The sequence below is a fragment of the Paenibacillus sp. FSL F4-0125 genome (assembly GCF_038008565.1).
In the GTDB taxonomy this organism is placed as follows: Bacteria; Bacillota; Bacilli; order Paenibacillales; family Paenibacillaceae; genus Paenibacillus_AQ.
Window position 1 is genome coordinate 1787818 of sequence record NZ_JBBOZJ010000001.1, and the last position, 57671, is coordinate 1845488.

At 44.0% G+C, this 57671-nt stretch carries 46 protein-coding genes (2 of these 46 only partly in view); 37 read left to right on the forward strand and 9 right to left on the reverse strand.

Annotated elements, in window-relative coordinates; all coding sequences use genetic code 11:
• The 11 genes from NST74_RS07870 to NST74_RS07920 form a co-directional block, all read left to right on the forward strand.
• A protein-coding gene (locus NST74_RS07870) for a response regulator transcription factor (protein ID WP_341111327.1) crosses the window boundary here: on the forward strand, window positions 1-243 show its final stretch. It extends 1341 nt beyond the left edge of the window; only the last 243 of its 1584 coding nucleotides appear in the window; the start codon falls outside the window, past its left edge; the stop codon is at window positions 241-243.
• A 269-nt stretch (window positions 244-512) separates the two neighbouring features.
• Window positions 513-1442 carry a carbohydrate ABC transporter permease gene (locus tag NST74_RS07875; RefSeq protein WP_042125419.1) on the forward strand — a complete coding sequence of 310 codons (930 nt, stop codon included), beginning with the start codon at window positions 513-515 and terminating at the stop codon, window positions 1440-1442.
• 15 nt (window positions 1443-1457) lie between these two features.
• Window positions 1458-2294 carry a carbohydrate ABC transporter permease gene (locus NST74_RS07880; protein WP_341111329.1) on the forward strand — a complete coding sequence of 279 codons (837 nt, stop codon included), beginning with the start codon at window positions 1458-1460 and terminating at the stop codon, window positions 2292-2294.
• Window positions 2295-2435: 141 nt separating this feature from the next.
• Window positions 2436-3833 (forward strand): ABC transporter substrate-binding protein, encoded by a 1398-nt coding sequence (locus NST74_RS07885; protein ID WP_341111332.1) that lies wholly within the window; start codon window positions 2436-2438, stop codon window positions 3831-3833.
• 118 nt (window positions 3834-3951) lie between these two features.
• Window positions 3952-5226, forward strand: coding sequence for an alpha-L-fucosidase (locus NST74_RS07890; RefSeq protein ID WP_341111333.1), 1275 nt, complete (start codon window positions 3952-3954; stop codon window positions 5224-5226).
• Window positions 5227-5255: 29 nt separating this feature from the next.
• On the forward strand, window positions 5256-7088 hold the full coding sequence (locus NST74_RS07895) for a glycoside hydrolase family 35 protein (RefSeq protein WP_341111336.1): 1833 nt from the start codon (window positions 5256-5258) through the stop codon (window positions 7086-7088).
• Window positions 7089-7317: 229 nt separating this feature from the next.
• Window positions 7318-8997 carry an Ig-like domain-containing protein gene (locus tag NST74_RS07900; RefSeq protein ID WP_341111338.1) on the forward strand — a complete coding sequence of 560 codons (1680 nt, stop codon included), beginning with the start codon at window positions 7318-7320 and terminating at the stop codon, window positions 8995-8997.
• Complete coding sequence (locus tag NST74_RS07905) at window positions 8912-10153, forward strand: S-layer homology domain-containing protein (protein ID WP_341111341.1); 1242 nt, start codon at window positions 8912-8914, stop codon at window positions 10151-10153. Before NST74_RS07900 ends, NST74_RS07905 begins: the two co-directional genes overlap by 86 nt.
• Window positions 10154-10228: 75 nt before the next feature.
• On the forward strand, window positions 10229-10936 hold the full coding sequence (locus tag NST74_RS07910) for a DUF421 domain-containing protein (protein ID WP_341111342.1): 708 nt from the start codon (window positions 10229-10231) through the stop codon (window positions 10934-10936).
• Window positions 10937-11037: 101 nt separating this feature from the next.
• Entirely contained in the window at window positions 11038-12534 is a 1497-nt protein-coding gene (locus NST74_RS07915; protein ID WP_341111345.1) for an alpha-N-arabinofuranosidase, read from the forward strand.
• Between the two features lie 12 nt (window positions 12535-12546).
• Window positions 12547-12819, forward strand: a complete 273-nt coding sequence (locus NST74_RS07920) for a DUF6171 family protein (protein WP_341111347.1) — start codon at window positions 12547-12549, stop codon at window positions 12817-12819.
• Window positions 12820-12972: 153 nt separating this feature from the next.
• Here the strand turns inward: NST74_RS07920 and NST74_RS07925 are convergent, their stop codons facing one another.
• The 3 genes from NST74_RS07925 to NST74_RS07935 all read right to left on the reverse strand — a co-directional run bounded on the left by NST74_RS07925 (window position 12973) and on the right by NST74_RS07935 (window position 20205).
• Complete coding sequence (locus tag NST74_RS07925) at window positions 12973-13881, reverse strand: ArsR/SmtB family transcription factor (RefSeq protein ID WP_341111351.1); 909 nt, start codon at window positions 13879-13881, stop codon at window positions 12973-12975.
• Between the two features lie 244 nt (window positions 13882-14125).
• Complete coding sequence (locus NST74_RS07930) at window positions 14126-18844, reverse strand: LamG-like jellyroll fold domain-containing protein (RefSeq protein WP_341111354.1); 4719 nt, start codon at window positions 18842-18844, stop codon at window positions 14126-14128.
• Window positions 18845-19299: 455 nt separating this feature from the next.
• The gene (locus NST74_RS07935) at window positions 19300-20205 is read right to left on the reverse strand and encodes an ArsR/SmtB family transcription factor (RefSeq protein ID WP_042125437.1); all 906 of its coding nucleotides are present in this window, start codon (window positions 20203-20205) and stop codon (window positions 19300-19302) included.
• 276 nt (window positions 20206-20481) lie between these two features.
• Between NST74_RS07935 and NST74_RS07940 the strand changes: the two genes are divergently transcribed.
• The 4 genes from NST74_RS07940 (at window position 20482) to NST74_RS07955 (ending at window position 24723) form a co-directional block, all read left to right on the forward strand.
• Window positions 20482-21726, forward strand: a complete 1245-nt coding sequence (locus tag NST74_RS07940) for an extracellular solute-binding protein (RefSeq protein ID WP_231574072.1) — start codon at window positions 20482-20484, stop codon at window positions 21724-21726.
• A gap of 80 nt (window positions 21727-21806) precedes the next feature.
• Window positions 21807-22685 (forward strand): carbohydrate ABC transporter permease, encoded by an 879-nt coding sequence (locus NST74_RS07945; protein ID WP_042125440.1) that lies wholly within the window; start codon window positions 21807-21809, stop codon window positions 22683-22685.
• 54 nt (window positions 22686-22739) lie between these two features.
• Window positions 22740-23651, forward strand: coding sequence for a carbohydrate ABC transporter permease (locus tag NST74_RS07950; protein WP_341111358.1), 912 nt, complete (start codon window positions 22740-22742; stop codon window positions 23649-23651).
• A gap of 103 nt (window positions 23652-23754) precedes the next feature.
• Window positions 23755-24723: a glycoside hydrolase family 43 protein gene (locus NST74_RS07955; RefSeq protein ID WP_341111360.1), complete on the forward strand. Its 969-nt coding sequence runs from the start codon at window positions 23755-23757 to the stop codon at window positions 24721-24723.
• 121 nt (window positions 24724-24844) lie between these two features.
• On the opposite strand, the gene NST74_RS07960 is transcribed toward NST74_RS07955, so the two are convergent.
• Both NST74_RS07960 and NST74_RS07965 read right to left on the reverse strand, forming a co-directional pair.
• Window positions 24845-25657, reverse strand: a complete 813-nt coding sequence (locus NST74_RS07960; RefSeq protein ID WP_076121010.1) for an ABC transporter permease subunit — start codon at window positions 25655-25657, stop codon at window positions 24845-24847.
• Window positions 25654-26541: an ABC transporter ATP-binding protein gene (locus tag NST74_RS07965; RefSeq protein WP_341111363.1), complete on the reverse strand. Its 888-nt coding sequence runs from the start codon at window positions 26539-26541 to the stop codon at window positions 25654-25656. Before NST74_RS07965 ends, NST74_RS07960 begins: the two co-directional genes overlap by 4 nt.
• Before the next feature lie 211 nt (window positions 26542-26752).
• Here NST74_RS07965 and NST74_RS07970 point away from each other — a divergent pair, with 211 nt between their 5' ends.
• Window positions 26753-27307 (forward strand): TetR/AcrR family transcriptional regulator, encoded by a 555-nt coding sequence (locus NST74_RS07970; RefSeq protein ID WP_339289847.1) that lies wholly within the window; start codon window positions 26753-26755, stop codon window positions 27305-27307.
• A gap of 32 nt (window positions 27308-27339) precedes the next feature.
• Here the strand turns inward: NST74_RS07970 and NST74_RS07975 are convergent, their stop codons facing one another.
• On the reverse strand, window positions 27340-28836 hold the full coding sequence (locus tag NST74_RS07975) for an amidase (protein ID WP_341111366.1): 1497 nt from the start codon (window positions 28834-28836) through the stop codon (window positions 27340-27342).
• Window positions 28837-28995: 159 nt separating this feature from the next.
• On the opposite strand from NST74_RS07975, the gene NST74_RS07980 reads away from it, so the two are divergent.
• Window positions 28996-29463 carry a MarR family winged helix-turn-helix transcriptional regulator gene (locus NST74_RS07980; protein WP_341111368.1) on the forward strand — a complete coding sequence of 156 codons (468 nt, stop codon included), beginning with the start codon at window positions 28996-28998 and terminating at the stop codon, window positions 29461-29463.
• 73 nt (window positions 29464-29536) lie between these two features.
• Here NST74_RS07980 and NST74_RS07985 read toward each other — a convergent pair whose 3' ends face one another.
• Window positions 29537-31168 (reverse strand): MDR family MFS transporter, encoded by a 1632-nt coding sequence (locus NST74_RS07985; protein WP_341115850.1) that lies wholly within the window; start codon window positions 31166-31168, stop codon window positions 29537-29539.
• Between the two features lie 220 nt (window positions 31169-31388).
• Between NST74_RS07985 and NST74_RS07990 the strand changes: the two genes are divergently transcribed.
• The 6 genes from NST74_RS07990 (at window position 31389) to NST74_RS08015 (ending at window position 39321) form a co-directional block, all read left to right on the forward strand.
• The gene (locus NST74_RS07990) at window positions 31389-31907 is read left to right on the forward strand and encodes a MarR family winged helix-turn-helix transcriptional regulator (RefSeq protein WP_341111370.1); all 519 of its coding nucleotides are present in this window, start codon (window positions 31389-31391) and stop codon (window positions 31905-31907) included.
• A gap of 147 nt (window positions 31908-32054) precedes the next feature.
• Window positions 32055-32822 carry a metallophosphoesterase family protein gene (locus tag NST74_RS07995; RefSeq protein WP_341111372.1) on the forward strand — a complete coding sequence of 256 codons (768 nt, stop codon included), beginning with the start codon at window positions 32055-32057 and terminating at the stop codon, window positions 32820-32822.
• Window positions 32823-32949: 127 nt separating this feature from the next.
• Complete coding sequence (locus NST74_RS08000) at window positions 32950-33987, forward strand: helix-turn-helix domain-containing protein (RefSeq protein WP_341111375.1); 1038 nt, start codon at window positions 32950-32952, stop codon at window positions 33985-33987.
• 3 nt (window positions 33988-33990) lie between these two features.
• Window positions 33991-35253 carry an FAD-dependent oxidoreductase gene (locus tag NST74_RS08005; protein ID WP_341111377.1) on the forward strand — a complete coding sequence of 421 codons (1263 nt, stop codon included), beginning with the start codon at window positions 33991-33993 and terminating at the stop codon, window positions 35251-35253.
• Window positions 35254-35629: 376 nt separating this feature from the next.
• Entirely contained in the window at window positions 35630-36547 is a 918-nt protein-coding gene (locus NST74_RS08010) for a DUF5692 family protein (RefSeq protein ID WP_042125466.1), read from the forward strand.
• 1388 nt (window positions 36548-37935) lie between these two features.
• Window positions 37936-39321 (forward strand): MATE family efflux transporter, encoded by a 1386-nt coding sequence (locus NST74_RS08015; protein ID WP_341111380.1) that lies wholly within the window; start codon window positions 37936-37938, stop codon window positions 39319-39321.
• A gap of 150 nt (window positions 39322-39471) precedes the next feature.
• Here NST74_RS08015 and NST74_RS08020 read toward each other — a convergent pair whose 3' ends face one another.
• A complete protein-coding gene (locus NST74_RS08020; RefSeq protein ID WP_341111382.1) occupies window positions 39472-40137 on the reverse strand; it encodes a CPBP family intramembrane glutamic endopeptidase in 666 nt (221 codons plus the stop codon).
• Window positions 40138-40911: 774 nt separating this feature from the next.
• Between NST74_RS08020 and alaS the strand changes: the two genes are divergently transcribed.
• The 14 genes from alaS (at window position 40912) to NST74_RS08090 (ending at window position 56980) form a co-directional block, all read left to right on the forward strand.
• On the forward strand, window positions 40912-43545 hold the full coding sequence (alaS, locus tag NST74_RS08025; RefSeq protein ID WP_076120860.1) for an alanine--tRNA ligase: 2634 nt from the start codon (window positions 40912-40914) through the stop codon (window positions 43543-43545).
• Between the two features lie 316 nt (window positions 43546-43861).
• A complete protein-coding gene (locus tag NST74_RS08030; RefSeq protein ID WP_042125473.1) occupies window positions 43862-44137 on the forward strand; it encodes an IreB family regulatory phosphoprotein in 276 nt (91 codons plus the stop codon).
• Window positions 44134-44553 (forward strand): Holliday junction resolvase RuvX, encoded by a 420-nt coding sequence (ruvX, locus tag NST74_RS08035; protein ID WP_042125475.1) that lies wholly within the window; start codon window positions 44134-44136, stop codon window positions 44551-44553. Before NST74_RS08030 ends, ruvX begins: the two co-directional genes overlap by 4 nt.
• A gap of 13 nt (window positions 44554-44566) precedes the next feature.
• Window positions 44567-44875, forward strand: a complete 309-nt coding sequence (locus NST74_RS08040; protein WP_038569507.1) for a DUF1292 domain-containing protein — start codon at window positions 44567-44569, stop codon at window positions 44873-44875.
• Window positions 44868-45176, forward strand: a complete 309-nt coding sequence (locus tag NST74_RS08045; protein ID WP_341111385.1) for a DUF1292 domain-containing protein — start codon at window positions 44868-44870, stop codon at window positions 45174-45176. Before NST74_RS08040 ends, NST74_RS08045 begins: the two co-directional genes overlap by 8 nt.
• A gap of 383 nt (window positions 45177-45559) precedes the next feature.
• Complete coding sequence (gene mltG / locus NST74_RS08050) at window positions 45560-46609, forward strand: endolytic transglycosylase MltG (protein ID WP_341111388.1); 1050 nt, start codon at window positions 45560-45562, stop codon at window positions 46607-46609.
• 56 nt (window positions 46610-46665) lie between these two features.
• A complete protein-coding gene (locus NST74_RS08055; RefSeq protein WP_076120859.1) occupies window positions 46666-47598 on the forward strand; it encodes a peptidase U32 family protein in 933 nt (310 codons plus the stop codon).
• Between the two features lie 82 nt (window positions 47599-47680).
• Window positions 47681-49012 carry a peptidase U32 family protein gene (locus NST74_RS08060; RefSeq protein WP_076120858.1) on the forward strand — a complete coding sequence of 444 codons (1332 nt, stop codon included), beginning with the start codon at window positions 47681-47683 and terminating at the stop codon, window positions 49010-49012.
• A 316-nt stretch (window positions 49013-49328) separates the two neighbouring features.
• Window positions 49329-51506 (forward strand): methyl-accepting chemotaxis protein, encoded by a 2178-nt coding sequence (locus NST74_RS08065; RefSeq protein WP_076120857.1) that lies wholly within the window; start codon window positions 49329-49331, stop codon window positions 51504-51506.
• Window positions 51507-51668: 162 nt separating this feature from the next.
• Complete coding sequence (locus NST74_RS08070; protein ID WP_341111392.1) at window positions 51669-53549, forward strand: cache domain-containing sensor histidine kinase; 1881 nt, start codon at window positions 51669-51671, stop codon at window positions 53547-53549.
• 22 nt (window positions 53550-53571) lie between these two features.
• Window positions 53572-54876, forward strand: a complete 1305-nt coding sequence (locus tag NST74_RS08075) for an ABC transporter substrate-binding protein (protein WP_341111393.1) — start codon at window positions 53572-53574, stop codon at window positions 54874-54876.
• A 43-nt stretch (window positions 54877-54919) separates the two neighbouring features.
• Window positions 54920-55984: a LacI family DNA-binding transcriptional regulator gene (locus tag NST74_RS08080; protein ID WP_341111394.1), complete on the forward strand. Its 1065-nt coding sequence runs from the start codon at window positions 54920-54922 to the stop codon at window positions 55982-55984.
• Between the two features lie 51 nt (window positions 55985-56035).
• A complete protein-coding gene (locus tag NST74_RS08085) occupies window positions 56036-56602 on the forward strand; it encodes a GNAT family N-acetyltransferase (RefSeq protein WP_341111395.1) in 567 nt (188 codons plus the stop codon).
• A gap of 18 nt (window positions 56603-56620) precedes the next feature.
• Entirely contained in the window at window positions 56621-56980 is a 360-nt protein-coding gene (locus tag NST74_RS08090; RefSeq protein ID WP_341111397.1) for a nuclear transport factor 2 family protein, read from the forward strand.
• Between the two features lie 77 nt (window positions 56981-57057).
• On the opposite strand, the gene NST74_RS08095 is transcribed toward NST74_RS08090, so the two are convergent.
• A protein-coding gene (locus NST74_RS08095; RefSeq protein ID WP_445668133.1) for a glycoside hydrolase family 130 protein crosses the window boundary here: on the reverse strand, window positions 57058-57671 show its 3' portion. It continues 556 nt past the right edge of the window; 614 of the gene's 1170 nt are visible here — the last part of the coding sequence; its start codon lies off the right edge, out of view; its stop codon occupies window positions 57058-57060.

Below are 57671 nucleotides of genomic sequence, written 5' to 3' on the forward strand. Positions count from 1 at the left end.
CTCTTTCTGGACCCGAGCTATTTCTCGCGTTATTTCAAGCGCATGACAGGTCTGACCTTTACGGACTATGTACATCAGCACAAGATGAAGGTTGCGACCAAAATGCTGAAAATATCCAGCCAGAACCTGGAATCGCTAGCCGTCGGTCTGGGATATTCGGACAGAACCTATTTTTCAAAAGTGTTTAAAAAATATGTGGGAACAACGCCTAGCGAGTATAAATCCAAACACTCGGTACGCTGAGAGCGTAATTTTTAACCTACCGATTAGATCCCGCCCATCTAGGGCGGTTTTTTTGTTGAATTATAAGGATAATGTATAAGTTTCACGCTATACATTATCCTTATAATTCTTGCATAAATGCTTAGCGTCCTTAAAAGGACGCCGAAGGCACTTTAGCTTGCCTACGGACAAAGGTCAAAATCTTGCACATCTCGGGTCATAATCACTCCTTCATGCGGAAGGCGGATATATTACTATAATGACAAATCAAATTGTCGAGGTGATACAACGTGGAGGCTGCAAAACAACCTGTGCCAAAAATTCTGCAGGAGAAGCGGAAGTTCTGGACTCCGCAGCGGAAAGAGGCTTTGACCGGGTGGCTGTTTCTAGCTCCGGAAATTGTCGGAATGCTTTTTCTTAATGTATTTGCACTTGGATTCTCACTTTATTTAAGCTTCTCGAAATGGGATCTATTGTCGGGGGTTCAAGGGATCGAGTTTATCGGATTGGATAACTATATCAAAATGTTCCATGATCCGAGCATCATTCAAGCTTTGAAGAACAATGCCATTTATATGATTATGACCGTGCCGATACCGATTGCGATTGCTTTGGTGCTGGCGGCATTGATTCAAAACAGTGTATTTCTCAAAAATTATTTCAAAGTGGCCTTCTTTATCCCTTATATTTCTTCAATCATTGCGATTGCTGCTGTATGGAGCGCATTGTTCCATCCGTCCCTTGGACCGATCAATCAGTTCTTGATGGAGCTTGGAATTTCCAGTCCTCCGAAATGGCTGGTGGATCCAAAGACCTCGCTGTTATCGATTGCTATTATCAGTTCCTGGGCGAGTCTGGGTTATACCATTATTATCTATATGGCCGGTTTGACGAATATTTCCGATGAAATCTACGAAGCCGCCGAAATAGACGGAGCCAGTGCACTGAAAAAATTCTTTGCCATCACGGTTCCAATGCTGCGTCCAACCACGTTCTTCTTGCTTATCACCATGCTGATTGGCTCGTTTAAGGTGTTCGACATCATCGCCTTTTTGACCGAAGGTGGCCCGAATAATTCTTCTACCGTGCTTGTGTTCAGGATCTATGAGGAAGGGTTCAAATATTACAACATGGGTTACGCTTCTGCAATTTCCTGGCTGCTATTCGCCGTCATAGGCTTGATCACCGCAGCTACTTGGAAAATGAGAAATGAAGAATAAAGGGGGGAGATTAACATGCAACTGATTAGAAAAAATATGTCCAGAGTGATCACTACCAGTATCATGGGGGCTTTGTCCATTGTATTTCTTATTCCGCTGATCTGGATGATTTCCGCAGCCTTTAAATATGAGAAAGATGTAATGCGCTTCCCGATCCAATGGATTCCCGAGAAAATCAATGTAGCGTATAATTTCAAGATGGTTTGGATGGGACGAGTACCTTTTTCTCATTTTTATTTAAATTCCTTTAAAGTTGCGATTATAACAACCTTAATTACACTTATCATTTCATCTATGTCGGCGTACGCCTTGACCAAAATCAAGTTCAAAGGACGGAATATGGTGTTTCTGGCGCTGCTGTCGTTCATGATTATTCCTGATCAGGCCACACTGATTCCGCGTTTTCTGCTGATTCGCTGGTTCGGCCTCTACGATACCCATGCGGCAATCATATTAATGAGTATGTTCTCCATCTACTTCACGTTCCTGCTGCGGCAATTTATGATAGGTGTCAGCGACGAATATATTGAAGCGGCACGAATTGACGGTGCAGGCCATTTGCGGATATTCTGGTCTATCATTATTCCGCTTTGTAAACCGGTGCTCGCTACGGTGGCAATCATCAAATTTATCTGGACCTGGAATGATTACCAGAATCCGTTGATCTTCTTACTAAATAAGAATTTGTACACTATCCCACTCGGTATGACACTGTTCCGGGATGATTATTCGAACAACTATGCGATTATGATGACGGCGGCTGTTTCGGCGATCATACCGCTCGTCATTGTGTTCATTGCCTTGCAGAAGCAAGTCATTAACGGAATCTCGCTGGGCGGCGTTAAGGGCTGACCTGCGAGTGTGTGATAGATAGTAAAAGTCAAAAAAGTGATCCTACAACAGCAAAATTGTGCACTTGGCCAGTAAAGCGGATGCCTATAATAAGAAATGAACAAGGCACTATACTTAAAATTCAGTGCGGGGGGAAGTAAAATGAAAACAAAGAGCAAAAAGAGATTATCCGTTGTATTAGGCTCCATGCTGGCGGTTTCCTTAACGCTAAGCGCTTGTGGTAATTCCGGCAATACGGCGGAGAATGGCAGTGCTGACGCAAGTGCAAATGCAGGAAATGTTAAGGCGGACAAGCAGGTCGCCATCAAGTATTACAACTGGGACAATGAAGCTCAATCGGTAGGCACCGATGCCATGCTGCAGGAATTTATGGATCAAAACCCGGACATCAAGGTAGAGCATGTGACACTCGTTCCAGGGGATTCCGTAGAAATGTTGAAAAAACTCGACTTCCTGATTTCTTCCGGTGAAGCGATTGACGTTGTTCAGGTGCCGAGTCTTGGCGGCGTGCTTGAACGGGCAACCCGTGGAGCACTTGCCCCGCTGAATGAATTCTATGACAAGGATAACCTCGTTCCCGAGGATGAATATTATGTGAACGCTAAGGTCGATAGCAAATATTATGGGATGCAATACACGAAGAGCAGCAACTATGTGATGCTAAACAAGGACGCGCTGGATGAAGCTGGGTTGCCTGTTCCTACTTTTGGCTGGACATGGGATGACTACCGCGACTATGCTAAAAAACTGACCAAAGGCGAAGGCGTGGATAAACGTTACGGCACATACTTCCACACTTGGGAGCTGTACATGAACGCTCCGGCCCAAACGATGATGAAAGATCCGTTCGTGTATGATGACGGAACAACCATTTTCGCGGATCCAACCTACAAATATTTCTTCCAGCTGCGCAAAGATATGGAGTCTGCTGATAAATCCGCGAAATCCTATGCGGACGCTTTAGCTGCTAAGCTCAATTACCGCACGGAATTCTTCAATGAAGAAGCCGCTATGATCCTGGCTGGTAACTGGACGATTGCTGATCCGGGTAACACCGAGCAGTATCCGCATGAATTCAAGACAGCCTTTGCCCCAGTGCCGGTGCCTCCGGCAGGATCGGAACCGAAAGAATACGAAGGCAAATACTTCACCAGCGGCAACATGCTGGCGATGGGTGCAACTTCGAAGAACAAAGAAGCTTCCTTTAAACTGATGAGATTTATGTCAACGGCTGTTAGTGATAACAGACTGGAATTCTCCGGCTATAAAAAAGCTGACAATGAGGCTCTACTGACTAAATTGGTTGCTGGAAAAGAAGATATGTATGATATGGATTCACTCAAATATACACTCTTCGATAGCGAAATTCAGTTCCTCGACGGTGCACAGGTGATGACTACAGCAACTTCCGAGTTGACCAAAATTATCGATGACGGTTTCAGCAGATTTATGCTCGGCAATGAATCGATTGATAAAGTTCAGCAATGGATGGTCGATGAAGCAACGAAAATTATCAACGAAAAAGGCGTCATCAAATAAATAGGCAGTAAGCGAGGTATCCCAAGTTGTGGACGGGGCTTTGGAAGGTCATCAACCGGCTTTCCAAAGCCTTTTTTTTTACAAGGGAGCCTACACAAACACACGGGAGAGTTCAAAAATGATGGAAAGCATATCTTCACAGAACAAGCCGGAAGAGCTGGCAGCGCTGCCTTCCAGAGAGCAGATGGCCTGGCAAGACCTGGAGCTGGGGATGTTCTGCCATTTTGGCATCAATACGTTTTGCGATCAGGAATGGGGAGAAGGCGGTGATTCACCTGCGGTTTTCAATCCGCTTCAACTAGATGCCCGCCAATGGGTTAGTACAGCTAAAGAAGCCGGTTTCCGTTATTTTATACTGACAGCTAAGCATCATGACGGATTCTGCCTGTGGCCGACTGCGACAAGCACCTATTCTGTGGCTTCCAGTCCGTGGAAAGAAGGCCGCGGCGATGTCGTCAAGGAGTGCGCAGAAGCTTGCCGGGACCTTGGAGTCGGCTTTGGCATTTATTTGTCTCCATGGGACAGACATGAGCCGTGTTATGCGGATCCGCAAGCGTACGATGATTTCTATGCCCTGCAATTGCAGGAATTGCTTACGGGATATGGTCCGCTTACGGAGATTTGGTTTGACGGTGCAGGATCTGAGGGCCGCAATTATGATTGGCGGCGGATTATGGATCTGATTAAGCTCCATCAGCCAGGGGCTATGGTGTTTAATATGGGAGCGCCAACCATTCGCTGGGTTGGCAATGAGGATGGCCTTGCTCCTTATCCATGCTGGAACACTGCAAATTCCGCACGGGGGAGCATGTTCAGTGAAGCTTCGCTAAATTGGCTTCCCGGAACGCCAAGCTGGGTGCCTGCGGAATGTGATGTGCCCATCCGTAAAGACCGCTGGTTCTGGCATCCTGAGGAAGAGCATTTGCTGCTGTCCCTAGAACAGCTAATGGACATTTATTATCGTTCGGTCGGACATGGGGCGACTTTGCTGCTCAATGTAGCCCCTGATAACCGCGGGCTGTTTCCGGAGGCCGATGTGCAGCGTCTGCTGGAATTCGGTAAGGAGATCCAGCGTAGATTCGGCGAGGCTCTGGCGGTAACAGCTGGCACTGGAGATCTTATTGAGCTGGAGCTGCCAACGGCTGCTGTGATTGACCACGCCGAGATTATGGAGGACATCGCTTACGGCGAGCGGGTGGGAGGATATGTGCTGGAAGCTTACAGTAACGGGGAGTGGTTGGAGTTGAAGCACGGCAGTGCGATTGGCCATAAGAAAATCGACGCTTTCCCTCCAGTATGTGCAGAGAAATTACGACTTCGGGTGACGGAAGCTTCCGCAAATCCCGAGATCAGACGGATTGCCGTTTACCACTGTGGAGAAACGTTAGAATAAATGAATGTTAAAAAAGGAGGTTGTCGATTATGAGCCTGCTCACCTGGAACAACGGACAATATTTGCTGGACGGACAGCCTTACCGGATTGTATCGGGAGCGATTCATTACTTTCGGGTTGTGCCTGAATACTGGAAAGACCGGCTGCTGAAATTGAAAGCCTGCGGATTTAATACCGTAGAGACCTACATCGCCTGGAATATGCATGAACCTAAGGAAGGGGAGTTCGTATTTGATGGCATGGCCGATGTTGTCTCTTTTATCGAACTGGCTGGAGAGGTTGGGCTTCATGTGATTGTCAGACCGAGTCCATTCATTTGTGCGGAATGGGAGTTCGGAGGTCTGCCGGGCTGGCTGCTGGCTTACGGGGAAATTCAGCTTCGCTGCTGTGACCCTCTTTATTTAAGTAAAGTGGATCGGTATTACGATGAGCTAATTCCTCGGCTGGTTCCGCTGCTCTCCACACATGGTGGGCCGATTCTGGCCGTCCAGGTAGAGAATGAATATGGAAGTTATGGAAATGACAGTAACTACTTGAGATATATGCGTAATGGATTGGTCAGCAGAGGGGTAGATGTGCTGCTCTTTACTTCCGACGGGCCAACGGATGAGATGTTGCTCGGTGGAACGTTGGAGGGTGTGCATGCAACAGTCAATTTTGGTTCTAGTACAGAGGAGTCTTTCCGCAAATATAGGGAGTACCGCTCTGATGAACCTCTGATGGTGATGGAATATTGGAACGGCTGGTTCGATCACTGGATGGAGGATCATCATGTACGTGATGCCGAAGATGTAGCTGGCGTTCTGGATGATATCCTAACGCATGGCTCCTCACTAAATATGTACATGTTCCATGGCGGAACCAATTTTGGCTTCTATAATGGGGCGAATCATATCGTCGGCTACGAGCCGACGACTACAAGCTATGACTATGATGCTCCACTCACGGAATGGGGAGATACGACGGCAAAATTTGAAGCTGTCCGGTCGGTACTTGGCAAGCATGGATTTGCCCCGACTTGTTCACTCCCTGAGCCGATTCCGAAGATCTCCTATGGAAAAGTTGCCTTGACGGAAAGAGCGGAACTGTTCACAGCTTCCAATCTGGATAAGTTATCCGAACCGGTGAACAGTGTATATGTTCAGCCGATGGAGAAGCTCGGACAATCTTATGGCTTTATAGTGTACAGTACTTTTGTAAAGGGACCTCGGTCCAGGCAGAAGCTTCACATCGAAGGCGTGCGGGATCGGGCGCAGGTCTTCCTAGATGGGCAGCTGCTTGGGGTAATTGAACGCTGGAATCCGCAGCCACTGGAAATTTCTATTCCTGCTGGGGGAGCGAAGCTGGATATTCTCGTAGAGAATATGGGTCGGATCAACTATGGACCGCTCATTCGCGATCTGAAAGGGATTCTGGACGGAGTTCGGATCGATAACCAGCTGCAATTTAACTGGACGATCCGTCCTCTACCGCTCGGGCCTGAAGCGCTGGCTTCGCTAACGTACAAAGAGCAGCCAGTGGAGAAGCGGGAAGCTACGATATCGTCGGGACTACCCGGATTTTACCGGGGCTGCTTTGAGGCGGAGGAAATTGGCGATACTTTTCTACGGTTCGATGGATGGAATAAAGGGGTTGCCTGGATCAACGGCTTTAATCTGGGCCGCTACTGGAACGCAGGACCGCAAAGGGCCCTATATATTCCCGGTCCATTGCTGCGCAAAGGGCGTAATGAACTTGTTCTTTTGGAGCTGCACGGCTGTGCGGAGACTTGCGAAATCGAACTTGTGAATCTCCCGGATCTGGGAAAAACTTCAGCTATCGACGATGCCGTGCTGAATTTTGTACAGGAAGATAAATTGTAGACATTTTTAGCTTTAACCTATTCTAAGATTGGGGTGAACAAATGCGAAAACCAAGTCTGTTTTTAGTATTAGTTCTCATTGTTGATCTTTTTTCTTCCTGTGCGGGAGTTCTTTATCACTCGGACAGCAGGGCATCTGCGGCTGCATCAAATCTTATGCTTAACGGAAGTTTTGAGAATTCAACGACAACCCTGGACTCCACCTGGACAGGGGTTCAGACTCTGCTCCGGTGGGCTGGAGCTTATGGGTACCCACTGGTAGCGGAAAAGGGACGAATAAAACTGCAAATATCAAGATAGACACTGGCACTGCGCATGAAGGAACCCGGTCCATGCTATTCGATGCCTTTGCGACAAGCAGGATTTCCATCAATCAGGGGGTAACTTCGGTTATCCCCGGTAAATCCTACAGATTTAAAGTCTGGCTGAAGACAGACAATGTCACTGGGCAGGGAGCCTACTTTAGAACACAATATTACAATACTGCTAAAGTGGGAGATGGACCTTCCTCTCCTAAAATAACAGGCACACAGGACTGGAGTTTGCAGCAAGTACTTCTAACTATGCCGGCTAACGCGACGAAGCTTGTCATTGAGCCTTTTTTGGAGACTGGAAAAGGTAAGCTATGGATAGATGATATCGTATTGGAGGAATATGCGGGTCTTACAGGAATTGCGCTAGACCGTACAGCCTTCTCTATGGTCAAAGGGGACACGGTTGCACTTCTACCGACTTTATCCCCTATAACGGCGGTGGATAAAACGGTAGTATGGACTTCGAGCAATCCAGAAGCTGCGACTGTGGACGCACTTGGTAACGTAACGGGAACGGGGATCGGATCTTCGACCATCAAGATTGCTACGCCGGATGGTAGCCTTGCAGCCGAATGTCTGGTTACTGTTGAAGCTCCCGACACGATACAGGCTTACAATAAATTGAGGCTGAGATGGTACGACCGATTAAGTGGTGGCCAATACGATGGGAGTGATACTGATATAGCTGCCAGTATAAGCGCTCAGGCTGCTTCGGCTGCTGTACTTTGGGAGGGGATGAACAAATCCTCCAGCCGCACCTCCTTGTGGAGTGATACCGCGAGCACTACAGATTCGCAGTTTATTACAAGCGCTTACAATCGCTTGAAGACTATGGCGTTGGCCTATTCTGTGGAGGGATCGGAGCATTACGGCAAAAGCGCTTTGGCGGATGATATTGTAAGCGCAATCAATTGGATGTACACCAACCGTTACAACCCGAGCAAAAGTGCTTATGGGAACTGGTGGGACTGGGAGATCGGCACGCCGCAGGTTGTGAATGATCTTATGGTGCTCATGTATGACCATCTGACGCCGCAGCAAATCAATCAGTATCTTGCGGCTATAGATGCCTTCTGTCCAGATCCCAAAGTAGGGTCGGTGCTTGGCGTTAAGGGCACGAAGATGACGGGAGCGAACCTGCTGGATAAAGCGCTTGTGGTCACGGTAAGAGGCGTGATTGGCAACAACAGTGCGAAGATCATTCAGGGCCGTGATTCCATAGGCTCTGAGTATGTCTACACAACCCATGGAGACGGTGTGTATAAGGATGGCTCCCTCGTTCAGCATAATAATATAGCCTATACGGGAGGATATGGTTCGGTCTGGCTCAAAGGTACGGCGGATATGTCTTATCTGCTGACCGATTCTCCATGGCCAATAACGGACCCGAATGTTCTGAACATTTACGAATGGGTAGCTCAGACTTATGAGCCGGTGATCTACAACGGTCAATTTATGGATTCTACAAGCGGAAGATACTTCTTCAACTGTCCCGAGTTCGCAACCACAAGTGCCTTCCGTTCTGGAGGAAACGGCGGGGCGGCTGCAACTAAACGCCGCTTCGTTGAACGATCTCTCGGCAGCAATTGTCTATGAGGGTAAATTGAGAGTGCTAGTATTGCCGGGAATGGCAGCAGATATACTTAAGCAGAAGCCGCTTCGGGTAGAGGCTTCTAACTTCAATGTGACCCTTCCGGCGGCGGTGCTTCAACAATTGCGGGACTTGATTCCTGCGGAGCAATTAGCCGGCAGCCAGATCTTTCTGGAGGCTTCCGAGGTGGAAGGGGAAGCAGCACAACGGATGCTGGCAAGCGCAGCGCAGCAATCCGGCGTAGAGCTGAACCTGGCAGGTGAATTCCTTGACTTTAAGCTCTATATTGCCACAGCAGACGGGAAAAAGAGTGTAATTCACCAATTTGTAGATCAACTTACCTTAGAGCTTAACACTCACCCTGAGACGAACAGGAATTTACTCGGCAGCTATTATTTTCTGGATTCCGGAAATATGGAGTATGCGGGCGGTTCCTGGCTGAAGGGCAAGGTGGCTCTGAGTACTGAACACTTAGGCACATATGCCGTGCTGGAATACAACAAATCCTATGATGATGTTCCATCCGGACATTGGGTGCATGAGGCTGTTCAAGAACTGTCCGCTAAACATCTGATTCAAGGCGTTGGGCTTCGGAAATTCGATCCGAATCGGTCAGTGACCCGTTCGGAATTTACAGCCATGCTGACCCGTTTGCTGGGTCTTGAAGTAAAATCATCTACAGTATTTACGGATGTATCTGCGGATCAGTGGTATGCGGAGGTAGTGGCGCAGGCTGTAGAGGCGGGGATCGTCCATGGGATGAGCGAGACCCGCTTCGCTCCAGAAGCTCTTATTTCCCGTCAAGAGATGGCAGTCATGGTGATGCGGGCCTACGAATATGTCAGCGGGAAAAAGGTGGAATCAAAGTCTGTAATCCAATTCGGTGATTTGAGTACGGCTGCCTCATGGGCCCGTGAATCAATCATTGCCGCCCAAGTCCTTGGACTCATCCAGGGCCGGAGTGACCGGAACTTCGATCCGGGAGGCTCAGCAACCCGAGCTGAAGGGCAATGGTTCTGCATCATCTGCTTGAAATCAAGAATAAAAAGTAAGAGTTCGAAGCCAGGGCTTTGGGACGGTTCAGTAGAACCATTCCAGAGCCCTTTTGGCGGTTATAGAAATCTCCGAAAGCCTATCCGCATGAATCTATCTGTACAATGATTACTTCAATTGTAGTGATGTTTCATTTCTACTGCGTCTGTAAATAATGGGAAAGGAGAGATAGGGGGTTGAGTGATGCAAGCGCATCTGGATATTGTGCTTCGTACAGTAGTAGCGATGATCATGCTGTTATTGGTAGCTAAAATATTGGGTAAACAAACGATTTCTAATTTGACGTTTCATGATTTCGTAACAGGTATTATATTGGGATCGCTTGCGGCGAACTTGGCTTTTAATAAAGATCTACAATCATCATATATGATCGTGGCGCTTATTGTTATCACAGCTACATCTTTTCTGCTATCAGTCATCGCAATAAAGAGTCGTAGAATGCGAAGCTGGATATCGGGTTCACCCACGGTACTTATCGAAAATGGGAAAATTCTTGAAGAAAATATGAAAAAGGTAAGGTATACACTGGATTCCTTGGCACAGGCGCTGAGGGAAAAAGAAATTTTTAATTTAGAGGTAGTAGAGTACGCCATATTAGAAGATAACGGAATGGTATCCGTCTTAAAGAAACAAGAGTATCAATATGTTACCCGAAAAGATTTGAAGCTTTCTTCGGTCTCTCAGAGCTTTCCCGTAGAGTTAATTATGGATGGCGTTCTCATTGAAGAAAATCTTGAAAATAATGGTCTGACCAAAGAATGGCTGGAGAATGAGTTAAGACGGAAGGGGAAACGGATCTCCGACGTATTTTACGGGGTAAGAGGCACGCAGCAGCAGCTTGTATTTGATTATTATGAAGACAAGATAAACAAGCCTATTGATAAAGAATAGTGATATTGGAGATTGACGGATCGCGGAAGACCGCTCTATAATGTTTGTATAATTATTAATTAGTTAATAAAAATATAAATGTTGAAGGGCGGTACTTATTTATGGCAGAGCGCGCAATACTTAACACAGACATTCGCAAAGGCAAAATAAACAAAAATATTTATGGACATTTCTCTGAGCATCTAGGACGTTGTATTTATGAAGGTATTTGGGTAGGAGAAGATTCACTGATTCCTAACACTAATGGTATTCGTAATGATGTTGTGAAAGCGCTTAAAGAAATTCAGATTCCAGTACTTCGCTGGCCGGGTGGATGTTTCGCGGATGAATATCATTGGAAAGATGGTATTGGTGATCGCGAAACCCGTAAGCGGATGATCAATACGCATTGGGGCGGCACGGTTGAGAACAACCATTTTGGTACGCATGAATTCATGGAATTATGTGAGATGCTGGAATGTGAACCTTATATTAATGGTAATGTGGGAAGTGGTACGGTTCAAGAGATGTCCGAATGGGTGGAGTACTTAACCTTTGGCGGTGTTTCACCAATGTCTGAGCTTCGCCAGCAGAATGGCCATCAAGAGCCTTGGAGTGTGACTTATTTTGGCGTTGGTAATGAGAACTGGGGCTGCGGCGGGAATATGCGTCCAGAATATTATGCAGATCTTTATCGCCAATATCAGACGTATGTTCGTAATTATGGGGACAACCGTATTCACCGGATCGCTTGTGGTCCTAACGTGGATGATTATCACTGGATGGAAGTTCTGATGCGTGAAGCCACACGCTTTATGGACTCGATTACGCTTCATTATTATACGATTCCAGGTCCAGCTTGGGAGAATAAAGGGGCAGCAACAGGTTTTGAAACGGATGAATGGTTTAGCACCTTAGAAAAGGCACTTCGCATGGATGAGCTAATTACTAAGCATGGCGTTATTATGGATAAATATGACCCGGATAAACGAGTAGGCCTTATCGTTGACGAATGGGGAACTTGGTATGATGTTGAGCCGGGTACGAATCCAGGATTCCTATATCAGCAGAATTCGATTCGGGATGCCCTAGTAGCTGGTGTGACACTGAATATTTTCCATAAACACAGTGATCGGGTACGGATGGCAAATATTGCTCAGACCATTAACGTGCTTCAAGCGGTGATTTTAACCGAAGGAGAAAAAATGCTGCTAACGCCTACCTATCATGTATTCAATATGTTTAAAATCCATCAGGATGCTGAGCTGTTGGATTTAGCAATCGATAGTGGGACTTACAGCTTTGAGGGCCGCGAGATTCCTGAAGTGTCTGCCTCAGCTTCTGTAACAGACGCTGGAATCATTCATGTCAGTCTTTGCAACTTGAATCACGCTGCCTCAGCTACTGTACCCCTAGAGTTACGCGGTCTTTCAGGGCAGAAGGTTGAAGTGACCGGTACTACGCTCGTTGGTGACAAGATAGATGCTCATAATACATTTAGTCAGCCAGATGCAGTCGTACCGGAAGCTTTTACAGCCTTTACACTTGAAGGTGATCTTCTTAATGTAGAGCTGGCTCCAATGTCAGTAACTGTGCTGAAGATTACGCCAAAGGCATAAGGTGGTGTTATCATGTCAACAACATCTGCATGCAAGGGGTGTCGAGACGATTATAAGGTTACCGAAGCACAGATCGAGCGTATTTTGTCAACAAGCATGTTTAAGACAGAGCTTTGTGTTCCGGATGAAGTTTATGCTGAGCGAGTTGCTCTTTGCAGGACTTGTCCTAAGCTGCATGAGGGCGTGACTTGTGTTGCTTGTGGCTGCATTATTCCCGTTGTAGCTAAGCTTAAGGAACGCAGCTGTCCACTGCCCGGTGGCGGATTATGGGGATCCTTCATTTAACATGATATAAGGTAAAACAATAGCCGCATTCGACTCTCCAAGGAGAGATGAATGCGGCTTTATTCGTGAAATATTAGAAATTCACGCTACCGTTAATGTCTTATATTATTCAAGAAACGGTTATCCTCTTTAAGAGACGATAACCGTTTCTTCTTAGGCATCTGTATAGAACAGCTCAACGATTAAATCGTCATTATAGTTGCCAAAGCCTTTGCCAAAAAGGGTAATGCCGCCAATATGCTCGGCATCCTCATCGACAGAAAGCTTGAAGGTCCACTGCTTGTTAAGGATGTTCACTTGATCCAGTGTAACGTCAGAGAGTTTCAGACCATCCATAAATGTGCCTTTAGGTGTTACACGCAGTTGTTTAAGTAGGCCGTATTGGTTCGTGAGTGCTGGCCACCAAGCCGGTGTATATTTGCCGCGTCTGTCTCCGTAATCACCGGGGCTTGTCCAGAATCCGAGCTTCACTCCGTTCAGTGTGAAAGTGATATCGGAGGGCCAATTATTATTAATGGAGGGCGCTTCGGAAGCAATCTCCATCGTAATAATTAGTTCCTCTGGCTGTTGACTGGAGAGGAGAAAGTTAGGAATTTTATATTCGATATATCCTTTGCCGAACCAAAGAATACCAGCATTCATACGCTCAAGATCCCAGAAATAACGGGGGTCATCAAAGCTGCCAATCACTTGCTCCATAGTTGCTAGACCGCAGGTAGGCTCAATCAGGAAGTCGGAATAATGTCCAACAGGAATTTCCTTGCGGTAGCTTTTGCGCTCATTGATTTGTCTGCCCGGAAAGGTGATTTCGGTACTTTCAGCAGCTAGTGTACAGATCTTTTGCAGACCACTTCGTCCAGGTGCCATATGTGTCTGGATGAGTCCTGCAGCTTCCAGCTTGCGTACATGCATAGTCATAATGGCGCTGCTCAAATTTACCGCTGCGGCCAATTCCTTGACATTCATAGGATTCTCGGCAAGTAAACGCAACAGATGTAGACGCACTGAGCTGGCTAAAGCTTCGTAGACGGGAAGAGATTCTTCCGACAGGTCAAGTTTCATAGATGGCCTCCTATTTTAAATTTATGGTTACGCGCTGATGATTAAGAAATTAAGTAGTTTATTAATGACAAAGGTCAAATTATCGTTTTTTCAAGACGTATAGTTAATGATTATATTATTTAAATGCTTGTTTTACAATACGAAAGGGAGAAAATTTCTGAACGCTCTTTCATAATTGATAGCGTGATTCGAGAAAAAAAGAACGGAGCCTGAGGCTCCGCTCTCTTTTCAGATGATGATTCTCTTAATTTACATTCGAGTTATACTCTGTCAGTATTTCGTCTGATTTGAGTGCTCTGCTGAAAATCTTCAGTTCATCAATCATTCCCTTATAGGGTACATCCCAATAATTTACCCCAAGAGCGAATACACCATTCTTATTTCTAAATACATTAGGAAAATCCTCGCCGGAGAATTTCTCAACTCCGTTGATATAAACCTTAACTGTACCGTTTTTGACTGTAAACGCTACATGTGTCCATTGTTTTTCTGGGATAGTCATACCTGTAAGGGCATCGTACCAAGCCTGACCTGACCACAACAGTGTTATACCATCACTGTTCTGTGGTACAAAACTGATCCAGCTATTTATCGAAGCAGCACCGAAGAAGCTTGTTGTTGCTTTTGTGAGCTGCTCAGGGTTGAGCCACATAGATACTGTGTAAGTATTACTGTCAATTAATCCATCAGGCAACCGGATACCCGAAACACCGTCAAATACCGCTGCTTGATTAGAGATACCGTTACCGTAAGTGATGTTACCTACAGTGGGAGCTTCGATTTTAATTCCCGTAACCTGCCCAGTACCAACCAATTGGAGGGAGTCATCAAGGTTTCCATCAAAAGCATAATAGGCTACTCTACCATCCGTAACTTTTACCTTATATTCAGCCGTAACACCACTTCCATCAGTCGCGGTGGCCGTAATCACTGCTTCGCCACCGACCGTAAGCGCTGTTACCGTTCCGCTTAAAGCATCAACTGAAACTACGTTGGAGTCACTAGAACTCCAGGTTAATTTCTTATTTCCGGCATCGGTAGGCAGTACTTTTACTTGAGGTGTAAAGCTATTTCCTAATTCCAGTGCTTTTTCAGGCTCTATTATGGTTATCGTACTTACTTTAACATTACTGTCGGGCTGACCGTGTACTAGCAAGTCTACAGCTTCTGCGGAAAGTGCACTTTCGTAGATCCGCAGGCTATCGATCAAACCTTTGTATGGGATATCCCAATAGTTTACACCTAGGGAGAATACTGCATCCTCGCTATCAAAAACATCCGTAAATCCTTTTCCTGTGTACTTCAATTCTCCGTTAACATACAGTTTCACAGCTCCAGCATCGTAAGTGAAGGCTATGTGGGACCATTGGTTAACTGGAATTTGCATGCCTGCTTCTGCATCATGGAAGGTTTGGCTACCAAACCACATCCGAGTTGTAGCTCCGCCGTTTCCATAAGGCAAGAGGCTGATCCAATTGGTATCTGTTGTAGCACCAAAGAAAGCAGTGGTGAATTGTGTCAATTCTTGTGGATTAAGCCACATGCCTATTGTATAGGTGTTGCCTTTAATCAAACCGTTCGGTAGACGAACACCGGAGTTACCGTCGAATTTGGCTGCAAGGCCTTCTTCACCCGTCTCGTAGGTGATGTTACCACCCGTATTGTTAATCCGATTGCCGGTAATTGTACCCTTATCAGTACGATCTCCTTTCTCTGAAAGATCTCCTTCAAAATCATACGCTGCCACCAAACCGTCTTCCAGCATATTTCCGGTCAGTTCCATTACAACGATAGTAAAGGACTTCGTTGCAGTAGATGCACCCAGTGTAATCGTAGCAGTAAGCTCAACCGTTGCATTTCCGAGTCCTTTTTCTGGACGAGTAACTGAACCATCGTTTTCTACTACGTCTGTATTGGAAGATGACCATGTAATAACCGTTCCTCTTACGGCCTCAGTTGGGAGTGTAAGATCTTTGTATACTTTACTTGTATTGCCCAAGCTTAAACTATCTTTAATATTGGATACAATTTGTTCAGTGCTGAGCAGTTCAATTTGGCTGCCCCAGACAGTAACGCCCTTGTTGGACATTGCTGTGAAAGTCATAACATCGCTTTGGCGGGAGGAATCCCATTGCTTCACAAATACACCTTTGTAGAGATTTTGTACGGCAGCTCCGCTTTCGGTTTCATTGAGGAGTAGATCGGCGTAATACTCTCCTTTTAGCTCCCAAGTACCTGTTACAGATCCTGTAATGGTGCCATCACTGCGCAGTTCGATATCTGTTGTAGATTTGATTTTAGCGGAAGTGTCTTTCCCGTGATTCACGAACTGATAGGCTCCAACAACATCTTCCTGCTTAACAGCTGTGATAGTTTCACCTGTGTAACGGTGAGCGGAAGTGACTGGCCAGCCGTCTTCATTCGTGAACATTTGATGCACACGAAGCTCATGTGTTTCACCGCGCTGCGGGAAACGAGTATGGAAGAAGTTGAAGATTTTACCGGTCTCTTCGTCGTAATTCACTGAATTATGACCTGATGCTACATAACCGTAGGTTTGGAAGTCAGGGTCGCTATTCAAATTTGTGAACATGAAGTTTCCGAGGACTTTGTTGCCGACCGCTGAATGGTCATTGCTCGTTGCGAGCACTGCACTTTGTCCGGCAGCATCCACATAAGGGCCGTCCGGATTCGTTGATCGGAACTGACGCATGTTGTAACCACCGTCGGACGCCAGTCCTCCATAAGTCACATACAAATAGTAATAACCGGTATTCTTATCATAAGCGATATAAGGTCCTTCACCTGATTTGGTCATCCCGCCGGAAATATGGGTTCCGAAATAGCGGTCAATTAAACGTCCATCAGCAGTTTTGCTATCTTTTCCTGGATATTTAGGCTCGCCGGTAGCTGGATCGATTTCCAGAATAAATATGCCGCCTGACCATGATCCATAAGTCATCCATAGCTTGCCATCTTTATCGTAGAACAAGGTAGGGTCAATTGCGTTTGTATATGTTTTATTCTTATAAGAGCCGCCTGCATCAAACCAATCGGGGTTGAAACCTTCTAATGTTCCGTTATCGATAAGCTTCTGAATATTAGTGTTTGTCCATTTTTTATTGATCTTGCTGTTAGTATCGTAATCCTCGTCCTTGGTGAAACCGGAATAGATTACGGTATTCCCATAGGTGTAAGGACCCTCGATATTTTGCGAAGTGGCAAAGCCAATCGCTGAGCGGATGTAAGTGGAAGAAGCACTGTAATACATCATATAAGCGCCAGTTGTTCCGTCTGCATTCTTATAATCCTCATTATAGAAAACGTCTGGAGCCCATATGGAGAACCCGCCTTTACTGTCAGAATCGTTTTCTCCAGCCCATTTAAAGGATTCTGCCAAATTCGCCGAAAGATCACCAAAGAGTACGTTGCCCGGTGTTGTATAGCCGTTTGTGAAATGAGTCCAGTTCATCAAATCGCTTGATTTGGCTGCATCGATGTGAGACCCGAACACATAATACGTACCTTTGTCTACGACTACCGACGGATCATGTACTGAAACATTGGTGAGTGTTGGTGCGGTAGCTCCCGGTGCAGGTGTTGCTGTCGGAGACGGTGTAGCAACTGCGCCGCCGTCCGATCCACCAGAACCTGATCCACCTGTACCTATGGTTGCCGTAGCTGTCGGAGTAGGCGTTTCAAATTTGATTAGGTGGCTGAATCTACTGTCAAAGCCGACTTTCCCAGTACCTTGGATAGTAATCATATCGTTTATGCCAAGGATGAGATTCTTGATTTCTGTACTTGCCTCTACACGCAGCTTAGCTAATTGCTTCAGTGTAACTTCAGCAATACTGCCTGCAGCTAGATGTAATGTAGGCACTCCCAACGCTTGTACCTCGGCGGAATCAAAGTTCCCTCTTAACGTGATGATTGAATCGTTCGGGAGCGTATTCTCGATAATAACCCGGCCGAAGCCTGCGTCCGTTAAAGTACTATCTTCCTCAAGCGTTACACCAGAATGTACACGTACGTTCGGTATGACACTCGATCCTTTAGTAACGATGCGGAGTTTGCCGTTACGCTTATCTGCGACCATGTCGGCAACATTAGAATTGTTGAATACAATACTATTTTCTCCGCCGCCGGACACGTATACTTTTCCTTTTACGGTGACATTATTCAGCGTAATGTCGCCTTCTGCAATACCTTCGGTAAGGTACAGGTTTCCGGAGATAGTGGAGTTGTTCAATTCAACACCCGGGCTACTGATAACCATATTCTGAGTGGTAATCCCTGTATAGCTCCCGCTCTTTGAAGTGATTTCCCCGGCTAACTTTTCAATCATACGAAGAGCTTCTGCTCTTGTTACAGCCTTTGCGCCTTTAAAACTGCCGTCACTATAACCATTCAAATAACCTTCACCAAATAAAGATAATACAGCTTCTTGGCTCCAAGAAGGTAAATCTTCAACATCTTTCGGAGCAGAGGTATTCGCGGAAGCATTAAGCTGGAATAGTCTGTGCAGCATTACTGCGGCTTCTTGACGACTTACTACCTGTTGTGGTCGGAAGGAACCGTCGTCATATCCTGTTACATATCCTGCAGCTACTGCTTTCTGGATATCCTTGTAATGTGAGCCCGCTTTCAACACATCCGTGAAGCTGATTTCGGATTTTTCCTGCAAATTAAAGACCTGGTTAATTAATGTGACCCATTCCGCGCGGGTAATCTCCTGGTTCGGTTTGTATATTCCTTTGCCATAACCTGAAATTAAACCCTTATCTACCCAGGATTGAAAATCCTTCTGTGCCCAGTGGCCCATATAATCGATAGTCTGTTGTTGCGTGGATTGTACGGTGGCTTTTGAATCGCTTGCAGAAGCCGCTGAAAGGAGTGGTGCAGGTACTAGCAGAGTGAGTGCAAGAAGTGAAGCGGTTAGTTTACGAGTTGTTTTCCTCAAATTCATGATCCTCCGATTCTAGTGATTAGAAATTGCGGTGGTGCAGAGAAAAAATGTAAAACGCTTACAATACAACTACTAAAAAAACGTTTCTCACAAATAGAAATGGATTTGTTTTACGTTTATACAAACCATAGTGTGGAAAACGTTTTATATTGATCTCATTTTAAGCATGATATTAGCATATAGTCAAATAGAAATTTAAGTAAAGATAAATCTTTTTATATTTTTATTAACAAAAGGTTATCGAATATATAGAGTAGTTGTAGTACTTGAGAGGAGCGTTGGAGTTTTACAAATACTGAATAAGAGGGGAAGGTGAATAAGAAATTGATAGGTGATAGGCTTGATGAATATTGCATTGTAGGTAGGGGGGAGCTAATGAAGAATAATACAAATTAGTTGTTCGCCCCCATGAAAGAACCAACCTTGTTACGTGTATGCACTAGGAGATTTTAAAGATAATACAATTTGAACATGATGTCTTGATCATGATTTCCGAATTTTTTCCCGAAAATGGTTGCGCCTCCGACATGTTTGGCATCTTCCTTCACTTCGATCCGGAAGGTCCATCGGTCACAAGTTGTATCTAAATCCTCGATTGAAACGGAAGACAGTGGGTCACCGTCAATGTAGGTTCCATTGTGATTGGTAATTCTGATCGTTTTTAGTAATCCATATTGGTTAATATTGTGCGGCCACCAATCTGGTGTGAATTTTCCTCTAGCATCCGCAAAATCCCCAGGGCTCGTCCAAGTCCCTAATTCCAAGCCATTCAAGGAAAAGGTGATGTCTGAAGGCCATACATCATTAGCAAACGGAAATTCGGAAGATAGCTCCAAGCTAATTTCAAATTGCTGCAAGGTTTCCTCTTTTTTTAGAAAGTTGGCAATATTGTATTGAACATAGCCTTGAGTAAACCATAGGATCTCAGCGTCAACTCTTTTGGAATCCATGAAATACTTAGGTTCGTCAACTCTGCCGATAAACTCTTTCTCTGTAGCAAGTCCGCATGTAGGTTTCAGATCATAATCCGTATAATGACCAATCGGCACGGATGTCTCGTAGGAGGCAAAGGAGTGGAAGATCTTCTTAGGGAAGTTAATCTCAATGTGATCCACTCTTAGAATCGAGATTTTTTGCATCCCTGATTTACCAGGAACCTTTTCGGTTTTTATGAGTCCTGCGTCTTCTAGTTTTTTGATGTGTTTTGTTACGATCGGACTGCTTATTTTAAGTTCTTCTGCCAAATCTTTGATGTTCATCTTATTTTTGGAGAGCAACTGAATGATTTTTATGCGTACTTCACTTGCCAAAGCTTCGTAAACAACGAGAGAGGACTTGTCTATTTCCAATTGCATTTTATCCACTTCTTTCAAAGTTATTTCATATACTGTAAAGTTTATTAATCTATATATAAAGTAACACGAAAGATAACCGAAGTAAATAAAGTATCGCTTACATCTCGTAGTAATGAACTAAAAGGTTAATTAAGTTTAAAAAAAATCTCTTAAGTTTATTTAAAAGTTATTGACTACGCTTTCAAGACGAATGTATACTAAGCTTAAGTTAATCGTTTCCAATGAAAGTTAACGCAAATGATTATCTTAACAATACAGCTGCAGGGGGAGAGAGTATTGAAAAAGAAATTCGGTATATTATTGGCAACAGTTCTAACGTTAACGACAGTGTTGGCAGGATGTGGTGGTAAAGATGATAGTAAGACGATTACATTCTGGACACCGCTGACTGGTGATGATGGTGCTTATATGGATCAAATTGTTAAAGACTACAATGCTACAAACCCAGAAATTAAAGTAAAACACGTGATCACGGCTGATATGTACACAAAAATTTCTACTGTTTTAGCTTCCAACAAAGGTGTTCCTGATTTGGCGATTATCCACGCTGACCGTGTTCCTGGGTTTGTTAAGCAAGGTGTCTTAGAAGCCATGCAAGATACCGTATTGCCAGCACAACCTGAACTAAAAGCTGAAAATTACTTACCTCAAGCTTGGAACACTGGTAACATCGACGGAACGCAATACACAGTACCTCTTGATATCCACAGTAATGTAATGTACTACAATAAAGATTTGCTCAAGAAATATAATGCGGAGTCATTCTTAGATGATAATGTTGTTACGATTGATGAAATGCTCTCCTTACAAGGTAAATTGGATGAAGGCGACTATGTAGTTAACGATGCTTTGCTGGGCTGGGTTATCTTAGCTCAAATCCAAGATTTGGGCGGAGACATCCAAGTTGATGGTAAGCCGGCTGTTAACACCCCTGTATTTAAACAAGCCTTTGAAAATGTTAAGAAAATCGCTGATGCGGGTCTGATGACTCCATTTGGTGAAGACGGTTACTTGATGTTCCAATCCCAAAACGTACTGTTCTCTACAGACGGAACTTGGAGCTCTACAGCACATGCTGGGGTTGAAGGCTTGAACTTTGGTGTAACAAATGTTTATTCTCCAACACCTGATAAGTTCACGAATAGATCTTCTTCTCACTTGTTCGCTATGCTGAAGAACGACAAGAGAACGGACGAAAAAGAAGCAGGTATTGCTAACTTCTTGGAATATGTTCGTACAAACTCGATGGAATGGGCAAAAGCTGGACAAAACGTAGCAAGTAACGTAGTTAACCAAAGCCCAGAGTACCAAAATTATATGCAATCTTTCTTTACTTCTAATGAAAAAGAAATTGAATCCCTTTACATTTACACATATGAATACTACCCATACATTGCGGAAGCAGTAGATACTTATTGTGCAGATATTGTTCGCGGCAACGTTGATCTTGATGAAACCCTAGCAACTATGCAGAAATTTGTAGAAGATAAGATCGCAGAAAGCAGCAGTGCAGCCAAATAAAGTGAAATAGAATAGATTGTACGAAGTAATGTGCCATATCGTTGGTGCATTACTTTGTGCAAAAGGAGAAATGAAATCCTATGAAAAAGAAAATAAATTGGGCACCTGCCTTCTTTGTAGGTCCGCATGTCATTTTGTTTGCTGTCTTCATTTTATTGCCAACGATTTATGGGATATATGCTTCATTTACAAAGTGGAACTTAATGAGTGATCCGGTTTGGGTAGGTTTTGATAACTATAAGGCCATTCTGTTTGATGGCAAATCAACGTTTCATACGCAATTTTTCAGAGGTCTGAAAAATACGTTGATCTTTGTGGGTCTTTCTGTTCCATTATTAATTGTGATTCCATTAATGGTGGCTGTTGCACTGGAACATAAAAAAGTTAAAATGAAGAGCTTAATTCAATCTATTCTCTATATTCCAGGCTTGATTTCGATTTCTGCGGCAGCACTGATCTGGCTCTTGATCTTTAATAAACAACTGGGAATCACAGGAAATCTGTTCGGATCACAAGTTGCTTGGCCTGCAAACCAGCCGTATGCGTGGATTATCATCATTGTAATCACATTATGGGGTGGTATTGGAGGCAACATGATTATTTATCGTGCTTCCTTAAGTGGCGTTGCGCAAGAATTATATGAATCAGCCGAGCTCGATGGTGCGGGTTCAATTAAAAGATTCACTAGTATCACCTTGCCATCTATTCGTTTTCCATTAATCTATACCTTTGTTATGACAACCGCCGGAGCCTTTAATGTATTCGGCCAACCGTTAATGATGACCGATGGCGGGCCTCGACAAAGTACACACGTACTCATGATGTATATTCGTCAATTAGCTTTCGGCAACGGTGAATCCATCGCAGGGATGGCATCCGCTATGGCAGTGTTATTGGGATTAGTGATCTTGGTCATTTCAGCACTTCAATATTATGTAATGAACCGAAATGCAACCTAGGGATCTCTGAGACTAATTGATTAACAAGGAAATGGAAAAGGTAGGTGTACTAATATGTCAAATCAGGCGGTAAACGGACTGGAAAATCATCCAGTTATAAATAGAACAGGAAAAGAAAAAGGGTCCTCCAATATCAGTATTTCGAAATATGTATCCTACACATTTTTATTTATTCTCTGTGTAATTTGGATCATTCCTGTGATCTTCGGAATTTCTACGTCATTTAGATCACAAACGGAAGTGGTTTCCTCGGGTTTTAGACTATTTCCTGAAACATGGGTCTTTGAGAACTATGTCACGATTCTGAATAATACTTCTACAGCCCCGATTCTACGTTGGTTAGGCAATTCATTGTTTATCGCGACATCGCACACCATTCTGGTAGTTATTGTGATCTCGATTACCGGCTTTGGATATACCCGTATTAACTTTAAAGGAAGAGACACGTTGTTCTTCACTTTGCTAGGGATTTCCTTCTTCCCCGGTGTGGTTAACTTGATTCCTTCTTATAAAATTATCGATTCCTTTGGTTGGGTGAATACTTCCTGGGCAATGATCATTCCTGGTCTTGCGGGTATGGGGAATATCTTCTTGGTCAGACAGTTTATGAACGGTATCCCGAAAGAGCTGGATGAGTCTGCAAAAGTGGATGGTGCCAGTGATTTTAGAATTTTTGCACAAATTATATTGCCGTTGGTTAAGCCGATTCTGATTGTTTGCGGTTTGTTCTCCTTTACGGGATCTTGGAATGACTTCCTCTGGCCGGTAATCGTGTACACAGATGTAGATAAAATGCCGGTTACAGCTGGTTTGCTCTTGCTTCAAGATATCTACGGAAACTATCGTATGATCGGGCAATTAATGGGCTCGGCGATCTTGGCGATTATTCCAACCTTGCTGCTATTTATATTTGCTCAAAAATACTTCGTTCAATCTATTAATTTGAATTCAGGTATTAAAGGGTAGATCGAATGAACAAAAACTTAAATACACCTTGCCTTCTTATGAGGAAGGGTGTGTTTTGGTGACCCGTAAAATAAAAATATAGAGAGATATAGGAGTTGTCATCATGAGAGAATTTAATGCAAAAAATCCGCTGATTGAGCAAAGAGCAGATCCTTGGATTTATAAACATACAGACGGATATTACTATTTCATAGCCTCTGTTCCAGAGTACGATAGAATCGAGCTTCGTCGTTCCGAATCCATTCAGGGATTAGCGGAGGCTGAGGGAAAGACGATTTGGGTTAAACATGAAACAGGTTTAATGAGTGCCAATATCTGGGCTCCAGAGATTCATTATATTGATGAAAAGTGGTACGTATATTACGCAGCAGCACATACGTCTGACACAAAAGACGGCTTGTTTGATCATCGCATGTTTGCCATAGAAAATTCATCCGCCAATCCTTTGGAGGGTGAATGGGTGGAGAAGGGTCAAATTAAAACGAAATGGGAATCCTTTGCCTTGGATGCAACCACTTTTGAGCACAAAGGCGTTAGATACTACGTTTGGGCACAAAAGGATCCTGATATCCCTGGTAATTCTAATATGTATATCTCTGAAATGGAGAATCCTTGGACATTAAAAGGAGAACAAGTGTGCATCACCACACCTGAATACGAATGGGAAAAAATCGGATTTTTGGTGAATGAGGGTGCGGCAGTTCTTAAGCGGAATGGACGTATTTTCATGACTTTCTCGGCAAGTGCAACAGATCATAACTACTGTATGGGGTTGTTAACTGCTGATGAGAACAGTGATTTAATGGATCCGAAATCGTGGGTCAAAACACCAGAACCTGTGTTTACGACTTCTGAAGAAAATGGTCAATATGGTCCGGGACATAATAGCTTTACAGTCTCAGAAGATGGCACACAGGATATCCTGGTGTTCCATGCCAGAAGCTATAAGGAAATTGTGGGGGACCCATTATATGATCCTAATCGTCACGCACGTGTGCAAGTGATCCAGTGGAATGAAGATGGAACGCCAAATTTTGGTGTCCCTAGACCGGATACGAAGTTAAATTTATAGCATAAGCCAATACATTCGCATATTTTAACATAATGCTTCTTTAGTGTGAGGAGCTTATAATATTCTTCTATTAATAAAGGGACGCTTCAGTAGCAATATGCTATTGGAGCGTCCCCTTTTCTTATAATGGAAGATCGCGTCGTCTGAATAGCTCGATCCCTAAGGCAAAAGCGAGCACACCGATCAACAGTAACCAACTGGAAACCTGAATGACCTCCACGTTGCCTTGAACGATTTTGCCAGGCTGATAGAAGGAGAATAGGGTCAGGTAACGTAACCCTTCCAGCTTATCACTTATTTTACCCAGCAAGTCTAGAGTGAAGAATCCGAAGGTGATGGCGCCGGAAATTCCAAGTGCTTTTTTCTCATCATTACATATTGAGGAGACAAGAAATGCAAGGCCCCCCACGGCAAAAAATAATAAAAAAGCCACGCTGTTCAGTTGAGCAAATCGGCCGCTGTTAAATTCATATTCACTGCCGAGAAACCATGCTTTACCTAATAATCCGGCGAGTGTGGTCACACCCATAATCAGGAGCAAAGCTGTCGTGAGTACAAGCGCCTGTGTGGTCGCTACTTTTCTCCGTGTTGTTGGGGCTATAAGCAGATAAGCCATAGAACCGCGATCCACAAGCCGGGCCATGAGCTGCGTCGACATTTGTACACATACAATAGATAGAATCAGTACCAGAATAAGTCCGTAATATTCTCCAGAGATAAAAGCCTCAGCACTGGTAAATCCGCTGTTTAATCCAAAAGCTTTTCCCACACCTTCCGGCATAGCTTTTATGAGGTCATCAATGGCTTGTGTGCTTCCGGCGATCCCCGGATATAGCCAGATCATAAACAGAATATAGAAGGCAGAACCGAAGGCGTAATTCATAATTCCTTTCAGGTTCACTCTCATCATTTCTTTATAGAGCGGAAGATTCATTGCACGGCCCCCTCACGGTCATAATAGTCCATGAAAATGTCCTCTAGATTCTGCGTAAATACATCTATACTGCGTATATTGTATTTTCCGGTCTCCTGAATGAATCGATCGTAATTGCCCTGAACGGCAATGCGGACCATGTTCCCTTCACGAGCTTCCACTTGCAGGCCGGAGGCGGCAAATTGTTCTGCATCTTCGCTATTCGCGAACACAACCTCAAACAGCTTCCGCTGCATCGATTGCAGTTCATGGATATTTTTCACAGTGATGATACGTCCGTCTTTAATGATTGCAGCGCGGTCACAGGTACGTTCAATTTCTTGAAAGCTGTGAGAGGACATTAGAAAGGTGGTTCCGGATGCTTTTTCCTCTAATACGAGATCGATAAATACCTTTTGCATAAGCGGGTCGAGTCCCGAGGTAGGTTCATCCAGAATAATAACTTCAGGATTGTGCATGAAAGCTGCGACAATACCGACTTTTTGCTTCATTCCCTTTGACATTTTGCGGATCGGAGTTGCGGCATCAAATTGCAGTCGTTCAATCAGGTGGTCACGTTTGGTAGTGTTCTTCATCCCTTGCATGCCAGACATGAACTTAAGGAAGGAAATACCCGTCATCCCGTCAAAAAAGTTGATTTCACCAGGTAGATAGCCGATATGCTTCTGGACCGTGCCCTGTGCTTTCCATACATCAAGTCCATGAATGCTCGCATAACCTTGATCAGGCATCATGAATCCCATGATATGTCTTATGGTTGTAGATTTACCCGCGCCATTTGGCCCCAGAAACCCAAACACCTCGCCTTTATTTACGGTAAACGTAACATCTTCGATTCCCTTGCCATTCGAAAATCGCTTAGTTAAGCCTTCAACTACAAGCATACTGCCACCTCCACTGCAAAATAATGAACTATTATTAATTAGATATTTCATATGTTATATTATTCCTAGTGAATAGTGAAGTCAATGGAATTATGAAATAATTGATAATGAATATTTCATTAAATTTAAATAAGCGCACTTTATAATGAAGTTAAGGGTGGATAGCATGAATGGATTTGAGAAAAGAGCCGCTCAAATAAAACTCAAAATTATGAAGACTACTATGGAGATGCTCAAGAGCTGTGAGCCCAAACGTCTCCGGATCGCAGACATTGCGAAAGAAGCAGGCGTCTCACAGGTGACGATTTATAATTATTTTGGCAGCAAGGAAGCACTGCTTGGTGAGACCTTTAAAGATTTTATAGAGAAGGCCATTCGTGAATTTGAAGATTACATTCATGGAGAGCATTCTCTAAAAGAGATTATTGAATACATTATGACGATGGAGAGAGAAACCTACAGTTCATTGTCTCCTACGACTGTGAAGGAGCTTATGATTGAGGACCAAGAAATGTTTCATTATATTGAAGAACGTTACACGAATGACGTTTTACCATTGATGGTCAAGATGGTGGAGGATGGCAAAGCACGAGGAGAAATTTCAAATAAAGTATCCACCAAAGGGATACTTTCATTTATAGGAATGTATATGCGAAGCTCGGGAGAAATGCTAGATGAAGCCAGCAAACAAGAGGATATAGACGGCTTCCTGGAGGAAGCCATCCATCTCTTCTTCTATGGCATTTGCGGGCGGGAGCAGGAGTAGCGTAAGGTTTGCAACCTGTTTACTCTAATTCATCATGGGAAAAGCGGATTTCCTGTCATCCCTACCCACAGCTCGGATTGTTCAAGATGGGCTGCAAGCTGAAGCAGTAAATCTTCCCGCCCTTTAGCAGCCATTACCTGTACCCCCATCGGCAAACCCGTTTGCGACATATGGACGGGAACGCTCATGGCGGGTTGGCCCGTCAAATTGGCAAGCTGGGTGAACGGTGTATAGGTTAGGCTTGGTTTAAACATAGCGTAAATCATTCGCTCTTGTTCCTCTTTCGGCAACTCATGTACATGCAGCAGTTTTTCGATTTCAGCAGAACTATGCGTTAACTCGCCAATCTTAGGAGCTGAATCCGCATTTGTTGGTGTGATATACAGATCGTAGCGGTTAAGCAGACCTGCCATTTGAGCGGCTGCAATATCCCATTCATCCAGACTATGCACAAATTCTGCCGCAGAGACTTTTCTTCCGGCTTCCCCAAGGACCCAAGTAACGATATCAACTTCACTGGAAGTAATGGAACGTCCCATCATTTTTTCCAGCGATACGAACATCGCTGCCACTTCCCCAGTATTCATCGTATAGTAATTCTCCATTAGCCTTACACCATTTACCGGACTCAGCTTTTCTTCAACTTCATACCCCTCAGCTTCGAGCCATTTTACAGTCTTGAGCACGGCAATTACTGCTTCATTCGTTACAGGAGTGCCCACTGGGGATGCTGTTGTGAACGCTATGCGCAGTTTTCGCTGTGTTGGTTTGAAAAGATCGTCCAGATAGACGCCCGGATATAGCGGTGTTTGAAAAGCAGCCTCTGGCTGCACGACCTGCAGCAGATCCAGCATAGCAGCGCTATCACGTACGGACCGTGTCAACGCGAAGTCGATAGAAGCACCTTGCCATTGACGGCCTACACCTGGTCCTACTGGAGTGCGTCCACGGGTTGGCTTCAGCCCGAACAAGCCGGTGAACGAGGCAGGGATACGGATCGAGCCGCCGCCATCACTAGCTCCAGCTACCGGAACAATACCAGAAGCTACCGCCGCTGCTGCACCGCCGCTAGAACCACCAGGGGAATATTCGAGATTCCACGGATTACGTGCCGGGCCGTGAAGGACGTTCTCGGTGATGTTTTTGAGGCCGAATTCCGGTGTATTCGTATGTCCAAGCGGAATGAAACCGCCGTTTCTGATTCGTGCTACGTAGTTCGAGTCGCGTCTAGCAATATTGTCTTTCATCAATAAGGCACCTGAAGTAAGAGGTTCTCCAGCGATGGCTTGAGAGATGTCCTTCAGCAGAAAAGGAACGCCAGCAAACGGGCGAGAGTCATCGTGTACAGGCATTTCGTCAGCTTCCTTAAGAGCAGCTTCTCTACGGGTGCGTACGACTGCATTAAGGACTGGATTGACTTCATCGAGTCGATCGAAGGCGGCTTCAACCAGCTCCCTAGGGGAGACTTCACGTGCTTTGATAAGCGCTGCGAGTCCTAGGGCATCATATGTAGAATAAGAAAAGGACATAATAGGTACCTTCTTTCGAATAGGAATAAATAGCCTGTCTCTATTGTATTATACATCCCGCTAGTAATGATTTGAAAATGGATAACTGATATCTATCAATTCTTTTTTATACCCGATTAGGCTATACTAAATATTAAATGGATCTTATGGGGTGTACTGATGAACGAAGATAAATATCAGAATGTTGATGGACTAATGGAAGCTTTCCAGCAATTTGCCAGGATGAATTGGCGTAAAACTACGGTCTGGGGATTGAAGCCAAGTGAAGTTCGGATGTTGGTCTCTTTAAAGCTGGGGAATGAACGGGATGGAAAGAGGGGCCAGACGGTTTCGGATATTAGCAAATTTCTAAAGGTTACTTCTCCGACGGTTACACAGATGGTCAATAGCCTGATTGCACAAGGATATGTAGTGCGTACTGCCGATACACAGGATCGCCGAATCAGTGAGATCACGCTTACGGAAAAAGGAGAGCATTTGGCCGAAATGGCCGTAACGAAATCCCGAAACACCTTTAAAGGTATGATTGATTATATGGGCAAAGAAAAGACAGATTCGTTAATGGGGCTGTTAAACGAGGTCTACGATTATTTTGAAGAATTGAATGATCAACCCACTGAATCCTAATCCTTCACATAAAAAAGAGATGTCGCACAGCCTAAGCTGTTAACGGACATCTCTAATGTATATTTATTTGTGATTAATGTGCAGCAGGTACAGACTTTTCAAGGTTTTTGTTTTCGCTTTTTCCCTCTGCAGTTACCTCGATTTTTTTCTCGCCACTTCGTAACGGAATCTCTTTAAGGAACAGGACAAGCAGTGCTGCAATTACTAACAGTGCAGTTCCGCTTAAGAATACAACCGTCAGGGAATCGCTTAGTGCGTTCCGCAGCATCTCAATCAATTGATTGAAGAGCGGCTGGATTTGCTCTGGCAGTGTTACGTGCAGTTCCTTCAGCTTAGGTTGATCCAGCAGCATTTGCGGGTTCATAAATGCGGATAGCTGTTTAGCGGATTCAGGATCAAGTTTGGTTAAATCCGGACCCTTGCCAGAGGACATTGCTGCCTCTAATTTTTTCGTTAATGTGGAGTTCATGATGGTACCCATGATAGCAATACCAATGGTTCCGCCTAAATTACGGAATAAAGTATTTGTAGCAGTAGCAACACCAAGCATGGAAGGAGCTACAGCATTTTGCACGGTTAAGGTAAACACAGGCATCGACAGTCCTAAACCAATACCGAAAATAATCATGCTGACTACGGCCATAGCGATATTGCTCATGAAGGCCATTATGATCATAGCCGCAACCATAAACGGCATTCCCATCAGAGCATAACGCTTGTATTTACCTGATTTGGAGATCCATCTTCCTACAAGTGTACTTAGTACAATCATTGCAAGTGACATCGGCATATTAATAAATCCGGAGTTGGTTGGGGAGACACCTTCTACACCTTGGACAAAGAACGGTAGATAGATCATTGCGCCCATCATACCAGCATTCATTAGGAAGCCTACAACCATAGAGATGGTTACAATGGAGTTTTTAAATAAGGATAATGGCAGCACTGGGCTTTTAGCTTTTCGTTCAATCAGAATCAAAATGATAACTCCCAGAATTGACGCTCCGAACAGGCCGAGAATTTCTGGAGAACCCCAGTCATATTTTGTCCCCGCCCATGAAAAGCCGAGCAAGAGTGCAACAATGGTAAGGGAAAGGAAAATAGAGCCTAAGTAGTCAATGGATTCTGAGGTGGGGCGTGCAGTTTTAGGGAACATTTTCCAAATCATAAAGAAAGCCACGATACCGAAAGGCAGGAAGATCCAGAAGATCCATTTCCAAGCCATGTGATCCACCATGAAGCCGCCAAGGGTAGGACCAATTACGCTGGAGAATCCAAAAATGGCCATCATAATTCCGGTCCACTTGGCTCTCTCTCTAGGAGCGAACAAATCACCTACAGCGGTTACGGTAGCCGACATTAGAATCCCGCCGCCAAGACCTTGAATCCCGCGATAAGTGATCATTTGGAAAATATTTGTCGACAATCCGGACATGAAAGCGCCTATAATAAAAATAACGATCCCCGCTAAGAGGAATGGCTTTCTTCCATAGATATCGGATAACTTACCGACAAGTACGGTGGCGATTGTTGAGGTGAGCATATAGATGGTGATTACCCAAGTATAATGTTCAATGCCTCCCAACATCGCAATAATTCGGGGCATTGCAGTACCCACAATGGTCTGGTTGATTGCTGCGAAAAACATGGCCGCCATTAATGCAATCATAATTGTAACCTTTTTCTTTTGCGTAAGGTGCTCCAGAGCAGTTCCTCTCCTTTAACTTCTATATATATTGTAGTTTGGGGAATTCATGTCTTAATAATTAGGTAGCCAAACTATCATTTATGTATAATACACAAATTCATCATTTAGCACAACTGTTTAATTATTTAATTTTAATCTAATGAGAATGTGATTTGGACTTGATTTTTTGGAAATAGGTAGGTAATCTAATTAGATTGAGTTAAATTGGAGGTGCCCTATGGATACTCAAAATAGTCAAGAGCAAAAGCTAATCATAGCCTTTGAGAACATTAAACGTTTGACCGCTCGTCCCTCTTTTAAGGAAAGTGTTTCGTATAGAGAATTTGTGATGATGTATGTCATTAACAATTTGATGAAACGAAAGAAACCTTCAGACGGTGAAGAGCAACGGGGAGTAATGATTTCCAGATTAAGCGACCTGCTCCAAATCAGCAGACCTACTGCGACGCAAATGGTAAACAGCTTGGAGGAAAAAGGGTACGTGGTGCGAACAACGTCCGATACTGATCGGCGAGTTGTATATATTGCTCTAACGAACGAAGGAGAACAGATTTATGATTCGCAGATGGCTACTTATTCCGGTATTCTAAGCGAAGTTATGGAAAAGGTAGGCAAGAAAGAGATCGACCAGTTGATTTTTCTGTGTGATCGTTTTCAAGAAGCGGTGCATGAGGTCAGAAGCCGTCAGCTTTTTAATGCATCCGATGAAGATCCGCTCGTTTTGGATTCTGTATAGTGAACATAACCAAAAGATATTTCGGAGCCTTTAGCCGGAACGTCTTTTTTTAATTATAAGAAAGTATAAGTTTCACGATATACTTTATCCTTATAATTCTCGCATATACGCTCACCGTCCTTTAAAGGACGCCGAAGGCGTTTTAGCTTGCAGCACCCAGAGCAAGGAGGAATTATAATCAGAATATTAGCGATTAGTGACATTCACGGAAGCTATTCCGAATTCAACGCATTGTTAAAAAAAGTAAACTATCGTCCATCCGAGGACAAGCTCATCCTGATGGGGGATTATGTGGATAGAGGTCTCAATAGTAAAGGGATTGTGGATCAGGTCATGGCTCTGAAGCGGGAGTGTGGCGCTATTGTTCTAAAAGGCAATCATGATAAAATGGCCTATGATGCGCTCACCGGCGAAGATGATAAACTGGATACGCATTGGCTTAGCAACGGCGGTTTGTATACATTGATGAGCTACTGTGAGGCAGATTCGAGCTTTTTTAAAGCGGATTTTGGCTGGGACGATTATATGTGGCTGAAAGAAGAACTTAGACAGAAATACAAACATCATTTGGATTTTCTAAGTTCATTGCCGCTATATCACGAGACCGAAGAGCATATTTTTGTGCATGCAGGCATTAACCCCTTAATAGAGGATTGGAAGCAGCAAGAGCCGTATGATTTTATCTGGATCAGAGAACCATTTTATACGAATCCGGTAGTTAGCACTAATAAAACGGTTATTTTTGGACATACCTCGACGATGGATCTACATGATTCGGAAGAAATCTGGTTTAGTCCGCAGGGAGATAAGATCGGTGTGGACGGTGGATGCGCATATGGTCAACGTCTGAACTGTTTGGAGATTTCTGGAGGTGAATATATCACACATTTTGTTCGGAATGGGGAGAAGCCTTGAGCTGTCTCTCTTTTTTAATATAGATCTTCTTACATAAGTCATGAAATGAACTTAAAGAAATATAGAATAGCACTGTATTAAACCTCAACTATGTATAAAATAATAAAGAGAGTAGGGGGTGTAATAGATGAATGCGAACAACAAATATCATATCCTCATGCAAGGGACGATCAGCAACAATGTGAGCGAAACCTGTAAGGCGTTTGGCATATCCCGGACGATCTATTATCAGTGGTATAAAGCTTACCAACAACTGGGCATGGATGGACTGGCTGAGAAGGAACGAAAACCGGTAATGCCTAATAAAGTGGATAAGCGAACAGAGAGGCTGATCTTAAAATACGTTGCCAAATTTCCTGAAGATGGACCCAAGCGAATTTTTTATGAACTGCAGGATGAGGGTGTGAACATAGGGGAGTCAGGTATTTACAATGTGCTGCGTCGTAATGGACTTAGTACGAGGATAGAACGTGAGGCTTATGCCAAAGAAGTCAAAGCAAAGAAGAAAGAAGGTGCACAAGCAGTTAACACCAAAGGGTGTAAAGAGAAACCGAAATCTCTCGACTATAAGATGAAAAATCCTGGAAATGCTCACCCCGGGTATATGTGCCAACAAAGTATTAGTTATATGGGCGTGTTCCCAAGGGTAGGGAAGGTGTATCAATATGTGGTCTACGATGCCTATTCCAGATTAGGCTTAGTTAAGCTTTATAATAGGAAGTCTGCCATTCATTTTATCGATTTTATGGATCTGAAGGTCATCCCATTGATGAAGACCTTAGAATTCCAAATCGACAATTTGGTAACGAACAAAAGTCGTGAATTTACTACAAACTGGGATAGAGGAAAACATAAATACAGCGATTTTTTACATAAGAACAACATAAATCAAGTAGCTATAACTGCAGATCAGACAGAAGTATTTCAGCCATTACAGCAATTCGTAGCGGTGTTGACGAAAGAATTTTACCAGCAGGCTTGGTTGGATGCTTCGATAGATTCCTTTGAGATTTTAGAAAAGCGCTTACATGAATACTTGAGGATCTATAACTTCAGCAGGGTGATCACAGACGGACCTAATCAAGGTAAAATACCATCAGATGTCGCACTTGAGTATACAGGCCAGCGTGAGACCTTGCCATTATGGTTATTTACAAGGAGATAACGGATGATGACTAAGATGAAGCATGAAGACAGGATAGGGATCATCGGTGCAGGGATTTCCGGGATTACTGCTGCCTACCAATTAGCGAAAAAAGGATATACCCATATTACTCTCCTTGAGAAGTCAGACCGAGTAGGCGGAAAGTGTCACTCCATTGAATACAAAGGGAAAACTTATGAAATGGGGACGCTAATCGGTTTGCCAACTTATAAACATACGATAGAACTTATGAAAGAGTTTGATCTTATGGATAAAGGACCGCTATTGGAACGGGGATTTTTTGATAATAACGGGCGGAAGACTTCTCAGATTCCTATGGACCAAATTCAGGCATTTACCCAAGAATTCAAAAGGTTGCCCGATATTTTGAAGCGTTATAAGTCACTGAAAGAACCTGGTTTTCTGAACTTACCCTCAGATTTATGCCAGCCATTCTCAGAGTGGTGTGCAGAGAACGATCTGACTGTTATTGGGCAGGTGTATATGCATTACTTCAATACTTTTGGTTTTGGAAGTATTCAAGATGTGCCAGCCGCTTATGTGTTGAAATTTCTTACTTATGATAATTTATTATCCTTTATTGAAATCACTCACATGATAACCTGGCCTAAGGGAGTCACAGAACTCATTAGAAGAATGGCCGACCAAGTAGAAGATCTGCGTCTGACTTGTGAAGTGCTACATATGGAGCAAGAGGTGAACGGTCAAGTTCGGGTGGAAACAAGCCAGGATATCTTTTATTTTGACAAAGTGATTTATACAGCTTCCTTAGAGCATCTGAGCGATAGGGTTCACTTATCTTCGGAAGACAGAGCATTATTCGAGCGCATTATCTATGAACGGTTTCGGGTATATGCTTACAGAGTGAAGGGGCTACCGGAGTTATCAGGATATATCCCCCGCAATATGAACCCTGAACGTAAAGGACATATGATGGCATGGTATTACAGGTGGGCAGATATGGGAACAACAGATTTAGTTACGGTTTATGTAGCGGAGAATGATGAAATGACAGATCTAGAAATGCGGGAAAAAGTAGAAAATAAACTTCGCGAGCTTGGCGGCGAGAATATCCGTCTGTATATGATGAAGCGCTGGAAGCAGTTCCCCCATGTGGATTCTAATGCGATCCGGGAAGGGTTTTATGAACGGCTTGATCAGATGCAGGGAAGAGATAAAATCTATTATGCTGGAGAAATTATGAATTTTCCTACACTGGAGAACTGTATTGTATATTCGAAATACCTGGTTGAACGATTTTTTTAAATTGTGTTAGCAGTAGCCTTGTCCACAAAGAAATTTGTCGACAAGGTTTTTTTACATTGCAGAAAGAATCTATTTGGGCCACCCCGCAAAGTATCTGGAGTAAGCATCAAAGCAAAACTCCGCTTTGTGGGGATATTTTACTTTCAAGTTAGATTTACAGTGTGTAGTTCTATAGACATAGTTTCCAATTGAATTCCCTGCTTAGGATAGGTCCTTTGATAAATTCCAGTACTATTGATGTGTAAACTTAACTCAAAATGAGACTATGAAAACCTTGATAAATCAACGTTTTGGGTGGTTTGATCGTTCGAAGGAGGATGGGATATATTGGACTCAAGTCATAGCTTATATACAAAATATGAAGGAGGAATTCATTATGTTTTTATTCGAATCGATTCCCTGGTACTCTGCTCTAATGTGGTTAGTGGTACTTGCAGGATTAATGATTTTCAACGAGATAGCTCGAAAGAGCAAGTGGTTCTCAATCATTCTATTTATAGCTGTACCTATTGTGCTTACCATAGCGGTTTGGCCGAATACGGCGGGTGAAGGCTCTAGTACTGGAACTTGGTTTCACTGGGTTAAGGTATATTCTGCTTTGGCAGGATGTTTAGGGTTCATGGCGATCCGCTATGTTAAAGGTTGGGACAAAAATAAATATATCTTAATGTTCCCGGCGATTATCCTTGCAGTTAACATCCTTGAAGCTGTTATCCGTGATTTCCAAGTGTACAGTTTGCAGGGTATGGTCGATGGCGTAATGATGGTAGGTGGTCCTTGGAACATCATGAACGGGATCGCAGGTATTCTGAACATTATTACGATTTCGGGTTGGATGGGTATTGTTATCAGTAAAGACAAGAGTAAGGATATGTTGTGGCCTGACCAGCTTTGGTTCTGGATTATCGCCTATGATATTTGGAACTTTGCTTATGTATATAACGCAGTTTCTGACCATGCCTTCTATGCAGGCGCAGCATTGTTGATCTCTTGTACTATTCCAGCGTTCTTCTTCAAAAAAGGAGCATGGCTGCAGCATCGCGCTCAAACCTTGGCGATTTGGATGATGTTTACGATGTCTTTCCCGGCGTTTGTTGGTGAGTCGAAGTTCGCTGTTCAATCCTCACATAGCGAAACTGCACTTTGGGTAGTGAGCGCATTATCCTTGGCTGCTAACATTGCTGTATTTGTTTATCACTTCTATAAAATTATTAAACATAAACGGAATCCGCTTAAAGTGGAAGTGTATACAGATTTAGCGGCTTATAAGGCGATTGCGGAGAGTGTGAAATAATATAAGGCTTAATAGCTTCTTTAAAAATCCGCGCCTAGCGCGGTTTTTTTATGGAATAGAAACTATAAAATTTCGAAATTGCGGAGAAATGTGAAACGAATTTATGGGATGGGCCTATATTCAACTGGTGGCCATGGGAGCACTGTTTTTAATTAAGTTCAAGCCTCTTTGGGATGTATAACGGGCCGAGCGGACCTTATAGCCTTCGAAATGCATGTTTTAGTCGAGCTTACGAACAAATGTATGCGAAAAACTGAACACACTGTGCCGACGGTAACGTAATCGAGCCGAATGTATGCGAAAAACTGAACACAATGTGCCGACGGTAACGTAAACGAGCCGAATGTATGCGAAAAACTGAATACACTGTGCCGACGGTAATGTAATCGAGCCGAATGTATGCGAAAAACTGAATACACTGTGCCGACGGTAATGTAATCGAGCCCAATGTATGCGAAAAACCAAATACAATGTGCCGCCAGTAACGTGAACGAGCCGAATGTATGCGAAAAACCGAATACAATGTGCCGCCAGTAACGTAATCGAGCCAGATGTATGCGAAAAACTGAATACAATGTGCCGACGGTAACGTAAACGAGCCAAATGTATGCGAAAAACTGAACACAATGTGCCGACGATATCGTAATCGAGCCAAATGTATGCGAAAAACCAAATACAATGTGCCGCCAGTAAAGTAAACGAGCCGAATGTATGCGAAAAATCGAATATATTGTGCCGCCAGTAACGTAAACGAGCCAAATGTATGCGAAAAACCGAATACAATGTGCCGACGGTAACGTAAACGAGCCGAATGTATGCGAAAAACCGAATACAATGTGCCGACGGTAACGTAAACGAGCCGAATGTATGCGAAAAACCAAATACAATGTGCCGCCAGTAACGTGAACGAGCCGAATATATGCGAAAAACTGAACACAATGTGCTGATGGTAAAGTAAGCAAGCCCAATGTATGCGGAAAACCGAATACAATGTGCTGATGGTAACCTAAACGAGCCGAATGTATGCGAAAAACCAAATACAATGTGCCGACAGTAACGTAAACGAGCCGAATGTATGCGAAAAACCAAATACAATGTGCCGACAGTAACGTATACGAGCCGAATGTATGCGAAAAATGGGATTATGGATGTACGCAGCTTGTAACTCTACCACCAAGGAAGCCGTCAGGCATTTTTCTTGCGTAAATGCAAAGATCGATCATAATCATCAAGCATAACACAATCCGATTAAAGACTTTTGCCAATACTTTTGATGAACGAATGATGGTAAACTGAATGTAAAGCCTACGGTACAATGGGTATAATTTGTTGAAAAGCTCTTCGGATGAAGAGTTTTTTCCATTTTACAGAAAAGAATGTGATATGTTATGCAGCTTCGGGCTAGTCTTCAGAAGAAAAGATTGCTAGAGAAATATCTTTCTGGGGAGGGGATGGATTATCGGCAAATTATAGCTTTATTTATTCCAATTCTGATTGACCAGGCCTTCATTATTGGACTTAATCTGGTAAATACCGCAATGATCAGCTCGTCCGGGATGGCGGCGGTCAGTGCAGTGAATATGGTGGATTCGCTGAATATTTTTCTGATCAATGTGTTCGTGGCGGTTGCAACCGGGGGGACAGTGGTAGTCGCGCAGTATAAAGGGAGCGGAAACAACCGGATGGTGTCCCAGGCTACGGCGGCTTCGGTCGCCTCGGTATCGCTGATCGCTTTGGGAATCGGTCTGCTGCTGATGGGCTTCCATACTCCTATGTTGAACCTTTTGTTCGGAACCGCCTCACCCGAAGTGCTGGACAATGCCCGCATCTACATGATCGGCAGCAGCATCTCATATCTGGGCATCGCGGTGGTTCAGGCGGTATGCGGAGCTCTGCGAGGAGTGGGCAAGACACGAGCTTCTTTGATGCTGTCGCTCATCATGAACCTGCTGTATGTTATCCTGAACGTGGTCTTCATTAACCTGTTGCAAATGGGTGTGCTGGGGATGACGCTTGCGATTAATATCGCGCGGTATGCAGGTATGGTTTGTGCCCTGGTGTATCTGTTCAAGGTGGATACGGCCCTGCGGGTGCGTTTTCGTGACCTATTCAGAATCCCTCTGACCATGCTGAGGAGAATCATGTTCATCGGCGTGCCGTTCGCGGCGGAGCAGATGTTCTTCAACGGGGGTAAGCTGCTCACTCAGGTGTTTATTGTCAGCCTAGGCACTTATGCCATTGCGACGAATGCGATTGCCGGCTCGCTGGCTCTGGTGTTTCAAATTCCAGCCAGCGCGCTGTCGCTAACTATTGTAACGGTGGTCGGCCAATGTATCGGGCGGGGGAATGTCTCTGAAGCCAGAAAGTTCATCAAGTCCTTCCTCTGGATCGGGTCTGGCTCTTTGGCGTTGATCGCCTTGATTCTGATGCCGCTATTCCACCCGCTGGTATCGATCTTTTCCCCACCTCCCGAGATCATTGACGATCTGTTTGTAGTGCTGCTGGTGAATTCCATTGCCCAAGTTCCGCTGTGGGCCGTCAGCTTTATTTTGCCGTCCGCGCTGCGGGCAGCGGGAGATTCCCGCTTCACCTCAATTACCTCGATGCTGACGATGTGGCTGTTTCGGGTGATTTTTGGATACATCCTTGGGATCGTACTAGGCTACGGTGTCATGGGTGTCTGGTTGGCAATGAACTGCGAGTGGGCCGTTCGCGGGGGCATTTTTCTGTGGCGCTTCAAGGGCAAAAAGTGGTTTGCACACAAGCTGATTTAGAATTGTTTGTTGATAGGATACACTACCTACGCCTGCTGACGGAAACGTAGCTCTAATAAAGCACAGGGCAGCGATTCTCATATTTACTTGAGAGTCGCTGCCCTACGTTTTGGTTATCGACTGCTTCCGAAGTATAGGGGGAGGGATTTGCTAGTGAAGACTCAAATCCATCGATTTCTGCGCTCGGAATTTCTTTCTTTTGAAACAAATTAAAAGACAAGTCAGTAACAATACACAGATTAAAGTTGCTGTATAAGTGAAACTACTATTCCAAAACATAATCTGAACATTCATTAAGGAATGGACGCCAATCACGAAAAATAGATTCTTGGTTAAAACATAGAGTAATGAGAATATGACCCCTAGGATTACTAGAACGATAAAATCATAAACAAAATCCATTCCGACTAATCCTGAATAGATCCGATTTGGGATATGTATAGCGGCAAAGATCGATTGTGAGATAAGCATTGCATAAACAATCCGTGAAGTATTGTTTTTGACTTTTTTGACTTTATTTAATAAAAGATAAATTTGAACTAGCAGAAAGCCCCGAAACAAAACTTCTTCCAGTAAAGCATTTCCGAAAATCTGACCCAGAAATCCACCGAAGACGACGTTCGAATTCGTAAAGATATCATTATTGAATGTTAAACTTGAGTGAGTCAGTAATGTCATACCTAAATCAACAATGTTTATAGCAAGCCAAAATAGTAAAGTACCGATAAGTCCTGCTAATAATTTATTTTTTCTTAACCCAATATCACTAGGTGATAATTTAGCTATTATACATAAGAAAATAACCACTTCTAACACAAGGCCGAACAGATTTGCAGCTAACGTTTCGTTGATCCATCCGTTTGTGCTTTTGGCAATAACGCTTAAAGTTCCATTTGCAAAAAGGACAAGGTTAACCGTTAGTGTGAAGAGAATATGAATAAAAATGAGACTGACGATATAGCGTATTGATGTAGGCTTAACTTTAACAATCGATAGCTCCTCAGTTACTTTATTGCGCAGTATGATTTGTAATCCTCCTTAGGTTTTACCCGAGCATTGCGTATTCTAGAACATCATCTATAATACATAATTTCCCAAATGATATCTGAGATTTACTATATTCTTTAAGTGTTCGAGTTCACCATTACAAAAATCATATATTCTCACGTTATCCATAACTCCTCCTCAGATTGACAGATGAAGGGGCACTGGCTATACTTGAAATGTTAAAATGTAAATCGGATAAAACGTTGATGAAAATGAAGTACGCCGGAGGATGGCTTGATCAGAGAACAGGTTCCTTTACGAAAGCGTTTCGTAATGGCTGTGAGAACCTTGAAGACAGGCCGGTGGAAAGCTAATTTCGGAGTGTGGGATCACAAATCTCACCGGGGGCACCCGTTATCAGCCGCGACAAGGCGATCGCCCTTTAACTTTCCCGTGAATCGGGTTAAGGCGATAACCAGGGTGGTACCGCGATATTAATCGTCCCTGAATTATTCAGGGGCGTTTTTTTGTTTTTTATTTTTCAGGAAATTTGTGTAATCCGGCGCATTCGCCGAATTAATGATGAGACGGGAGCTGTAAATAATGAAAGCAAGTGAAATTCGTTCCAAATGGCTTAAGTTTTTTGAAAGTAAAGGTCACAAGATTGAACCTAGTGCATCCCTCGTACCGCATAACGATCCATCGCTGCTGTGGATTAACGCAGGTATGGCACCGCTGAAAGCTTACTTCGATGGTCGTGAGATTCCTGAGAATCCGCGCCTGACCAACTCGCAGAAATGTATTCGTACCAATGATATCGAGAATGTAGGGAAGACACGTCGTCACCATACGTTCTTCGAAATGTTGGGTAACTTCTCTATCGGCGATTATTTCAAAGAGGAAGCTATCACATGGGCTTGGGAATTCTTGACTGGCAAGGAGTGGATCGGCTTCGATCCAGAACGTATCTCCGTAACTGTGTATGCTGAGGATGAAGAAGCATTCAAGCTGTGGAATGAAAAAGTGGGCTTGCCAGCAGAACGCATCATTAAGCTGGGAGATGAGAACTTCTGGGATATCGGCGAAGGCCCTTGTGGTCCTTGTTCGGAAATCTTTTATGACCGCGGCGAAGCTTACGGCAGCGACATGAGCGATCCAGAAATGTATCCAGGCGGAGAAAACGAACGCTGGCTTGAAGTATGGAACCTAGTGTTCTCACAGTTCAACCATAACAAGGATGGCAGCTATACGCCGCTTCCGAACAAAAACATTGATACCGGTGCTGGATTAGAGCGTTTTGCTTCCATTCTGCAAGATGTAGATTCCAACTTCGATACCGATTTGTTCCAACCGATTATTCAAAAAACTGCTGAGCTTGCTGGTGTAACTTATAAAGATAATGTTGAGCAGGATATCGCGCTTAAAGTTATAGCTGACCATGTGCGTACGGTTACTTTTGCCGTAGGTGACGGAGTACTTCCTTCTAATGAAGGTCGTGGTTATATTATCCGTCGATTGCTACGCCGTGCCGTTCGTTACGGAAAAACCTTGGGTCTGGATCGTCCATTCCTGCATGAATTAACGGAAACTGTTGGCGAGATTATGGGTGTGTATTATCCATCCGTTGTCGAGAATCGTGAATATATCGCAAAGATTATCCGTACAGAAGAAGAACGTTTCCACGAGACATTGTCTGACGGATTGGCTATTTTGGGCGAGATCAGTACTAAAGCAAAAGCGGATGGCCTCAGCACCATTGCTGGAGCCGATGCATTTAAGCTTTATGACACTTACGGGTTCCCGTTTGACTTGACTGAAGATTTCGCAGCAGAGCAAGGATTAACTGTAGACCGTGAAGGTTTCGATGCCGCTATGCAAGAACAGCGTGACCGTGCAAGAGCAGCACGTCATGACGGTGGAAGCATGAAGATTCAGGGTGGCGCATTGGCGGATCTGACGGTTAAAAGTGAATTTGTTGGATATAATGACTCGGTAACAGAGTCGAAGATTATGGCTATTGTTGTGGGTGACGAATTGGTGGACACTGCTGGCGAAGGCGTAGAGTGCCAAGTGATTCTTGAGGCAACACCGTTCTACGCTGAAAGTGGTGGACAGGTGAGTGACACGGGTGTGCTTACTGGCGGTTCGGTTACAGCTAAGGTAAAAGGATTGTTCAAAGCTCCACACGGTCAACATGTACATTTGGTAACTGTGGAAGCTGGAGAATTGAAAGTAGGCGAATCGGTTCGTGCTGAAGTAGATCGTGCACAGCGTGAAGATATCGTGAAGAACCATACAGCTACCCATCTACTGCATAAAGCGCTCAAAGAGGTTCTCGGCGGCCATGTTAACCAAGCAGGATCGTTAGTGGAAGGCGCACGTTTACGGTTTGACTTCTCCCATTTCGGAGCGATTACACCGGAAGAACTAAGCGACATCGAGCATCGCGTGAACGCACAAATTTGGCGTGGTCTTGATGTAGTCATTGAGAACAAGCCGATTGATGAAGCTAAGGCTATGGGTGCTATGGCACTATTTGGCGAAAAGTATGGCAATATCGTGCGTGTCGTTCAAGTCGGCGATTACAGCCTTGAGCTTTGTGGCGGATGCCATGTATCCAACACATCTCAAATTGGAATTTTCAAGCTGCTTAGCGAAAGTGGTATTGGTTCTGGAGTGCGCCGTATCGAAGCAGTGACTGGACGTTACGCTTATCAGTTCACTGAGAGTCAACTGGATCTGCTCAAGCAATCTGCGGGTCTACTGAAGTCTTCTTTGAATGATGTTCCAAAACGGATTGAAGCACTGCATAACCAAGTCCGTGAGCTTTCGCGTGAGAATGAATCCTTGCAATCTAAGCTGAGCGCAACATTTGCTGCTGAACTAACGAGCAGTGTGAAAACGGTTGGCGCAGGTACGCAGCTTCTTGCTGTTGCCGTACAAGCAGGAAATATGGATGCATTGCGTTCCACTGCAGATGAATTGAAATCCAAGCTTCCGGATGCTGTTCTTGTTCTGGGTGCTGCCATGGACGACAAGGTGAACTTTGTTGTAGCTGTACCACAGGATCTGGTGAAAAAGGGCTTCCACGCTGGTAAGATCGTTAAAGAAGTTGCAGCAGTATGCGGCGGCGGCGGTGGCGGACGTCCAGATATGGCACAAGCTGGCGGTAAAGACGCTTCCAAGCTTAGTGAGGCACTGGCTAAAGCAGAAGAATTAATAGCTTCCCTAGCATAAATTAAAATTACGAAACTATTTCTTAATTTAAACGTATTACGAAAAAACATAGCGGTACTGAGAGGTTGACATCAGTACCGCTACTCTTTATTAACAGGTGGTTAGATTTTCATGAAAAGTTGTGCTTGACAATAGCTTAAAAGCCAAAAATATCATTATTTTTGTAGAGGAAATACCAAAAAAAGCGTTATTCCACGCGTAGGATTTCCTCGTTGGGCTATGAATATGTTATGATAAAGGAAGCAAGTGAGCTGCACAGTAGCAACTTTGCGAAGCCGCCCTGATAGGGTGATTTTGCAGAAGGAAGGTGTCACAAATGGACTCCATGGACAAAACGGTCAAATTCAATGTGAAGGGCGACGAAAAGGAAGCATCTCCCCAGGAAATATTGCTCGCTGTATACGATGCACTGGTGGAGAAAGAGTATCATCCGATCAATCAGATCGTAGGGTATCTACTTTCCGGAGACCCAGCTTACATTCCGCGTCATAACAACGCGAGAAGTTTGGTCCGGAGAAAAGAACGTGATGAGCTGATTGAAGAGCTGGTTAGATTCTACCTCGTCAATCACAAGGTGGATAATCCCAGATGAAGAAGAAGTTAGGACTGGATTACGGCGACCGTAGAATCGGTGTAGCCACAAGCGATGTTTTTGGATGGACGGCACAAGCTCTTGAAACGATTGAGCGCCGCGGTACTGGTAATGAGTTCGAACGTATTCGTGAACTTGTTACGGAGCACGAAATTGGAGAGATTGTAGTTGGTCTACCGAAGAATATGAACGGCTCAGTAGGACCCCGGGGCGAAATCTGCATAGAGTTCGCTGACAAGCTGCGGGAGCAATTTGCAATGCCCGTACACCTTTGGGATGAGCGTCTGACGACGGTATCCGCAGAGCGGGTGCTGATTGAAGGGGACGTCAGCCGGAAGAAACGCAAAGGGATTGTGGACAAAATGGCTGCAGCCCTGATTTTGCAAAATTTTTTGGATGCTAACAGTAAAAGGTGAGGGGTGCGAGGAAATGACAAACGAACAGATTGGCCAAGAGGAAGAACCGGAAATTATCTATATTCCCGATGAGGAAGGTAATGAAGAGGAATTCGAGGTCATTATGAAGTTTGAGGTTGATGGCTCGGACGCTAAGTACATGATGGTGGTTCCGCTTGATTCCGAGGACGAGGAAACCGATGAGGTTTATGCGTTCCGTTATGTGGAAGAAGGCGACGATCTTCAATTGTTCATGATCGATAATGACGAGGAGTGGGCGATTGTCGAAGAGACTTTCAACACACTGGTTGACGAGTTGGACGGAGGATCTGAGAATGACTGATCGATCCGCTGACCAAGCGGTATGGACTTCTCGACTTAAAGAAGCCTACGGAGAAACAGTAGAACTGGAAGATGAGCAGGGCAAGTCTTCCATTTACGATATTATTGCCGAATTCGAAGTCGGTGGTCGCGGCTATGCTGTGCTGCAAGGCGCTGGTAAAGACGTGGATTATGAAATCCTGCGTATCGTTGTCTCTCCTAACGGACTTCCGGAATTAGAGAACATCGTTGACGATGAAGAATGGGAAGATATCTCAGAATTATATGATGAAATGACTTTCCCAGTGGATGACGCAGAGTAAGTCTTAAACATGTACGTTACATTTATGACGAGTACGGAAGAGGGCGGAGAATTCCGCGCTCTTTTTGCTTGGTATATGTGATGTTCTTTTTGGAGAATTCAACTTATTAATTCCTGTGATTCAGGTACGATCATCAATCCCTCTTACTTATAGGGAATTGTCCTCATAAGTAAGAGGGATTGGTTGGTGTTTTGATATTATAAGGAATTACTCCCTATAATTTTAAGGAATAACCGAGATCATGCCTTGAGTTGATGAAATGTAAGGAGTATTTCCCTATAACTCTTACAGTGACCTCCTTATGTAGAGCATTTCTTGAGATATGTATTGAATTTTAAGTAATACACTTTTATACTTTATAGTCGGAAAGTGAGGAACCTGACTTGAAATCCGCAATCCGTACTGTGCTTATCGTTATTCTTTTGCTGGTAGCAGCAGGAGGCGGAGGCGCTTGGTACATTTGGAACGGGATGCAGCCGGTAAAGCCTGCAGGACCTGCCGTAACATTTACGATAGAGAAGGGCATGGGCAGTGCGGAAATAGCCGACCTGCTCGAACAAAATGGCATTATTCGCAACAGTCTTTTTTTTAAGGGATATTTAAAATGGACCAAAGAAGGTTCTAGCTTCAAGGCTGGTACTTATGTTGCTAGTCCAGGCGATACCTATGACGAGCTCATCGAGAGGTTAAATGCTGGTGATGTTGTTAAGAAAGAGACCATAACTTTTACAATTCCCGAAGGATATACTGCTGAGCAGATTGCCAAGAAGCTTGCTGAAGCGTGGAATCAGGAGGCTGCTATTTTTCTCGAAATAATGGATACCGGTGCGGGCTTAAAGGGAGTTGATCTTCTAGGTATCCCACAGGATAAGAATCTTCGCCATCGTCTTGAAGGATACTTGTTCCCAGAAACGTATGAACTAGCTAAGGACAGTACACCGCAGGAAGTTGTAGAAGCGTTATTGGATCAGTTCCAGAAGAAACTGGATACGATCCCGAACTGGAAGCAGAAGCTTGAAGCACGTGGAATGACGCTGCATGAACTGTTGACGGTGGCCTCGTTAGTTGAGCGTGAAGTCGTGGTAGATAGTGAACGACCGCTAGTCGCTGGCGTGATTTATAACCGCTTAAAGAAGGAGCAAAAGCTGGAGATTGATGCTACGGTTCAATATTTGCTCGACAAACAGAAGGAAAGACTGTTATATAAAGATTTGGAAGTTGACAGTCCTTATAACACCTATAGAAATATTGGGCTTCCTCCGGGACCTATTAGTAATCCAGGGCTGGCTTCTATTCAGGCGGCACTTGAACCTGAGGCATCTGAATACTACTTCTATGTGACAAAGAAAGATGGTACACAGGGCCATTTGTTTGCTAAGACTTACAAGGAACATTTAGCCAATATCGAAAAAAGTAAGCAAGAATCGAAATAAAATATTAAAATGAAGAGTGGTGCGGTTGAAACAACTGTACAAGTAGGAGGTACAACATGACTAACAAACCGGAATTATTGGCGACAGCAGCATCCTTAGAGGAAGCTGCTGCTTTGCTGGATGCCGGAGCCGACGCGTTGCTCATTGGGGATGATCGTTTCGGCATGCGTCTTGCCGGACATTTTTCTCTGGAGGATACAGCTGCTGTCGTAGAAATGGCACATGCGCGTGGCTGCAAGGTATATGCTGGACTAGGTGGGCTCATGTCCAACCTTCTTCTTGAAGAGCTTCCTGCCTATGTGAAGGCTATAGGTGAACTTGGTGTTGATGGTGTTGAATTTGGTGATCCTGCTGTGTTGACTACAGTGAAAAAGGAAGCGCCGGGGATGAATCTGCATTGGAATGCAGAAATGACCTCTACCAATTACGCAACCGCGAATTATTGGGGGCGTAAAGGGGCTACTCGCGTTGTTCTTGCCCGTGAGCTGAATATGGATGAAATGACGGAAATGGTTCCGCTTTTAGAGGTAGAAGCACAGGTTCAGGTTCACGGCATGACCAATATATATCATTCCAAGCGTAAGCTTGTAGAAAGCTATATGTCACATCAAGGACGTCCAATTGAAGGGGGCAGTCTTGGCAAGGAACGTGGTCTATTCTTGATTGAGGCAGAGCGAGATGACCAAAAGTTCCCGATCTATGAAGACGTGAACGGTACACATATTATGAGTTCGGATGATATATGTATTTTGGAGGATCTTCATATCCTTATGGCTGCAGGCGTACAGAGTTTTAAGATTGAAGGATTGTTGAAATCAACAGCTTATAATGTGGCGGTTGTTAAGACCTATCGTAAAGCTATTGATCTCTATGCAGCTGATCCAGAAGGCTATTCTTTCCAAGAGGATTGGATGGAAGCAATCAGAACGTTGCAGGATCCAGAACGGGAGCTAAGCTTCGGATTTTTCTATAAAGAGCAAGTATATTAAGTTTAATTTAAGACAGTTCTTAGTTCCCCGCAAAGACTAGGTGTAGACATCACTTTGTGGGGCGATGGAGGGGAGAACAGGAATGGGAACCATGACAAAGCCGCAATTCAAGGGCAAACGTTACCGTCTGGACAAACCGGAGCTCCTAGCTCCGGCCGGTAATTTGGAAAAATTAAAATTCGCAGTACATTATGGTGCGGATGCTGTTTATATCGGAGGGCAGAAATACGGTTTGCGTTCAGGGGCAGACAATTTCAGCTTTGAGGAAATGCGTGAAGGTGTTGAATTCGCGAAGAAGTATGGCGCTAAGGTATTTGTTGCAACGAACATTTATGCTCACAATGAAGATGTCGCAGGGATTGAAGAATATCTGCGTAACCTATATGAAGTCGGTATTGCTGCCATTATAGTAGCTGACCCAGTCATTGTAGATACAGCGCGCCGTTTAGTACCTGGATTAGAGGTGCATTTGAGTACTCAACAATCTACACTAAACTGGCAAGCTGTATCCTTCTGGAAAGAAGAGGGTCTACCACGTGTAGTACTCGGGCGTGAGACAAGCCTGGAAGAGATCGCCGAGATTAAGAAGCATGTCGACATTGAAATTGAGAGCTTTATCCATGGTGCGATGTGCTCCTCATACTCAGGTCGCTGCGTATTATCCAATCACTTTACAGACCGTGACTCCAATCGCGGAGGCTGCTGCCAGTCTTGCCGCTGGAAATATGATCTGTTCGAGGATACGCGTCCTGAAGGCACTTGGGTGTCTGAAGAAGATCAAGCTGAAGTGCAATCTCCGGCACCTTTACTTCCGGGTGTAACTCAGATTCCACTGCATCAGCAAGGGGATAATCCCTTTTCCATGGGATCTAAGGATTTGTGCATGTTGGAAAGTATCCCTGAACTCATTGAAGTCGGTATCGACAGCTTCAAGATCGAAGGACGGATGAAGTCGATTCACTATGTAGCTACTGTCGTTAATGCTTATCGTAAAGCCATTGATGCTTACATGGCTGATCCGGAAGGGTACGAGTTGAAGCAAGAGTGGCTGGACGAGCTAAACAAAGCGGCGAATCGCCCGCTTAACACAGGGTTCTTCTATGATACTCCGGATCATGAAGATCATATCTATGAACCGGAAGAAAAAGCAGCTCCTTATGATTTTGCCGGACTTGTGCTAGAATACGATGCTGAGAGTGGAATGGCACTAATTCAGCAACGCAATCACTTCAAGCCTGGTCAGGAAGTTGAATTCTTCGGACCGAATGATACGTTCTTTAAGCAGACTGTAGCGGAAATATGGGATGAAGCAGGCAACCCGCTTGATGTAGCCCGTCATCCTCTGCAACGTGTTCGTATGAAGGTAGATCAACCAGTAGCATACTTTGATATGATGCGTAAGAGAAAATCTTAATAGGATACAGGGATGTTCTTTGTTAGAAGAGCATCCCTGTTTTTCTTTTGACAAAGCTAACAATAAGTTATATATATTAGTAACTAACAAATAAATCCAAGAAGGAGGGCAGAACGAACGAAGTTTTTTTGCCTCAAAATACATAGGTTAAAAGTTATAAAAAAAGTGTATTAAAGCTAAGAAAAAAGACCTAATATACCGATATATAATATAGTTAGCGCTTTCATATGTCCTCTAATATTAGCGGGTAGATAATCATGATGGGGATCCTGATCAAGATAGTATTAGTGAAAAGCATAAAGAGAGAAGGTTAGAGATGAAGAAAAATAATAAGAAATCCGTAAAAGTACAGAGCAATGAAGCAAGCACAGGTAAGACATCAAAGCTAGATGCTAAGAATATGGTGTTGGGTTGGGGAAGCCAAATCAAGAGAGTGAATCCTATTAAATCCGTCGGAGTGAAGTTATTTCTAATCTTCCTATGCTCCACTGTAATCGTAGTGATGTCACTTGGGCTAATATCATATTCAAAGGCAAAAACAACGATAAAGAATAACGTATCCGAAGCTTATCGTCAGACTATTATTCAGACTGCGGAGAAGCTGGATATTACCTTGAAACAGTATGAGAACCTGGCATTGCAGCTTTATTTTGATGCACAAACGCAAACGGATCTTAGGACTTTGGTGAATGCAAAAACGTCTTATGAAAAGTTTGAAGCTACAAGCTCCATTAGTAAGAAATTATCCAGTCAGACTACAACAGATTCTAATATTATCAGTGTTTCTTTGATTCCAGAGTCACCTGATCAAGATATTGTTACAAGTGGTAGTGGTGGCATTAATCTTGATGGATTAAGAGAGCAAGAATGGTATAAGACGGTTCTAGCCAGCACCAAAGAATATAATCCATATTATTCAGACGGTGACAAAGGCGGTGCCAAAAATATTTGGTTCTCCACTTCCGTTCAAGGAAATGCAGAAAAGGATATCGCTATGGTGAGATCTCTTAAAAATCTGGGATCAAATGATAGTTACATAATCATGATTGTAATGAAAAATACACTGTTGGAAGAAGCTTTCGCAAGCGTGAAGCTTGGAGACGGCTCCCGTATTCAATTGGTGACTCCTGATGGAACAGTGGTGGCTTCTACCGATCAGAAGGATGAAGGAAAGCCGTCGGAGTTTACTTTTATCAAAGAGAGCAAGAAGAATAACACTAGTCTAGATGTCAAAGATTCTAACGGCAAACCAATTCTGGCGGTGTTTAATCCGATGATGCGTGCGGATTGGAAGCTCACCGGTGTAGTTCCTACAGACGAGCTTGTGAAGGAAGCACGTCCGATTCTGTTGACAACTTTTATTGCAGCTGCGGGTGCGGCTCTGCTGGCGATATTCATCGGAATTTGGATGGTTCGTATGATTGCTCGCCCACTGGCACGTTTGAAGAATCTTATGGTTCAAGGTGCAGGTGGAGACTTAAGTGTACGCACAGAATATGTGTCTAAGGATGAAATTGGGCAACTGTCAGCATCCTTTAACTTGATGATGGAGCGTATTACTGAGCTTGTATCGCAAACAACAGAAACCGCTCGAGATGTGCTGGAGACCGCTGGGGAGCTTGGAGAAGCATCGCGCAAGACAGCTATCTCAGCGAAGGAGATCGCAGCCGCGACGGAAGAAATCGCCGGAGGAGCAGGCAGCCTGGCACTTGAAGCCGAACGTGGGAATGAGCTTACAGATGTGATAGCTACACAAATGCAGACTGTGATCAGTGCCAACTCTGAGATGGACGAGGCTGCTCGTGGGGTAGGAGAAGCCAGTGCGCAAGGTGCTAAACAATTAACGGATTTATTGGATCAGACTAGCCGTACTGGGGAAAAGACAAGTGCGCTTGTAGAGCGTGTTAATCATTTGAAAGAAACGGTATTCTCAGTAATTAAGGTGCTGGACGTGATGAAGAGTATCACACAGCAGACGAATATTTTGTCATTAAATGCGACGATAGAAGCTGCACGTGCAGGTGAAGCTGGTAAGGGCTTTATGGTGGTAGCAGGTGAAGTGCGACAGCTTGCCGACCAATCAAAGCAGTCTATCGCCCTAGTAGCCGGAATTACCGACAAGATCATAATGGAAATGAACGAAACGGAAGCTGTATTATCTGAAGTGGCCCCTCTCTTCAAAGAGCAAATAAGCTCAGTGAAGAGTACGAGTGATATCTTTGTATCCGTAAAGGGACAGATGGATGAGTTCATTACTAGTCTGGAATCGGTGACAACAGCGATCAGCAGCTTAAATCATTCACAGGTTGTGTTGTCAGAAGCGATGGGTAACGTAAGTGCTGTAGCTGAGCAATCTTCAGCGACTTCCGAAGAAGTGGCTTCACTCAGTAACGAACAGCAAAGTGTTAGTGATCAACTCGTTTCACTATCAGGCAAGCTGGAAAGTGCTTCAGGACAGTTGAAGGACAAGCTGTCATTATTCACTATAAAGTAATAGGATCCCTTATTAATCATTATATGGTCTTCCTAACAAAACCGCTTCTTCGCTATGAGGAAGCGGTTTTGTTATTGTATAAAGTAGAACTTCCCCGTATAATAATTTTGTTAGGTAATTGATAATAACAAGTTAGTAAAAAGGTTTAAGGAGAAGGACCCTATGAAAGGTAAACGCATCTTTGGCTGGTGGTCCGCTATCGGGGACATGAGCATGGAACGCAAGCTGCTCCTCGTCTTTTTAATCATTATTACGCTTCCGCTAACCTTTATTAGTGTGTTTACTTATAAGAGTTATTCAGCTTCTATTCAGGGCAACACTATTGCTTATTCTGAGAAGCTAATCGATCAAATGATGGATGGAGTAGATGATTACATCGAAGATATGAAGCGAATTTCATCTATGCCAGCCTATGTGAACGATATTAAACAAAATTTAATTCGTTCAAACCGCTACTATGAGCAGAAAGAGATCATGGGTGGGAAGGGAGGCAGTGCCTCATTGTCGCCTGGAGATTTTGATCTGTTGCTATCCATTCAGCGGGGAATAGAAGGTAATATTTCATTTATTAACAATATTAAGCGAGGCGCGAACACGGTTTATATTTTTGATGCTCATGGGAATGGTTATTATTCTGCCAAGGATGGTGGAGTGCGGCTTGACCTTGATCAAAGCTATACGTACTGGAGTCAGCAGACGAAGGATTCCAGCGGAGAAGCACTCTTGTTTGGTACCCAATCGTTTACGAGTAATTTGCAGAGTACTCGATATGCTTTTACTGTTGTTCGCAAAATCGTGGATGGATTGTTAAATCCGATTGGGCTGATCGCGGTAGAAGCGAATATTAGCAATCTGGAGAATCGAGTTAAAGAGTTGGATAAAGTAACACATGGCCAATCTCTGATTGTTGATGGAAATGGGATGGTCGTGTACGACAGCAATAAAAAGCTTCTTGCCACAGATGTATCTGATTCAGAGCGATTCAAAAGGGTCGATGGGATATCCGGAAGTTTCTATGATACAGTCAACGGAAAAGAATTTCTGAATATCTACTCAAGCTCTAACAAGACCAATTGGAAGGCCATTATCTCCATTCCTGTGGATGTGCTGATGCGGGATGTGAAGGTGACCCGTAATGCAACTCTCGCTGCTACATTAAGTATCATTGTGCTGGCGTTAATTATCTCCATTATTCTATCCTTTGCACTAACAAAATCACTATCGCAGATGATTCTCCTGATGAAAAAGGTTCAGGGCGGCGATCTAGATGTGATGTTTAGGGTTAGACGGCGTGACGAGATTAGTCTGCTCGGGCATCAGTTTAATCGAATGTTGGCTCGAATCAGACAGTTAATTCAGGATATCTACCGAATTGAAGAACAGAAGAAGGAAGCGGAACTTCACGCTCTGCAGAGTCAAATTAATCCTCATTTTATCTATAATACGCTGGAGTCGATCCGGATGACCGCTGAGCTTAATGATGATATTGAAGCTGCGGATATGATCTCTATTTTAGGTAAACTGCTACGGTATAGTACAAGTGATTTGAGCGGTAAAACGACTATGCAGCAAGAGCTTGGATATGTGCGCAATTATGTTGAGCTGCTGAATTGTCGCTACCCTAATCGTTTCGTGCTGGAGATCGACGTGCCGAATGCTTTAGATAATTACTCTATTATCAAGCTGGTCTTCCAGCCGATCATAGAGAATGCAGCCTATCATGGCTTAGATGATAACAAACCGCAAATGCATCTAAGCATTCGTTGCGAGATTACTGAGCAAATGCTGCTGTTTCATATTAAGGACGATGGCTGTGGAATGGATAAGCTCACTTTGGAGAAATTGAACGAAGGGCTGCAAAAAGAAAGTCCTCCTAAGAAAAGTATCAATGGGGGCATTGGTATGAAAAATATACAGCAGCGTGTGCGCCTTCATTATGGAGCAGCATATGGAATTGAGGTATATAGTGAGCTCGGACAAGGGACGGATGTTATTTTGTCGCTACCGTTGCTGGAACCGGAATTGATTAGATTACCTGACTGAAAAAAGAGGGGGCTGTCCGTTGATGGGGATGAGATTACACTGGACTACGCGTACCATACTGCTGCTTCTCATTTTGTTATCGATTAGTGGCTGTGAGGACAACACCAAGCAGACGGAATCACCAGCACCTCCAGTTGGAAACGAAGTGAAGTCTGACTTATCCGGCACTATAGTCATGATGACCAATCGAATAGATCTGATTGAGAACGGAACTTTTCAAGGATACGCAGATCAATTCAAGCTAAAATACCCCGGGGCGAATGTCGAATTTGAAGGTCTGTCCAACTATGCAACGGATATTCTGGTACGGCTGTCCACTAAGGATGCTGGTGATGTACTGCTGCTTCCGGTGAATCTTCCTGCGAAGGAACTGGATTATTTTTTCGAGCCATTGGATGAAGTAATAACTGCTGGTGAACGGTTCCCTTCTTTTTCAGTTTATGAGGGCAAACGATATGGGGTATCGACGGGAACTACCACGGTAGGGATAGTTTATAACAAAAGAGCCTTCGAAAAGGCAGGAATCACTTCTGTTCCACGGACATTGGATGAATTCTACGAAGCCTGCGCTAAGTTGAAAAAGGCAGGTATTATCCCGTTTTATATGAATTATGGAGCGATATGGCCACTGCGCGAATGGGATACTCTAGTTAATTATATGGCAGGTAACCCTGAGTATCTTAATAATATGGTGAATGAGGATCATCCATGGCAGCTTGACAATGAGTGGGGAGAATCCATTTCCATTGCTAGAACCTTGATTGCTAAAGGTTATGTTGAAGATGAACTATTCTCGAATAATTGGGAAATATCGAAGACTAAGCTCGCCAAGGGTAAAGCAGGTATGTATTTACTTGGGAATTGGACGATCAGACAAGTCCTTGATGTAGGAGCTTCGCCAGAGGATATTGGATTCTTCCCATTTCCATATGATAATAGTGACTCTCATTATGCGCCGATCAATTCAGACTGGTTCATGGGGGTAAGTAAATATAGCAAGAATAAAGAGCTTGCAATGGCTTGGCTGAACTTTTTTGTGAAGGAGACTTCCTATAAAGATGATTGGGGATTCCTCCCTGCTGACGGCAGCTTAAACCCTTTTATGCCGCAGTATCAAGAGTTTTTATCTTACAAACCGAAGCTGCTTGATGCCACAGTTCAGAGTGATGCATTCATTGATATCGCAAATCGTGCCAAGCTATCCTTTTGGTCCGGTGATTATATTCAGGAGTTGCTTGCTGCACCTGATTTACAGAAGGCTTTTGATGAACTGAATGCTAAATGGAAGGAAGCGCGAGCGGAAACACAGGTGGCTTCACAGCCTTAAATATATAAGTACATAAATTTCAAGTAAATCTGGAGGGTTTAATATGGCTAAAAAGGTCACCATGCAAAAAATAGCCGATCATCTCGGTGTATCTAAATTTGTTGTCTCTAAGTCACTATCGGGTAAAGCTGGCGTTAATGAGATGACCAGAGAACGAGTTATTCAAGCGGCTTCGCAGTTAGGCTATTTTACGCAAAAGAACGCTTTTGTCCAAGGTATTAAACGAACTCCTCCGGTGGCGGGGAGTGATCGGAATAAGCAATCTGTGCTTGTATTAATGCCGAATATCCGCTCACAGACTCAGGATTCCTTGTATTGGGGAAAGATTGTGGACGGTATTGCTCTTGCTCTGGATCAAGAAGGACTAGGAATGGTGATCATCTCTGAGAACCGTGCAGATAATTTTGTTAATATCTTGAATCCAAGCGGGATTCTTGGTTTGGTAGGAGTGGGTGAAATCTCAACTTCTTTACTGCTTGAGGTACATCGCATCGGTCTGCCGATGGTGTTGATTGACCATGAAGATCCATTAATTCCAAGTGATACTGTATTCGCGAACAATGTGGATTCGATGGCTCGGTTGACTAATCATTTGATGGGGACAGGCCATACCCAAATGCATTTTATCGGGAATATTGGATTCTCACGCAGCTTCCGTGACCGGTGGATTGGCTTTCGGAGTGCGCTGGAGGAGAGTGGGATAAGACTTCCTTTGGAAGACGACTCGAATCTCTTTTTGGAAGGGGTGGAGGAAGATGTATTCCAAGAGGATTTTAAAAATTGGGTGATGAAGCGGAAAAAAGCGAAGACACTCCCAACCGCCTTGGTCTGCGCCAATGACAAAACAGCACTCTCGGTCAGTGATATCCTGAAGGCAGAAGGTCTTAATATTCCAGGGGATATCTCGGTTACGGGCTTTGATAATATTGAGGATGCCTCAAGAGGTGTTCCGCCGCTAACTACTGTACATGTCCCTAAAGAGGCGATGGGCCGGGCGGCAGTGGAGAAGCTGCTAAGCCGGATTGGGCATCCCTCTGCACCACTGGAGAAGATCCTGATCGCAGCAGACATAGTGCATCGTGATTCTGTGGATAAACCGCGAGACTAGAAATTAGTTTTACAAATATATAATGGTGAAGGTAGTTTAGGGGGAAATGCCATGACTGAAGCGATTACAATGCCAAAGATAGATGGCGAGCATATTATTCTGCGTGGTGTAGAAGCAACCGATCTGGAGGCTTATTATAGCTTTTTACTTGATGAGGAGATGGGACGTCTAACGGGGTCGCAAGGAGAAATCTCTCGCGAGCAAACTGCGGACTGGATTCGAAAAATTAGTGTTCCAGCTGAGGATCGTGTGGATCTTATGATTATCGTCAAGGAAACGGATGAGCTTATCGGAGAAGTGGTGCTGAATGAAATAGATCCGGATAACCGCAGCGCAAACATTCGAATTGGGATTCGTAGCCATGAACATAGAGGGAAAGGTTACGGTACTGAGGCTATGACTCAAATGCTGCAATATGGCTTTGAAAGCTTGAAGCTGCATCGCATCCATCTTGGTGTGTATCCATTTAATCCAAGAGCCATTCATGTCTATGAGAAGCTCGGTTTCAAACGCGATGGTGTGGAGCGGGATGCTCTTTATGTTGATGGAGAATTTCATGACTTGATTTTGATGTCTATGCTGGAGGATGAATACCGGGCTTTGTATGGAACAAAGTGAGATCGAAGGTGATCGGGAATGACGAGAGAGGCTAGGCTAGGGGTCTATTTACGCGAGCTAGAAGAAAAATTATTAAAGCCAGAAATTCGTTCTTCTCCTGAAGAAATATCAAAGCTGCTCGCCGACGATTTTTTTGAAATTGGTAGTTCGGGTGGAATGTGGTATAAAAGTGATGGTATTCCTGAAGAAGGACTAGGAGTTGTTCGAATGACACTGAGTCATTTTGAGCTACATCTGTTGTCTGAGGATATAGCGTTAGTAACCTATCGAATCTATAACGAAGACAAGAAGCAACATACACTGCGCAGTTCAATATGGAAGTGTAGGAATGGAGAATGGAAGATGTATTTCCATCAAGGTACACCTGCCCGTGTCTAGTAAGAAGAAAAAAGCGTTCTCAGTAGAAACTTTAACTGAGGACGCTTTTTTTTCTGTATAAGTTTAAAAGCCAAACCCTACAGTGCTAAATTACGATCAATGAGAGCGATACGTTGCTGTACACAAGCATAAGAGCGAAGCGGATCCTCAGGAGTGTTCAGCACGTAATCTAACATCTGGTCAACGGTAGTTGTAGCTACATGGATGCGAGTGTCGGAGGAAGCGTAGTAAATGTAGATCTCACCGTTATCGCGTGCAATCACACCATTACAGAACACGACGTTAGAGACATCGCCGACACGTTCTTCACCGTCTGGTGCGATGAAATGACCGCCTGGTGAATGCGTGACTTTGTTTGGCTCCTCCAAATCAGATAAAAAGGCATAGAGCACGTATCTAAGCCCAGCAGCAGTATTGCGTACACCATGAGCAATATGCAGCCAGCCTTTTGCAGTTTTGATAGGTGCAGGACCTTGACCATTCTTTACTTCCTTGATGGTATGGTAGTGGCGTTCATCCATGATAGTCTCGCTCGTAATCTCGGCATCCTCAATGGTATCCGAGAGTCCCCAGCCAATACCGCCACCGGAGCCTGCATCAATAAAACCATCCTGTGGGCGGGTGTAGAAGGCATATTTTCCATCTGCGAATTCAGGGTGAAGCACCACATTACGCTGCTGAGCAGAACCTG

Excerpts from the sequence above, each read along its gene's own strand:
- NST74_RS07880 (WP_341111329.1), top strand. The coding sequence starts at position 1,458 with ATGCAACTGATTAGAAAAAATATGTCCAGAGTGATCACTACCAGTATC.
- NST74_RS07885 (WP_341111332.1), top strand. The coding sequence starts at position 2,436 with ATGAAAACAAAGAGCAAAAAGAGATTATCCGTTGTATTAGGCTCCATG.
- NST74_RS07890 (WP_341111333.1), top strand. The coding sequence starts at position 3,952 with ATGATGGAAAGCATATCTTCACAGAACAAGCCGGAAGAGCTGGCAGCG.
- NST74_RS07895 (WP_341111336.1), top strand. The coding sequence starts at position 5,256 with ATGAGCCTGCTCACCTGGAACAACGGACAATATTTGCTGGACGGACAG.
- NST74_RS07910 (WP_341111342.1), top strand. The coding sequence starts at position 10,229 with ATGCAAGCGCATCTGGATATTGTGCTTCGTACAGTAGTAGCGATGATC.
- NST74_RS07915 (WP_341111345.1), top strand. The coding sequence starts at position 11,038 with ATGGCAGAGCGCGCAATACTTAACACAGACATTCGCAAAGGCAAAATA.
- NST74_RS07920 (WP_341111347.1), top strand. The coding sequence starts at position 12,547 with ATGTCAACAACATCTGCATGCAAGGGGTGTCGAGACGATTATAAGGTT.
- NST74_RS07925 (WP_341111351.1), bottom strand. The coding sequence starts at position 13,881 with ATGAAACTTGACCTGTCGGAAGAATCTCTTCCCGTCTACGAAGCTTTA.
- NST74_RS07935 (WP_042125437.1), bottom strand. The coding sequence starts at position 20,205 with ATGCAATTGGAAATAGACAAGTCCTCTCTCGTTGTTTACGAAGCTTTG.
- NST74_RS07945 (WP_042125440.1), top strand. The coding sequence starts at position 21,807 with ATGAAAAAGAAAATAAATTGGGCACCTGCCTTCTTTGTAGGTCCGCAT.
- NST74_RS07950 (WP_341111358.1), top strand. The coding sequence starts at position 22,740 with ATGTCAAATCAGGCGGTAAACGGACTGGAAAATCATCCAGTTATAAAT.
- NST74_RS07955 (WP_341111360.1), top strand. The coding sequence starts at position 23,755 with ATGAGAGAATTTAATGCAAAAAATCCGCTGATTGAGCAAAGAGCAGAT.
- NST74_RS07960 (WP_076121010.1), bottom strand. The coding sequence starts at position 25,657 with ATGAATCTTCCGCTCTATAAAGAAATGATGAGAGTGAACCTGAAAGGA.
- NST74_RS07965 (WP_341111363.1), bottom strand. The coding sequence starts at position 26,541 with ATGCTTGTAGTTGAAGGCTTAACTAAGCGATTTTCGAATGGCAAGGGA.
- NST74_RS07970 (WP_339289847.1), top strand. The coding sequence starts at position 26,753 with ATGAAGACTACTATGGAGATGCTCAAGAGCTGTGAGCCCAAACGTCTC.
- NST74_RS07975 (WP_341111366.1), bottom strand. The coding sequence starts at position 28,836 with ATGTCCTTTTCTTATTCTACATATGATGCCCTAGGACTCGCAGCGCTT.
- NST74_RS07980 (WP_341111368.1), top strand. The coding sequence starts at position 28,996 with ATGAACGAAGATAAATATCAGAATGTTGATGGACTAATGGAAGCTTTC.
- NST74_RS07990 (WP_341111370.1), top strand. The coding sequence starts at position 31,389 with ATGGATACTCAAAATAGTCAAGAGCAAAAGCTAATCATAGCCTTTGAG.
- NST74_RS08000 (WP_341111375.1), top strand. The coding sequence starts at position 32,950 with ATGAATGCGAACAACAAATATCATATCCTCATGCAAGGGACGATCAGC.
- NST74_RS08005 (WP_341111377.1), top strand. The coding sequence starts at position 33,991 with ATGATGACTAAGATGAAGCATGAAGACAGGATAGGGATCATCGGTGCA.
- NST74_RS08010 (WP_042125466.1), top strand. The coding sequence starts at position 35,630 with ATGTTTTTATTCGAATCGATTCCCTGGTACTCTGCTCTAATGTGGTTA.
- NST74_RS08015 (WP_341111380.1), top strand. The coding sequence starts at position 37,936 with ATGCAGCTTCGGGCTAGTCTTCAGAAGAAAAGATTGCTAGAGAAATAT.
- alaS (WP_076120860.1), top strand. The coding sequence starts at position 40,912 with ATGAAAGCAAGTGAAATTCGTTCCAAATGGCTTAAGTTTTTTGAAAGT.
- NST74_RS08030 (WP_042125473.1), top strand. The coding sequence starts at position 43,862 with ATGGACTCCATGGACAAAACGGTCAAATTCAATGTGAAGGGCGACGAA.
- ruvX (WP_042125475.1), top strand. The coding sequence starts at position 44,134 with ATGAAGAAGAAGTTAGGACTGGATTACGGCGACCGTAGAATCGGTGTA.
- NST74_RS08040 (WP_038569507.1), top strand. The coding sequence starts at position 44,567 with ATGACAAACGAACAGATTGGCCAAGAGGAAGAACCGGAAATTATCTAT.
- NST74_RS08045 (WP_341111385.1), top strand. The coding sequence starts at position 44,868 with ATGACTGATCGATCCGCTGACCAAGCGGTATGGACTTCTCGACTTAAA.
- NST74_RS08055 (WP_076120859.1), top strand. The coding sequence starts at position 46,666 with ATGACTAACAAACCGGAATTATTGGCGACAGCAGCATCCTTAGAGGAA.
- NST74_RS08060 (WP_076120858.1), top strand. The coding sequence starts at position 47,681 with ATGGGAACCATGACAAAGCCGCAATTCAAGGGCAAACGTTACCGTCTG.
- NST74_RS08065 (WP_076120857.1), top strand. The coding sequence starts at position 49,329 with ATGAAGAAAAATAATAAGAAATCCGTAAAAGTACAGAGCAATGAAGCA.
- NST74_RS08070 (WP_341111392.1), top strand. The coding sequence starts at position 51,669 with ATGAAAGGTAAACGCATCTTTGGCTGGTGGTCCGCTATCGGGGACATG.
- NST74_RS08075 (WP_341111393.1), top strand. The coding sequence starts at position 53,572 with ATGGGGATGAGATTACACTGGACTACGCGTACCATACTGCTGCTTCTC.
- NST74_RS08080 (WP_341111394.1), top strand. The coding sequence starts at position 54,920 with ATGGCTAAAAAGGTCACCATGCAAAAAATAGCCGATCATCTCGGTGTA.
- NST74_RS08085 (WP_341111395.1), top strand. The coding sequence starts at position 56,036 with ATGACTGAAGCGATTACAATGCCAAAGATAGATGGCGAGCATATTATT.
- NST74_RS08090 (WP_341111397.1), top strand. The coding sequence starts at position 56,621 with ATGACGAGAGAGGCTAGGCTAGGGGTCTATTTACGCGAGCTAGAAGAA.